We start from the raw sequence: 57,016 nt of genomic DNA on the forward strand, positions 1-57,016 counted from the left end.
ATCGATGGGCGTCTCAGCAACAGCGACGATGTGGATCAGACCGGTAAGGGGGCGTCGGCGACCTTCCGGTGGAAATCACCCAAGAGGCACCGCCCGGAGGCCTCCGAGCAGTCGAAAATAGACCACGCCGTGTCCACCCCGCTCGAGTCCGAAGATGAGCACCCTACGACGGCTACACCGGCGTCTGTCGCCGAGAAGGGCCCAGTCGAGGACGATGTCCGGGAAGCTGGGAGGGTTGTTCGGCCCTCCGGTGAATTGCCAACAGAGGCGCATCAGTCCGAGCCGGCCGAACTCCACGCCGCGCCGGGGCAGACCCTAACGGCAATAGTTGGACCGCAACCCCTCGCGGTGAAGGCTGCGTCTCTGCCTGGTCGGCTGGCCGAAGCGACCGGCGCGGACGCCTCCCGGTCTTTGTCGTACTACCTGTCGAAGCCCCTCGCTGTCGGTGCCCAGCTCGGACGAATGAACAATAAGCAGCTGGAAGACCTCATCACCGACCTGGAAGAAGGTGATGCCGCAGCCGCCAGTGCTCTACTGCTCGCCCTGCCCCGGCAATCTGCCGTCGTTGATCGTGCCGCCGCGCTCAGCCGTGAAAGTGCGACACTGCTCCTGACCTCGGCGGCCGCGGAAATTCAGGCGTACGCAGAGCCGGAGCCAGACGTCATCACCGCGGCCGCCGCGCTACTGCGCCGGGTCTCTAGGACCGACAACTTGTCGACAGGGGCAATCTCTCCGCTCATTACCCTCGCCTCAATCGTTGCCGCGAAACAGGCCCAGGATGCCGTGCCGGTGATCGACGGTGTCGCGGTGATACTTGGCCGCCTTCTACCGTTGATGTCACGCGACGAGCGCAACGCCGTCGACCTCGACCATCTCGCACCGCTCGTCGCGCCGCTTCCGTTCACCCGCGCCGGGGGACGTGCTGCCCTCATCGCCGCCGTGGGCAAGGTACGGGTCAAGAGCGTTCTTCAGGACGCCTGGTGGGCGGGCGCCACCCTGGATGACCTTGCTGGCTGCGCCACCGGCGTCCTCGGCGCGGTAACGTCACTCCCGGAGGTGGCCGCCCGCTACCTTCACCCGCTGGTGCTGCGGGAGCTGGCTGTCACTGAGTCCCGACGACGCTTGACCTTCCTGCTCGGCCTACCTGGTGAGTTCGTCGCCGGACTTCCCTCTGACGCGGTTGTCGCCGCCTTTCACAGGGTCGCCGCAGGCGACCCGGTGGTGGCTGGGTGGACAGGCGCGCTGGGGCAGGAGCAGCGGGTGGAGACGCTGCGTCGCACCGCCGAGCGGGCTGCGGCGGCCTCGGCGGCAGCTGATCAGCGTGCCGAGGCGGCCGAGGGGCGAGCCACTGTTTTGGCGGACCGGTGTGCGCAACTGGAGGAGACCCTGCGGGCGGAGCACCGCCGAGCCTCTTCGCTGCGGTCCGCCCAGGACCGGCAAATTCAGATCGACGTGATCCGTTCCTTGGCCGACCTCGCCGCCGAAGTGGAGGAACTCGCGGTCGAGCAGACCTCCCCAGAGACTCTGGTCGAACGCGTTCGGGCGCTTGTCTCGGCACAGGCACTCGAGCCGATTGGCCAGGCCGGACAGAAACTGACCTTTGATCCGACCGTTCATGAACCCATCGTCGGTGTTCCCACCGCTGGGAGCGCAGTTACGGTCATCCGACCTGGATACCACTGGCACCCGTCCGGTGAGGACATTCTCATCGAGAAGGCGCTGGTGACTACGACCTAGGAGCAGTCATGGGGGGAGCCCACGGCCACGCCGTCGGGGTCGATTTCGGCACGTCTACGTCTTTGGTGGCCACCCGGGCGGGTCGCCGTCCCGTGGAGATCGCGCCGCTCGGCCGTACGACCCGATGGTTTCCCTCCCTGGCGGGCTACCGTGGTGAAACGCTGCTGGTCGGGGAGGACGCCGACGCGCTTCCGAGCGACCAGGTAATCCGGTCCATCAAGCGGGCGATCACCGACAACCAGGAGACGGTCTCGTTGCCCGGCCCGGACGGGCTGCGAGCTGTGTCAGCCGACGACGTCATGATCGCCCTTCTCGCCGAGATCGGTGAACGGTCCGCCAGGGCGGGCGAGCCATTGACCGCCGATCGCGAGTTTCGGCTGGGTTGTCCGGCCATGTGGGATGGGCTGCAGCGGAAACGCCTGCTCGACCTGGCCGCAAAGGCTGGCCTGCCGGTACACGACTCGGCTCTTGTCGACGAACCGATCGCTGCCGGCATCGCCTGGGTGACCCACCGATTCCTCGCGCACGGCGAGCGACCGGAGGGCCGCCTACTAGTTTTCGACATGGGCGGTGGCACCCTCGACATCGCGGTCCTCGACGTGGTGGGCGGCGCTCACCCCGAGATCTCGGTGCTGACGGCGCTGGGCACCGCCTACGCCGGCGACGCGCTCGACCACGCGATGGCACGGGATCTCCTTGAGGACCTGGGCGCACGCGGCGTCGACCTGGAGGCCGTGCCGCACCCGGAGTTGTTGCGAGCGCTTGTCCTCCGTGCCGCCCGCGACGCCAAGGTCAGTCTTTCCCGCCTGCCTGAACACCGCATCGTGCTGCCGTCCCGCCAGATCGGGCAGCTGCCGGTCTTGACCTATAGCCGAGAGCAGCTGGAGGAGGCATTTCGGGAGCAGATGGACAGTGCAGAGCAGCTGGTATGGGCTGCGCTGCGGGCCGCTCAGCTCACTGAACGTGACAGCCGGTCGCCGTCAGAGCTACGCGCGATGGGCCCGGCCGAGCTAAGTGGCGACATCGACTACGTGCTGCTTGCCGGGGGGATGAGTCGCATCCCGTACGTCGAGCGGCGCATCGGCGCGCTGTTCCCGAACGCCCAGGTATTCGACAACGCCGGAGTGCAGCCCGACGAGGCGATTGTCGCAGGGCTGGCCGATACCGCCAGCTACGAGCGGCTTAATCTGCACCGCCCGGGGTTTGACTTCGTCGTCGAGTGGGAAGAGGGCGGTCAGGTACGGCAAGAGACCTTATACCCTGCGTATACCCCGTTTTACGAGCCATGGCAGGTGCTCAGCGGTCAGTCCAATCTCGGATATGAACGTCGCGACCGAGACTTCCCAGGTCCGCAGCACGGCATTGGTCGGCTGCGGGTGCGCGCAACCAGCGGCGAGCCGCTCGGCCTGAAATTCGACGGTCAGGTCATGGACGGGTTGAGCCTGAACTTCGGCCGCCGGATGATCTTCAAGCTCTACTGCGACGGGCGGATCCTCATCCAGCATGGGTCGGGCAGCAGGATTCAGATGCGGGTCGACCGATGGCCGGTGATCCGTGGTCGTGACCACGCACAACTGGTGCTGCGCAGTGCCGAGGAGTCGGCACCGACGCCTCCTACTCCCTGGTACATGGAGAAGGAGTGGGCTCCGCCGATTCGATGAGGGCGATGGCCACGGCGGTCAGCGAGATCTCCAGCTCTTGACGGCTGGCCAGTTCGTGATGGATCTCGGCGCGGCGAGCACGAAGATTGCGGAGCCGCCCCTCGTAGAGCCGGACGATGGTCGGCCCGCGTCCGTCAACACGCAGTCGCGCGAGCAGCTCCTGGGCCTTCTGAATCTGAATGTCCAGCGACCCCTGTCGGGCCAGGATTCGTCCGTCGACAAGAGCGGCGTTCTCCTGCCGCCGGGTCCGCTCGGTGTCCCGATGCCGAACGGCGAGGTGCTCCTGCGCCTGGCGCCACACCTCATACAGTTCGGCAGGCGGCGTCGGCGTGCCGTCCCGGAGTCTGCCTTCGGCCAGGGCGGTGAGCACAAGGTCCCCAACTTCGTGGTCTGGACGGCGCGTGTCAAGGTCGATCGCCGTTGCCCACAATTCGAGCAGTGGCCGGAGCCCTGACGTTTCAGCAAGGTCCAACATGACCAGATACCTCTTACCCGCTGGGAGTGCCGGTACGGCCATCGATCCAAACCGTGGCAGCGCCAGCGTCTCGTCGTTCAACATCTCAAGAGCGAGCTTGACGAGCGGGTGCCGGCCAGAGAGGAGTTCGACGTCGTACTTGCTGGCTGCCTCCGGCTGGAACGTGCACTCCAGCGGAGTCTCGCTCTGCAGCAGAGCCGCGAGCTTGGACCGGCTGTGCTTGCTTCCGCCGTCGCCTACCCGGCTTGATCGCAACCGCTCGGCCAACTGGCTGGAGCCAATGATGTGGAAGATGCCGCTCTTGTTCGGCTTGCGGCGGCGGCCTCCGACCCGGTCGAAGAGCTCATCGAGCATCCGCTGAATCTCCGCTGGGCCGATGAAGCGTCCGTTTCCGGGCCCGTTCTCGGTGAGGCCCTCGACAAGTAGACCATCGAGTCCGGAAAGCTGCGCCTGAGAAGCGCGCAGCTCGTCGGTCTCGTGGGAGCGCTGTTGAATTGCGACCTCGATCCGGTCGACTTCGCGCCGACGGCCCGCCGCGTCGAGTCTGGGGTCGAGCAGCCGTTTGGTGATGTCGCCGAGCTGGTCACGCAGGATGGGTTCGAGTTCGCCGATAGAACTCTCGAACACGCCGATCCGGTCGTAGAGCCGCTGGAAGATGTCCGTCTCGATCGTTCCGGGCACGTGCATGTTGTAGATGAAGATCTTCTCGTGCTCCTGGCCGAAGCGGTCGAGCCGGCCGATGCGCTGTTCCACGCGCATGGGGTTCCAGGGCAGGTCGTAATTGACTAGGACATTGCAGAACTCGAAGTCGAGACCCTCCGAGCCGACCTCACTGAGCAGGAGAATATCGAAACGGCCGTCGCGAAACTCCCGCATAATCTTTTCTCGGTCTGCCATTGGCACACCGCCGTGCATCACCCGCACGCTGAAGTGCTCCCCGAGGCGGCCGGCCAGATAGGAGAGCGTGCGCCGGAAGAATGAGAAGATCATCACCTGCCGTAGTTCCGCCGCGCGCACCTTGAGCAGTTCGGCCAGGAGCTGCTCGTACTTGGTGTCTACCGGTACCGGACGCGCGAGCGTCGGTAGGTCGAGCAGATCAGCCAGATCCGGGCCGATCTCCTCCTCGGCGTCGTCGACCTCCTGCCGGAAGAGCTCCGGGCTGCGCTCCCGCATCAGTTGTTGTGAGGCCGGGATGCAACTCGCCGCCTGGCGTAGCGGCATCTGCATGGCGAAGCCTGGCGGGGTGTTCATCTCCAAGGCCCGGCTCATGTACCAGGCGTAGACCGAGTCATAATAGTTCTGCTCCTCGATTGTCCACTCCACGTCGATATTCCGAGGATCGCGTACGGCCTTCCGATCGGGTACGTCCGCCTTCCGGGTCCGGGTCAACACGCTGCCGAGGACGTTCAGGTCGGCGAGCAACCGACGAGCCCGGGCGACCTCATCGTGGGTGAGTGGCCTGTCGACATCGAACAGAGTGCGGAGTAATTGGTAATCGGGGCGATCGGTGACGGTCGACCCGAATTGGAGAGCGTCGAGCTCGGCGAGTTGACGTACCAGCTTCCGGGGTGTTCGCCGACCTTCCGTGAGTAGTGACCGCGCCACCCCGTTCAAAATCTGATTGGGCTCAAGCTGCGCCTCGAAGATCGCATGGTCGCCGAAATGCCCCTCGTCGAGGAGATTCATCAGATTGAAGAGATCCTTGTTGCCAAGGTTGAGTGGCGTGGCGGAGAGGAAGATCAGGTAATCGGACCAGTCCGCCAGCAGTCGCCCGAGAGCGTGTGACTTGCTGTCGCTGTTCCGGAGATAGTGCGCCTCATCGATGATAGCCAGGTCGAAGCGCGGATGAAGATCGTTGAGCTTCTCGAGAACAGCGTCGGCCGAGCGCAGCGACTCGAGGGAAACGACGCCCTGTAGGTTTGGCTCGTCACCGTCGGCGAGCCTGTCCGCGAAGTTCGCTAGGTCGCGGGGTCGAAGTATCTCGAGAGGGCGATCGAACCGGCGTCCCATCTCGGTCTTCCACTTGAGCGTCAGTACAGCGGGGGACACGACGAGGACCCGCTCGAGTCGGGACCGCTGTTCAAGCTCGCTCCAGATGAGACCAGCTTCGATCGTCTTACCGAGACCGACCTCGTCCGCGATCAGAAGGCGTCCCGAGGATGCGGTGAGAACCTTCAAGACCGGCTTGAACTGGTACGGCCGGAAGACTGTCTTGCTGGATGCGAACGAATAGAGGGTGTCGGTGAGCGGGTGGCGCAGCTTCGTCCAGGTCAGAGTCAGCGACAGACCCTTCGCGCCGACGGGAGCTTGGGATAGCCAGAAGGCGGGATCACGCGGGTCGCCCTCGACAAGGACGAGTGCCTCCTCGCTGTAGCGTTTGATGTCGCCATGCATGTCGACCTGGTACTGGTAGCTCCCGGCCGCTGGTAGGACCTCCTTCACGCGCCCCACGCTGCGGGCGCCACCCCGGGTACGCACCATGTCCCCACGGTTGAACTTCGCTCGGCCAGCGAACGGATCTGCACCCACCCACAACGTGTCGTAGACCGCCCCGGCCGTCACGAGATGGCCGTCCTCGGCGTATCTCCGCCGGTCGCTCGCTGCATCGGTTGGCGCCCTACCGGTTGCCACCACCATCGTGTGCCAGAAGCCGGTTCGATTGAAGGCATAGGCGCCGCAGTGGAGAAGTCTTGTGAGCGGACCATCGGAGGATCCGCGGACGTCACCCGCGATGCTGCTGACGATGTCGCGATGGTGGTCGGGTATCTGACCGACGACGAGGCAGGAGACCGGCTGCAGTCGAGCCAACCAGTCATATCCGTGTTGCGGCGGCTCATACCGAAGGTCGTCGTCGGGCACGGCTCGTCCCCCGTCCTACCCGAATGCGCAGAGTCCCCCGATCCTGCTGGAGGGGATTGCGAATGTAACGGTCCGGTCGTCCAGAAGGGGCTCCACCGTTGGTGCAGAGACTCCGCTTGAGGGAAGAAGATCTTCTTCCGGCTCCAAGGACAGCAAGCGGTCCGGGCCTTGCAGCGACGGCCGCGTCAAGCCCACCTCTCGGCAAAGCTGATCTCGTTCCCGTCGTCTCGACCAGGTATTCCGCCGATGCTGACCGGCGATGGGAGGCGGCCGGTGTGGCCGTGGTGCCAGAACGGGAAGATCTCCGCCTCCCTTGTGCCGTAAGCAAACGCCTCACAACACCGCTAAGCCTGCCTACGTCGGTCATTTGTTGGGCCGACCCTGGCGGCTCCGCCTCGCTCGGAGCTGTGTTTGTCTATCGGAGTGCGTTGCGATCCACGGCATCGGTGAACGCGTTCCAGGCCTGCGGACTGAATGTAAGGACGGCACCCAGGTTGTCCTTGGAGTCCCGAACGACCACGACGCGGGGAAGATTCATAGCGACCTCGACGCAGGCGCCGCCGTTGTCGCCGCTGCGGGTGCTCTTGCGCCAGACGGCGCCGGTCAGGTCAGTCATGCCGCATCTCCCCGGAGATCCTCTTGATCATGTCTTTCGATTCTGCCTCGTCGAGGGCCAGCGCATCCAGCCCTCTCCAGACGCGCTCGTAGGCGGCTAACTCGTCAGGCTTGTCGAGGTAGAGCGCCCCGGTCAGCGACTCGCTGTAGACGACCGACGGTTCCGGGGCTGCTCTGCCGCCCTTGGTGGGCGGGAAGTCGAGGATCATGACGGTACCGGCGACCGCGCCGGGGTGTGGCCCCGCAGCCAGTGGTAGCACTCGGACGGACACATTCGGTAGCTCTGACACCCTGAGTAGGTGGTCGAATTGCGCGGTCATGACGTTGGGGCCGCCGACCGTGCGTCGAAGCACTGCCTCTGACAACACCGACTCCAGCCGTGGCGCCGGAGGAAGCCGCCGGACGAGTAGCGCCTGCCGCTGAAGCCTTACTTGGACGGCGCGCTCCCTCTCCTCGTCGCTGAGGATCCTGCCGCGCCGGATCAGCACGTCGGCGTAGCCCTTGGTCTGCAGGATGCCGGGGATCAGAGACTCGTCGAAGCCTCTGAGCCGCGAAGCGGCGGATTCCAGGCCGACGTACAGCTCGAACCAGTTCGGGACCGCATCGCCGTACGCGTGCCACCAGCCCTTCGACTTCGTCTCGGCGGCCAGCCCGCGCATCGCCTCGGTCATCTCGGGCGACACCCCGTAGAGCTCACACATCGCCTTGACGTCGAGCACTCGGACCGAGCCTTGACCGCATTCGAGACGCCAGATCTTCTGCCGGCTGTATTCGAGGGCTTCGGCAGCGGCGTCGAGCGTCACCCCGGCCTCGTTGCGGAACTGCCGCAGCAGCCGACCGAGTTGCCGGCGCGGCACGGTCGATCCGATGTCTTCAGGCATCCACACACTCCCTGGTTCCGTCACGCAACACTGCGTGACCTGCTCCTGCAACTCCTACGGGTTCCGGCAAAGAAAGTCAATGCACAACGGCGAAATTGCGGTATCGAACGTTGCGTTTCCCTTGCGGAGTGTCGCAGTCTTCTCACAGCGCGGCGGCCGACCGGTCCCCCCGAACGGCCGCCGCGCTTCCCCGACCGCCCTTCGCCCCTCCGCGTCAGGAAGGCAGACAGACATGAACGCCAGAAACCAGCGACCAGGGGCGGCGAGCGGTGGTGGGACCTACCGCTCCGGCGCGTACACCAGTCTGCTGCCGTGGCAGGTGCGTGAGCGCCGCTTCGCGCCGGTCGGGTTCGGGCGTCGCGGTTTGAACCCCGACGACGTGTACGCCTTCCTCGACCGGGTCGCCGGCGACATGGCCGCCGTCTACGCCGCGCTCGCCGAGAGCCGCCGCGAGACGGCCCGGATCAAGGCCGCGCTACGTCGCTGGCAGACCGATCAAGCCCAGGCCCGCAACGAGCGGGGCCAGGCCCGATGAGCCAGCGGTACGTCATCCACCTGCCCGTCGTCGCCACCGACCTGCCCGCCGCGCAACGCCTGGCCCGGGTCATCGGTCGCTGGATGCTGGTGCTGCCGATGGCGGACCCGGGGGAGACCACCGTCTCCGAAGAGGACCAGCAGTTCCTCCGCCACCGGGTCTTCTGCGACCTGCGGCTGCCCGGCGGCCGGCGCTGCCTCCTGCGCGACGGCCACGACGGCGACTGCTCCCGCCGTTTGCGTCGGTGAGGGGTGCGAAGCCGGAGATAGGCAGAGCTAAAACGACGCGGCGATGCCTTCGCGAAGGGCCGCAGCACGTGCGTCGTCGAACCCGGCGAGCAGGGTGTGAGCCTCCCGCCAGTGCTGACCGGCCTCCTCGGCGCGACCTGCCGCCGTCAGCGCGCCACCCAGATGGGCCAGCGTCAGGGCAAGTTGCCAATCGTCCCCGAGCTGCCGGTGCACTGCCGCCGCGCGCAGGTGGAAGGCGATCGCCTCGTCCGCCTGCCCCAGTTCCCGGTACGCCTCACCGGCGCCGTCGAGGGCCATCGCCTCGCGGCTGCGGTCACCGAGCCGACGTTGAATCGTGGCTGCCCGGTGCACGGCCTCCAGTGCCTCAGCGGTTCGGCCGAGGGCGCGCAGCACCCGTGCGTACTCAACCAGCCAGTGCCCCAGCCAGACCTGGCTCACGCCCTCGGCGATGGCAATGGCCGACTTGATCGCGGCAAGAGCCTCTTCGGTACGGCCGAGTTCCCGCAGGCCCATGCTCAGGAAGAAGAGCGAGTTGCCCTCCTGGCCGCGGTCGTCAATCTCCCGCTGCACCGCGAGCGCCCGCTCCAGCAGCGCCGCCGCCTCGGTCAGCTCACCCAGCTCGTAGCGGGTCTCGGCCAGGTTGCTGAGCAGCAAGGCCTGCCACCGTTGGTTGCCGAGTCTTTCAAAGATCGCCAGGCTCTCGCCGAAGTGGCTGAGCGCCTCGGTGAGGTGACGGTGGCGCAGGCCCAGCAGCCCGAGCCCGTTGATTGACACTGCTGTGCCGTACTCGTCGCCGATCTCCCGCCGGATGACCAGTGCGGCCTGATGGTGTTCGGCGGCCTCGGTGAGCTGGCGGGCTTGGAAGTAAGCCTTGCCGAGGCTTTCCAGCGCCTCTGCCTCACCGTGCCGGTCGCCGAGCGTGCGGGCTGCCGTCAGCCCGATCCGGGCGGTGGTGAACCAGTCTTCGAAGGCGTTCTGATGCATGAAGACGCTGCGTAGCAGCGCTGCCAGTTGCCAGGCGATCCGCGGTGCGCCGGCCTCGGCGGCTGCTCGGGTGGCCGCCACCAGGTTGTCCCGTTCGGCGTCGAACCAGGCGTCCGCCTCGGCGCTGGCCGCGAAGGTGAGCGGCGTGACGTCGGTCGGCGGACCCAACGGTACGGTCCGGTAGAACGGCAGAGTACGGGCCAGCGCGGCGTCGGCGGTGTGCAGATACCAGTCCAACTCACGGCGCAGCGCGGCCTGCCGACCCTCCGTGCTCTCCAGGTGCCGCACCTGGTCGACCGCGTAGGCGCGCAGGAGGTCGTGGAGTTGGTGGCGTCCCGGAGAGCTCTGTTCCAACAGGTGCGCGCTGACCAGAGCGTCGAGCGGCTGCCGCACCTGGGCCAGCGGCACACCGGTCAGCGCGGCGGCGGCCGGGGCGCTGAGGTCCGGACCGGGGTGTAGCCCGAGCAGCCGGAACAGCCGCGCGGACGTCGGGTTCAGGGCACGGTAGGACCAGGCGAAGACCGCCCGCACCGCATCGGACTCCTCGTCCTCCTCGGCGGTGAGCGCGTCCCACAGGGCCGACTCGTCGCGCAGATCCTGAATGAGCTCGCCGAGCGGCATGAACGGCCGGCTCGCCGCTCGCTCGGCAGCGATGCGCAGCGCCAGCGGCAACCGAGCGCAGAGTCGCGCCAACTCGGTCAGCTCGGCGGGGTCGTCGCCGCTTCGGTAAGGCGAGGTGATGTCGCGTAGCAGAGTGACGGCGTCGTCTTCGGTCAAGATGCGCAGCGTCAGCCGTCGGCCGCCGTCGCGGGTGGTCAGCCCGGAGAGCATGTTCCGACTCGTGACCACGACCAGGCAACGGCCCGTGCCCGGCAGCAGCGGGCGCACCTGCCGGGCCGATGCGGCGTTGTCCAACAGCACCAGTACGCGCCGGCCGGCCAGGCGCGAGCGGTACAGCGCCGCCCGGTCATCCAGATCCGCTGGCACCGCCGAGGGCGGAACACCGAGAGCCCGTAGGAAGCGGTCGAGGATCTGATCCGGCTGCGCCGGCTCGCCCGGATCGTATCCGCGCAGGTTGGCGTAGAGCTGCCCGTCAGGGAACCTGCTCAGGACGCTGTGCGCCCAGCGCAGGGCGACCGAGGTCTTACCGACGCCGGCCGTCCCGGTGATCACCGACAGGCTGACATCGACGTTCTGATCCCCCTGGGTCAACAGCCGGTTGAGTGTCCGCAGCTCCTCCACCCGATTGACGAAACCGCGTACGTCAGCGGGGAGCTGTTGCGGTCGCTCCTGCGAAGTCACCTCGCCGTGGAAGTGCACACCGCCGTACACGTCGCGGGCCTGGACCAGCTCCGCCGGACCGGACAGCTCGGACCGGTTCACCTGAGCCGGCCGCTGGCCGGGCTCGTCCGACCCGACGCCGTCCACCTCATCACCCCGCGCGGGGAGGCCCCATCGGTGCCACTACACGGGCGAAGTACTCGTCCAGAGGTTCACCGCGGTGGTAGAGGGACTCGATGAAGGACTGGCAGCTCGCGACCAACTCGGGGTCACGCCAGCGGCGGGCGGCAGCCAAGACGCCGTCGGCGTCGTAGACGGCCTCGTACATCACCTCGGCGCCGAGGGTGTAGATCTCCGGCAGCTGACCGCTCGACTCGGCTGCCGCGACCGCCTCGGCGCGGACTGCACGGGTCAATCCGCCGTGTTCGTGCCGCAGCCGCAGCACGTGCAGCTCCCACTGAAGGTACGGCACGAGTGGCTCTTCGATGACCCGCACCCGCCGCGTGGTGAACCCGTTCTCCGCGATCCGCCGGTAGTAGCTCTGGAACTCGGGGCGGCGCGCGTCGAGGATTCGTAGCGAATCCTCCCATCGGCCGTCGGCGAACGCCTGCCATCCCTCGTCGCCGGGCTCCTTGAAGGTCTGCGCACGTTCCAGCTTCCAGAATCCCGGAGCACTGGTCCGCCAGAACCGATCGTCGAAGTCCGCCCAGTAGTCGTCCAGGCGGAGCAGCTCACCGGGGTCCCCGCGGAACAGGTCATGCATCAGGTATGTCCACCTTCGCCGCGATCATTGTCGATCGGGGAATGATGATAAGTCGCTCGCCAGGATCCACCGAGACATCGGCGGGAAGCCGTCCCTGGTAGGCCTCGGTGAGGTCCTGCCCGATCACCGCGATGTCGCCGTTGCTCAACTCCCAGACGTCGGGGCAACTGCCGTCGCCGGAGGTGTTGCCCAGCTCATGGGAGGACTTGCCCCAACGGCGGGTGAGCTCGGCGGTAGGGTCCGCTTCCCAAGGCTGTCCGCTCACGGCGACCTCCGAGATTATGTGCCCGCGCGAGCACCCACGGTAACATCGAGGCTTCGCGATTATTGGCGCCCGATGTTCGCCTCCACGAGCCGGGGCGATGGCGGGAGGCGGAATTGTGACCGACCCGATCATGGTGACCGCGGCGACGACGCTCGTCGCGTGGGCCACCACCGAGCTGGCCCAGAGCGGCCGAGCAGCGGTTTCCTCCCTGATCGGCTTTCTGCGCACCCGGTTTCAGCACGAGCCGGCGTCCCGTGCCGCCGTCGAGGACGCCCTGCAACATCCTTCGCCAGAGACGGTGGGCCGCCTCGCCGAGCTGCTCGATCGGGAGTCGCGGCGCGACGTGGCCTTCGGCGCCGAGCTGCGAGCGCGGTGGTCGCAGGTCGAGGCCACCGTCGCCGAAGGTGCTGCCGGCGTCGCCAACTCGGTCTCCGGTGACGTGCACGGATCAGTGGTGCAGGCGCGTGATGTCCATGGCGGAATCCATCTCGGCGACGGTCCCACTCGGCACTGACGCTGCGTACTGAGCTGATATCTTCCCGTGTTGTGGTGGGCGAACGGGGGTGAGTGTTGCGCTATCAGATCCATCGAGAAGGAGCTGCCCGTAGCTGCTTTTCGGCGGTTCCTCAATGAGGATTACGGCATCTCACCTGATGCGGTCTACATCGGTCGAATCCAAGACCGAGCGGTCGATGATCCGCGGCCGGTCGTCATGCTCAATCCCCCCGACGAGGACGAGGGATTCGGCTGGATCCTGACTGGGGACGCTGAACTCGCCGATGCCACCGGCCAGGGGGAGCGTGAGCTGGCGGCCCCTCTCGCCCGAACCTTCGGGGTGCGGGCGCTGGTCGACGACGGCACCATCCCACCCCGGCCGGTGGTTGCTGGTCAGCACCGACGGCAGCAGAGGTCGTGTCGTCACCGACGAGGACGCCGCAGCCGACGGGGACCTGCGGGTGATGCACGCCCTCGAACCCATTAGCGGTGAGCCGCAACTCGCCGTCGTACCGCCACTGGACTGGGCCCGCGACTGGTGACCGAGGGCGGCGCGGCGCTGATCCATGCGGGACGGTCCGCGCCCGTGACGGCGTTATCGCGGTGCCTCGATGGTCCACTCCAACTGGCCAGCTTTCACGCCCGGACGGTATCGCTGCATGTAGGCATCGCCGGTTTCCAACGACCGCGCCGTGCCCTCCAAGAGCTCTGCGATCGACGCCGGCCAGCGGTCGAAGCCGGTGCCGTCCTCTGGATAGAACTCGCCCACCCTGCCGTGTCCACCGGGACGCTGGTCGACCAGCAGACAACCACCATCGCCCGCCGTCGCAAACGGCACGAAGGCTCGGTGCCACCAGTCATCGTCCAGCGGTCCGCCTGCCAAGACGGAACAGCTGACCTCCCAGTCGGCCGCGATCTGGTCTAGTGGCAGCGGTCGATAGAACGGTGGCAGATCAAAGCTGTCTACCGCCGCGACCCCGTCATGCCGCCGCAGCGACGCCACCAGATCGGGCGGGAACGGGACCGACATCCGCGCCTGTAGTGCGGCGATCCGCTCCGGTGGCGCGGCCGGCCGCAGCGAGGCGCGCGTGCGGGGCGCGTGCGCCGCCAACCATTTCTCGATACGTTTCCAGGCAGCGTTGACCCGGGCGGTGGTCGCAGCATCGGGCTCGGCGGCGACCGGGGTTCCGGCGTACTGCGGGCAGACCGCGGCGGCAGGCGGTCGGGACGACGCCTTCGCATGGCCCGTGTCGGGGACAGTGCGGTAGGACGGAACTGGTTGGCGTACGGACGGCACGGGTCCCGGGTGGATGGACACCCCCGCGTCGTTGACGCTTGCGCGATCCGATCCGAAGGTGGTGACGGCGCAGAGCATCAACACCAACAGCAGAAAGACCGCGAGCAGGACGACCAGCAGCCGCTTGCCGATGACCGTCGAGGGTGGCTCGTCCTGGTCACGCTGCGCCGCGGGCACCGCGTCGTTGGACCCCGGCATGGCGACGGCAGGTCCGGAGGGCGAATCGTCGGCAGCCGCCGCCCTACCGCCGGTCGCCTTCAACACCGGGTCGAGCCAGCCAGCCGCCTCCGCTCGAAACAGCTCGGGCTGGTCAACCGCGCCGGCGGGAATTCGACCCGCCAGCCCGACCGGCAATCCGGTGAGGTCACCGCCGTCGCCGATGGCGATCACGGAGGCGGAGAGGCCACGGCTGGTGAGGGCATCGAGGGCAAGCGTGGTGTGATTGGTCGAGTCTGGTCCGGAGTCGGTCACCACGACGACGGGCGCCCGCAGCGCCCAGGCCAGATCCGCGAGGGTCCAGCCGCCGCGGCCCAGCGGAACGAGGAGCCCGTGGGCCGCGCCCACCAGGATCAGGCCATGGGTCCGTGCCAGGGCTTGGGTGATTCCGACGAGGTCGTCGGGGCGTGGCGCGTCGATACCACCGGCATGCACCTCGACGTACGTGGCGAGGTTGTCGCTCAGCAGCTGACGAGGGGCGCTGTCGTCATGCCTGCGGTGGGCGATATGAAGTACCGCCACTCGCACCGTCGACGCCGCGGAAATGGCTGCCGCAGCCATTTCCCAGCTCACGTTCGTCGAGGTAGCGGCAACTACCCACGGTCCACCATCCGGCCAGGACAACCGTCCCTCCCCATGATCACGGCAACCCTAGCGAACCGGCGTCCCTCATATGATTCCCGCCTGATAGACGGCTGGACGCCGCGTACACCCCGCTGCTGCCGTGGCAGGTGCGCGAGCGCCGCTTCAAGCTGGTCGGGCTCGGACGCCGCGGCCTTGACGCCGATCTCCGCCGAGGACCACCAGAACGTACGGCATCGGGTCTTCTGCGACCTGCTGATGCCCGGCGGTCGGCGCTGCCTCCTCCGCGCCGACCACGACGGCCCCTGCGCCCGCCGCCTGGGCCGCTGACCCGGATTCGCCCGAAGGGGATGAGGCAGGGTCACCCCCCGTCCCAGGAGGCTGTCGAGGTACCAGTTCGCTCGGCACCCGAGCGGTGAAGTGTGCGATAGCGGCACAGGGCTCGTAACTGACGATTCGACGGCGATCGGGCCGGAGAGGAGAATCAGGTGGAATACGAGGATTTCATCAACGCAGTGGCCGCGCGGCTGAAGGTGTCGACCGATCAGGCGGCGACACTCACCAGCGCGACGTTGGAGACATTGGCAGATCGGATCAGCGCCGGCCAGGCTGAGGACCTTGCCTATCAGCTTCCCGGCGGGCTCGACGATCACCTGCGCAAACCGCCACCGCTTAGAAGGCAGGAACATGCCCAGCCGTTCGGGTTCGACGAGTTCGTGCGGCGCGTGGCGGACCACCCGGCCGTCGACCGTGCGCTCGCCGGTGCCGGGGTCCGCGCGGTGCTCACCACGCTCCGTGAGGCTGTTTCCCGTGACGAGTTCGAGGACGCGATGGCCCAGCTTCCGAAGGAGTTCCGGCAGGTGGTCGAACCGGTGGGCGCCGGTGGCCGGCAGCGCCGCGGGTAGCACGCACGGACCCCGCGACGCACCCCAACTGGTCCGGAAGGAGAACTGGTGAACTACGCCGAATTTCTCGAAGCGGTGGGGAAGCGGGCGCGAATGCCGGCGGCGGAGGCGGCGAACGTCGTCGGAGCCACGCTGACGACCTTGGCGGAAGGGGTCAGTGGTGGCGAGGCGCGGCGCCTGGCCACCCAGGTCCCCGAGGAGTTGCGGGGGTACCTGCACAAGGACGTGGACTTCGCCGAACGGATCGACCTCGTGGAGTTCCTCAATGAGGTAGGGGCCCGCGCGGGAACGGATGACGAGCGGACCGCTGAGGGCGCCCGCGCCGTGTTGACGACCCTGCGCGAGGTGGTGAGCGCGGACGATCTCGAGTACCTGGAATCCGAACTGCCAAAGGACTTCCGGCGGCTGCTGCGTCCGGTGGGCCGCAGCGTCGGGGCCTGAACCGAGCCATTTCCTGGCCCGATCCGGGTACGGTGCGCGGGTGGAGGTTGGATTCGCCCCGCCCGTCTCCGGCTCGTGGGCCACACCGGAGAACATGATCCATGTCGCCCGCCGCGCCGAGCAGCTCGGGTACCACTCGCTCTGGACGTTCCAGCGGCTCCTGGTGCCCGCCGACCTCGCGTGGAGCGAGACCTACCACAGCGTCCAGGACCCGCTGACCACGCTGGCGTTCCTGTCGGCCCACACCACGCGGATCCGGCTCGGCGTCGCGGTGCTCAACATGCCGTTCTTCTCTCCGGTGCTGCTGGCCAAGCAGACCGCGACCCTCGACATCCTCGCCGGCGGACGGCTCGACGTGGGACTCGGCCTCGGCTGGGCGGACTTGGAGTATCAGGCGACGGGGGTGAGCAAGCATCGGCGGGGCCATCGGGCCGAGGAGTTCCTGGCAGTTCTCCGCGCTCTCTGGCAGGACGGCGTCGCCGAGCATCGCGGCGAGTTCTACCAGATCCCGCCGACGCGCCTGGAGCCAAAACCCGTGCAGCGGCCACACCCGCCGATCCTGCTCGGCGGCCAGGCGTCCGCCGCGCTGCGCCGGGCCGGCCGGCTCGCCGACGGCTGGGTCAGTGGCAGCCAGGCGGACCTGACAGGCATCGGCGAGGCGGTCGCGACCGTCAAGGCCGCCGCGGCGGAGGCCGGCCGCGATCCCGGCGCACTGCGCTTCGTCTGCCGCGGCGCGGTCCGCGTACGCCCGACGAGCCCGCCCGGGCGCGCGCCGCTCACCGGCACGCTCGAGCAGATCCGGTGGGATCTTGGCAGACTCGCCGAAGCCGGCATCACGGAAGTGTTCGTCGATCTCAACTTCGATCCGGAGATCGGCTCACCCCGCGCCGACGCGCAGGCGTCACTGCGCCGGGCCGACGAGGTGCTCGACGCCCTCGCTCCGACCCACTGACACCCCGGTCGGCGCTCACCCGGCCGGGTCGGCTGCCGCGTCCGCCGCGGACCACGCCGACCAGCCGGTCACCGCGATCGCGATCACCGGCCCGGCTGGTGGCCGCTGGACGTACTGCGGGTACTTGTCGGCCAGCGCCGCGCGGGCCGCGGCCTCCTCCGCGCGGTCCTCCACCAGCCGACCGTGCCCGTCCAGCCGGACCCACCACAGCCGCGACCAGTCCTCGTCGTACTCGTCGATGAGCAGGCAGGCATGCCCCGTCGCCCGGATGTTCTCCACCCGGCGTAGCCGCCGGTGGCGCTTGGGCTTCTCGTCCACGGCGTGGTAGACGACATCGTCGAGCAGGACGAAGCACACGGACACCAGGTGGGGACGCCCATCCGCCCGGACGGTGGTCAGCCGGGCCACCCTGGCCGACTGGACCCGATGCCGGATTTCGTCGGCGGGCACGGGCCCGACGGTAACAGCCGACACCCGTCATGGTGACTCGTTGTTGCCGTGGAGGCGTGTCGGTGCTGCAGGCGGGTATGCCCTGCCGACCTGAACCTCGGGGGAGGCGTGATGGCGAGCGAGGCGCCCGACTACTTCCAGCCCGAGGCTGGGCTGGTGCTCACGCACCTGCTGATCGTGCGGGACGTGGACCGTTCCCGGGAGTTCTACCAGCGGGTGCTGGGCGCGACGGTGGTGCGGGAACGCCAGCCGGCGATCCTGCGGTTCCACAACAGCTACATCGTGATCAACGACGAGGGTGGTCCGACCGACGACAAGCCGGGTGTGCAGGCGAAGGCGCCGCCGGATCCGAACACGCTCAGCAGCGCGATGAACGTCCGGGTCACCGACGTCCGGGCGGTCTACGAGCAGTGGCGGTCACGGGGTGGGGAGTTCCTGACCGAGCCCAAGGATCATGGCGTCGAGATCCGGTGCTACCTGCGCGACCCGGACGGCTATCTGATCGAGCTCGGCCAGGGCACGGGGATCCTCGCCGGGATGGGTCGAGCAGCCGCCGCCTGAGCGACCGACACCGGGGAACCCAGCCCGGACCAGCCATCGTGATCGGGCCCCTGGTGATCAGGCGGCGGGTACCGTCAACGTCGTGGAGGATCTCGGCGCGAAGGTCTCGTACCTCGCGCTTCGCGTCGGCACCCGGGTCTACGACGTCGACTCGGCACCCGTCGGCGTGGTCAAGCACGTGCCGACCGACGAACCGAACGACATCTTCCACGGCGTCATCGTGGCACCGCCCGGGCCGGACCAGTCCCACAGCTTTGCCCACCGGGAGCAGATCGCCGACCTGTACGAGCGGGGGGTCGTGCTGTCGGTACCCGGTGCCGAGATGCACGAGCCGGGCGAGGACACGCCGGCCAGAAGGGCCGAGGCCGCGGGTGACGACCCGGTGCAGGTGGGCCTCCGCCGCGCCTGGGAGTGGCTGAGTCGCCCCCGCTGAACCTGGCGGGCAGGTTGCCGCCGCGCCCGGCAGAGTTATGGCCATCGGTACTTGGCAGGCGAGGAAGAGTTCAACGGTCACCTGACGGGCCTGCCGGACCGCCAGGTCTCAGGCTGCTCAGGCAGTGTCGGTGATGTGCGCGATTACGGCCGAGTAGTCCCGGTCGCCAAGGCCGGCCTCCTGGGCTGACGCGACCCACTGCCGTGCGGCCGTCGCGACCGGCAGTTCGACGCCTGCCGACTCGGCGGCCGACACGACTCGGCCTCCGAGACGCTGCCCAGCACCGGCGCATCGAGCAGGCCAACACCATCCGGCAGCATCGCGGCCAACCGACGCACCGCGGGCGGCCCGACCGTGGACATCTCAGCGAGCGTCGTCGACGCGGTAGCACCGGCGAGGACGCCCTGCGGGCCCTCGACCACCTCTCGCAGCGCCGCCGGGTCGGACAGCATGGTGATGACCAAATCGGCCCGGCGGGCAGCCTCTGCCGGACTGTCGACGGCGACCGCGCCACGCGCCACGCGCCACAAGATCGTTGGCCCTCTGCGGCGTGCGGTTCCAGACAACGAGGTCATGGCTGGCATCGAGCAACCGGCGGGCCATCCGGCTACCCATTTCACCCAGACCGATCACAGCGACCGTGGCCATGGCGCCATCCTGCCAATTTTGCCCGGGCAATGCCGCACAAACCTGGATGCTGGTGCTGCCGTTTGACCATGCCTGTCGGGCAGGTTAACCCCGGTGAGGGGTGCAGGAGCATGCGGCGGTGATCCGGTCATGAGGCCGACCATCGCCGCCGCACCCTGAAGGTTCGCCCCCGGCGGCGATCTCCGCCGATGCTCGGGCGTGAGGACGTCTCAGCTGGCCAGCGAGCCCAGGCTGAAGCCGTCGAGCAGGTTGATGAGCTCGTCGTTGCGGGTCACCTCGTAGCCGCGCCCGCGCAGCTCCGCCACCAGTTCGGTCTCGCAGTCGAGTGGAACCTCGAGGTACTCACCGGTGTGAACCGTGAGCACGAGTTTGCCGTACCGGTCCCGCAGATCCTGCGGCAGGACGTCGAGCGCGCGCGTCGTGACCATCGGGGGCCAGTACCCTTCCACGACCGCGCCCACCTCGGTGATGTGGAAGGGCTCGTCGTCGCCGTACCCGTCCTCCGGCTCGTAGCAGTCGGGGCCGGCGGGGTGCGACAGGTGGGTCATCTGTACCTGTCGCGCGTCGCCCCAGGTCCGCGCGGTGGCGAGTGCCCTGATCTCCGCGGCCTCCCCGGCGGCGGTTGCGGCGTCGATGAAGGCGAGGCAGTCGTGATTGGTGGCGTGGCCGTAGACCAGGTGCTGGTGGTGCGTCGTCATGGCGCACATCCTGCCTCAGACGTACGACTTCCAAGATCGTCGTACGGCCGGGGCCCTCTCCACCAGTTGGTTGACCGCTAGGCTGGCCCTCCCCGGTCCCCCACCTGGAGAAACGCCCATGTCCGACAGCGTCTTCGCGCAGTTCACCGCCGACGACGACCAGCTCGAAGTCGGGCTGATCGTGCAGCCGGCGATCAACGCCGCCCTGGTGCACAACCGGGTGCCGTTGGTCCGTCACCTCACGCTCGTCAACCGGGGCGCGGTGCCGCTGACCGATGTCACGTTGACGCTGGAGCTACGAGGCCCCGACGGCGCGCTGACCGAGCCGTGGACGCGTACCCTGACCGCGCCGTTGCGGCCGGGGGCGAGCACCAGCTGGGACGACTTCCGCGACTTCACGCCCGATCGCGTGCTGCTGTACCGCACCGACGAGGCATTCCCGGTCGACTACACCCTCCGGGTGCAGGCGCAGGAGCAGACACTGCGGCTGGTCGCTCCGTCGAGAGTGTTGGCGCACAACGAGTGGTTCAACAGCCCCGCCCTGTACGACAGCCTGGCGGCTTTCGTGCAGCCGAACACCCGGGCGGTGGAGGCGGCCCTGCGGGCAGCCGCCCAGCTCCTGCTCGCGCGGACCGGCTCCGGCTCGCTGCAGGGCTACCAGGAGGGTTCGGAGCGGGCGGCGCTGATCGCCGGCGCCGTATACGAGGCGCTGCGCCAGCTGGAGATCACCTACCAGACCCTGCCGGCGTCGTTCGAGAACACCGGCCAGAAGGTACGGACCACCGCGGCAGTCCTCGACGGCAGGCTCGGCAACTGCCTCGACCTGTCCGTTACGTACGCCGCGTGCCTGGAGGCGGCGGGGCTGCACCCGCTCATCTTCATCAGCGCGGGACATGCCTTCGGCGGCTTCCTGCTGGAGGAGGAGCGGCTGGGCTCGGCCGCGGTGACCGAGACCAACCTGCTGATCTCGATGGTCGACTCCGGGCGGGCCGTGCCGGTCGAGCTGACCCGCATCGGGCCGGGCGCGCAGTCGGCGACCTTCACCGAGGCGGTACGCGTCGGGCTCGGGCACTTTCGCGGCGACGGCGAGCGCATGCAGGGCGTCGTCGACGTCCACCTGGCCCATCGCTCGGGGATCCGCCCGTTGCCGTCGGCCGACGAACTGGTCACCGCGCCGCTGCTCGCGGAAGCGACCGCCGACGCAGAAGCGTCCCTCGACCTGCCGCCCGGCGTCGCCGCCGCGAAGCTGCGTCAGCTCGCCGACGACGGTGACGAGGTGGCGCAGCAGTCCGACGGGTCGCCGGCGCGCGTCCAGCAGTGGAAGAAGTCGCTGCTCGACCTGAGCCTGCGCAACCCGCTGCTCAACCTGCCCAAGCGTGGGCGCGGCCTGGACCTGCACGTGCCGGCCGGTGCCCTCGCTCTGCTGGACGACCTCATCCACGACGGCCGTCAGGTGCAGGTCATCCCGCAGGACGACATCAGCCACGTCCACGAGCTGGCCGGGGCGCGCCGGGCGCAGGACCTCGACGCCGAGATCCTCACGCGGGAGCTGCGCACCGATCGCCGGGTCTACGGCGCGGTCACCGAAGCCCGTTACAAGACGGCGATGAGGGCGCTGCAGCGCGAGGCGCGCACGATGGAGCAGGAGACCGGCAGCAACTACCTCTACCTGACCATCGGCACGCTGGTGCACACCAAGACGACCGGGGGAGAGGCGTACGCGCCGCTGTTCCTCCTGCCGGTGCGCATCGAGGGCGGCAGCGGCCGTCGCCCGTACGCGATGGTCATCGACGGCACCGAGGTCGCCAGCCCGAACTACTGCCTGATCGAGTGGTTGCGGGTCAAGCACAGCGTGCGGATCCCGGAGTTGGAGCGGCCGGTCCTCGACGAGCACGGCATCGACATCGCCAAAACCCTCGCCGCGATCAACACGGGGTTGCTCGACAACCGGCTCAACTACCGCATCGATGAGACCGCCAGCCTTCGACTGCTGCAGTTCTCCACCTTCCAGATGTGGCGGGACCTCACCGACCACTGGCCCCGGTTCATGGAGAACCCGGTCGTCCGGCACCTGGTCGAGTCCTCCGGCGCCACGTTCGACGACCCGGCCCGCCCCGACGACGCCGAGATCATGGTCGACGAGGCCGACCTGCATCTGCCCATTCCCGCCGACGGGTCGCAGATGCAGGCCATCGTGCGCGCCGAGCGCGGCCACTCCTTCGTCCTGGAGGGCCCGCCGGGCACCGGCAAGTCCCAGACCATCACCAACATGATCGCCCGGGCGGTCAGTGCGGGCCGGTCGGTGCTCTTCGTCGCGGAGAAGCAGGCCGCGCTGGAGGTGGTGAAGCGCCGCCTCAAGCAGGTCGGCCTCGGGCCGTTCGCCCTGGACCTGCACGGGCGCAAGCAGTCCCTCAACGCGATCCGCCAGCAGCTGCGCGACGCCCTCGACCAGTACGACCAGGGCGGCGACGGCACGTGGACGGCCGTCGAGACGGCCTACCGGACACGGCTCGCCCCGCTGACCGAGTACCCGGCGCAGGTGCACACCACCAACCCCGTCGGGATGTCGCTCTGGTCGGCCTACGAGCAGACCCTGGCGTACGGGGACGGCCCGGTCGCCCCGATTCCGGTGGCCTACCTGCACGCACCCGCCGAGGCGCGCGCGCAGGTCGAGACGACCCTGCGGGAGTTCCCGGCTGCCGCCCGGTCGGCCCGACTTCGGGCCGCGCACCCGTGGGCGCTCAGCGGCTGCCGCACCCTCGACGGGCTGCACGGCGCTGCGGTCACCGAGATCGCCGGTGAGCTCGAACGTCTCCGTGCCGACCTCACCGCCCACCCGCACCTGGTCGATTTGCTGCGGACGCTGCCCGCCCCGGAGACCGTGAGCGAGCTACAGGCGGGCGCCTGGCTCGCCGTACGCGGGCTGTTGCCGGACCGGCAGACCACCCTGCACGCCAGCGACCGGCGGTGGGACGAGGCGATGGCCCGGCTCCAGGCGGACCTGGCGGCCTTCCGGCAGGGCTTCGCCGGTGAGCTCGCGACCTTCCGGCCGGACGTGTTCGCCCGACCGGAGCTGACCACCTGGCACGGTGAGGCCCAGGAGGCGGCGAAGCGGTTGTTCGGCAAGCGCAAGCGCCGCCAGGCCATCGCGGACCGGTTGGCCGTGCATGTGGTCGCCGGTGCCACGCTCGACGTGGAACAGATGGAGGTGCTCACCGGCCGGCTGGTCGCTGCCCAGGCGCAGGCCGCCGCGCTCCACCACCACCTGCAGGGGCTCGGTGGGCTGCGGCTGTCGCAGTGGCTGCCCACGGACCCGACCGCGCAGGAGCGGCTGACGGAGGCCATCGAGGCGACCCGGGTTGGCCGGACGCTGCTGAGCCAGCACCCGCAGGCCTGGGAGCTGTTCCAGAGCGGGTTCACCGACGTCGACGCCGCCCTGCTCGACCGGTTTGCCTCGCGGTGGCGGGCCTGGCGCGGGGTGTTGCGTTCCGGCGGGCCGGAGCTGACCCTTTGGGCCGCCGGTTCGCACTGGGTGGACGCCTGGCAGCGCGACGGCGCGGTCTGGCTGCAGGAGCTACGGGCCGAGGAGCTGTTCCCGCTGCGCCGGTGGGCGACCGTCCTCACCCATGCCGACGTGCTGGCCTCGGCCGGCCTCACCGACTACCGCGACCAGCTGCTGCGCGCCGAGGTGCCCGGGCATCTCGCCGAGGAGGTCTACCGGCGGGGAGTCGCGACGGCGTCCCTCGCCGAGCGGGTACGGGCCGGCGGCCTGCAGTATTTCGACCCGGAACTGCACGACGACGAGATCAGCCAGTTCGAGGCGGCCGCCGGTGAGCTGCGGTCCGCGCTGCCGACGCAGCTGCCGTCGGTGCTGGTCCGTCGCCGCCCCTTCAGCCCGGCCGACCGGCGTGGCCGCTTCGCTGACTTCGCGGCGGAGCTCCGCCGTAAGCGGGGCGGGCGGTCCTTCCGGGACCTGTTCGAGCAGTACCCGGACGCGGTGCTCGCACTGACCCCGTGCGTGCTGGTCAGCCCCGCGTCCGCGGCGAACTTCCTGGCGCCGGGGAGCCAACGATTCGACCTGGTCATCTTCGACGAGGCCTCGCAGATCCGGGTGGCGGAGGCGATCGGCGCGATGGGTCGGGGCAGCGCCGTGGTGGTGGTCGGCGACTCCCGGCAGATGCCGCCGAGCAGCATCATGCAGGCCAGCCACAGCGTCGACGAGGTCGACGAGGGCAACGGCCCCGTGCCGGAAGACCTGGAGAGCATTCTCAGCGAGGCCGTCGAGTCGGGACTGCCGCAACGGTGGCTCTCCTGGCACTACCGCAGTCACGACGAGTCACTGATCGCCTTCTCCAACCGCTACTACTACGACAACAAGCTCTCCAGCCTCCCGTCGCCCGGTGCCGCCAGCTCGGCGGGCGTCAGCTGGCGCCGCGTCGAGGGCCAGTACGACCGGGGCGGATCCCGCACCAACGAGGTCGAGGCACGGGCGATCCTCGCGGACATCACCCGGCGGTTGCACGACCCGGCGACCGCCACCCAGTCCGTCGGAGTGGTCACCTTCAACATCCAGCAGCGGGACCTCATCCTCAACCTGCTGGAGGAGAGCACTGATCCGATCATCCGCGAGCAGCTCTCCGGTGCGGTCGCGGAGCCGATCTTCGTCAAGAACCTGGAGAACGTGCAGGGCGATGAGCGGGATGTCGTCCTGTTCTCCCTGGCCTTCTCCACCAACCCGGAGACCGGCCAGCTCCCGCTGAACTTCGGTCCGCTCAGCCAGGCCGGCGGCGAGCGGCGGCTCAACGTCGCCATCACCCGCGCCCGCCGTCAGGTCGTCCTCTATTCGTCCTTCGACCCGTCCGACATCGACCTGTCCCGTACGTCCGCGCTGGGCACACAGCACCTGCGGGCGTACTGCGAGATGGCCGCCGCCGGCGCGGAGCGCCTGGGCGACCTCGCCACCGACCGCACCGAGCGGCGCAGTCGAATCCGCGAGGAGGTGGCCGCGGCGCTGCGCGACCGCGGCCACGAGGTCCGTACCTCGCACGGCCTCTCCGACTTCACCGTGGACATCGCCGTACGCAGACCAGGCTCGCCACGGTGGCAGGTGGCCGTCATGCTCGATGGCCCAGACTGGAGCGCACGCCCGACGGTGGCCGACCGGGACTCGGCGCCCGCGCTCCTCCGCTCGATCATGGGTTGGCCGGAGGTCGTGCGGTTCTGGCTGCCGGCGTGGATCCACGACCGGTCGGCGCTGCTTGACCGGGTCGACGAAGCGGTCGCCCAGGCCGAGGCCCCCACGACCGCTGAGCCGGAGCCCGAGTCGTCTGCGGTCGCAGCGGCACCCGAAGCCATCGAACTGCCGCAGCCGCGCTCCGTAACGGATGCAGCGCCGCCACGCCCCACACCGGCCGCCGAGTTGCCACAGCCGCGCCTCGCGGTGGACGAGGAGCCCCTCTTGGGCGCCTCGGCGGAACCCGTCACCGCACTGGCCGCCGCGACCACCGCACCGCAGGTCACGGCGACCTCAGGCGCGGACACCATCACGGTGAGCCCATTCGTTCCGTACGTCCCGACCTCGCTCGGAGACCAGGCCGACCTCGACCTCCTGCCCACCGACCGGCGGGTACGTGAACTGATGCGGAACGCGCTCCGCGAGATCATCGAGGCGGAGGGGCCCATCGAGCAGCACCGGCTCGCACGCCTCGCCCTCGCGCGGTTCGGTTTCCTCCGCACCCGGGAGGACCGGCGTACCGCAGTGCTCGCGCTCGTGGACTCCCGCCGCCTGTACACACACCCGACCGTGAGCTGGTACGCCTGGCCCGAGGGCGCCGATCCGCAGACGTACCGCGCGTACCGGGTTACGCAGGCGAGCAACGACCGCGCGTTCGAGGAGGTGCCGCCCGAGGAGGTGGCCAATGCCTTCGTGCACGTACTACAAGGCGTGCCGAGCATGGACGAGGAGCGGCTGCTGCGCGCCGGCCTGGAACGGCTCGGCTACCGCCGCCGCACCGAGAAAATCGACAAGCTACTCCGGTGCGGGCTGCACGTGGCCGTAACCAGCGGTCGCCTCCGCTTCGACCAGGAGGGCCGTCTCACCCAAGGCTGACGAGAGTCACCACTCGCGTCGGTCGCGACAGAGTGGGCGAGGTCTGGGCCGCTTCAGCCGAGGCGTGCTCGTCCGGCCGGTGTTGAGGACCCAGGCGAGCGGCGTCGGCCTTGTGCTCGATTCCGGCAGCTGCCGTTCGCCAGCCGTAACCGGCTCGCTGCCACGGAACTACGCGTCGCGATGCATCATCTGGTCTGTCCGGAGCGTGACCATGGCGACGGTGCGGCCGTCGGCGTCGGCGAACTCGACTTCGTACGCAGGCGGGGGGCCGTCAAAGACATGCACGACGGTTCCCACTGCCCCGGCAGGAAGGCCTTCTCCCGGAGTGGCTTCTCGGAGCTCAACCACGTCGTACAGCTCCAACATGTCAGCCTTCCTTCGGCGGGAGCGAGATGGTCACCATCCGAGGCGCAGATGCGCCGTCCTCCAGGTGCGATTGGACCGAGTACCTGGCCCAGGTGCACGCCACCAACCCCGTCGGAATCCGCTCTCGTCGGCCTCTGAGCAGGTCCTGGCGTACGGGGACGGCCCGGTCACCCCGATCCCGGCGAGCCATCAGCACGCACCCGCCGCGGCCCACCAGGTCGAGACGACGATGCGAGAGTTCGAGGCGGCCGACTCCAGGCCGTGCATGCCATCGTTGCCGTCAGGTCAGCGAGCATCATGACCGGGGAAACGGATCTAACGCCGCTGACCTTGTGGGCACGTCGTAGCGGTTTCGACGCCCAACTCCTGGGGTGACGGGACCGCGTAGCGTCATCGACTACCAGGATTGCTCGAGTCGGGGTACCCGGCTGAGTAGGTTGCGTCCACCAGTTCCTGAAGATGGCGAATGACGTCGACCTTGTGCTCGGTCTCGGGCAGTTGCCGTTCGCCAGTTGTCACCAGGTCGTTTCGCCAATGACTCACGATCTCCAGCTGTGCTGCCGCGGGCAGGTCGTCGACCCACAACGACCCGAGGTTGTTGTCGACGATCTCCTGCAGGCGGTTAGCGGTCTGTCTGTCCGAGAGGCGGGAGATCAAAAACTCCAGCGTCCAGTCAAACAGCCCTCCCGATGAGGTCCAGTCGACGCCGGGTTTCAGCACGATGAGGCCAGCCATCATTTCCCCACGATGAATACTCGCGGACCGAGGTTTCGATCCGTGATGAACTGTTCGATCCGGGCAACCTGTTCCGGGATGAACTGCGACACGTCCACCGGCACCAGGTCAGCTTTGTCCAAGTGTCGTTCGATCTGATACTGCAACTGGGGCCACTGACGGTCAAAGAACTGCGCCGGGAAGTTGCCCACCGCATCGTAGGTCCGTCCGGCCTCGTCCACCCAGTCGGCAGAGGAGGCCGGGGGAGCGCGGTGGAGTATCACGCTCATTTCCTGCTCTAGCCGGACCGCTGTCTCCGCCTCGCCGGGACGGAACCTCCCGGTCGCCGGATCCATGCCGAGATCGTGTATCCGCTGCTGCTCCGTCGCCGCAAGCGTTGGGGGCTCGCGAGGCGGCTCAGGTTCGGGCGTGTTCCGGCTCGGTGGCGATTCTCCTTTCTGGAGTCGCCCGAGCGCCTGCTTGAGTTTCTCGATGAGGTCGCCGAGGCGGCGTACCTCCGGGATCAGCCGTCGCAGGCTGGCCAGCAGCCCCCGCAACAGCCGCGCGATCCGCGCCCCCCACGACGCCACCAGCGTCGTGACCTGCTCCACGACCAGCGGTGCGGCAAGTCCGCCGGTGACTACGAGTTCGCCCGCGTACGTGATGAGGCGGGACACGCAGGCGGCGATGGCGTCGCGGACCAGGAGCCGGACGGCGGCCACCAGGCCGGCGGCGCCCTCGGTGATCGCGGCCATGGTGTCGGCGCCCTGGGCGAGGCCGGTGATCGCCTGCTGTTGTTCGGCGGCCCAGGCGCGGTAGGCGGGGCCGGCGCTGCCGCCCCAGCCGGCGACGTCGTCGCGGACGGCGCGGGTCAGCTCGGCGGCTTCCTCGCGGAGCGAGGCGGCGACGTTGCGCCAGGTCTGGGCGTGCGCGGTGATCTGTGCCGGGTCGCCGGCGAGCCAGTCGAGCGCCTCGCTGAGCGGCTTGACGTGCTCGATGAGCCAGGCGATCCCGTACTGGAGCAGGGCGCCGACCGGGTCGGAGACGAAGGCGAGGGCGTCGAGGCCGGCACTCACCACACCGAGGCTGCCGTCGATCCAACTGCCGTTGCGGACGCCCTGCGCGACGAGTTCGATGTCCTCGCAGATCCAGATACCCGCCCAGGCGCTGGGTGGGGTGTCCGCTGCGGCGGCGACGAGCGGGTTGGACATCACGGGCGTTGCCGCACCCCGTCGAGCTGGTGCTGGGCACGGGCGTCGGAGTGTCGGTAGTGGTCTGCCCCGGTCCGCAGCCTGCCGGCGGTGTCCCGCACCGACCCGGCGGCGGCCCCGATGCCGTCGACAAGGGTGCGTTGCAGGCCGTCGAGCAGCATCGGCAGCATCGCGCAGAGCTGCCCGTACGCGACACCGCCCAGCCGGACCTGCTGGCCCGCCTGCTGGGCGGTGTCGAGGCTGCTCGCGCAGCGGTCGAGGCGTGCCGCGTGGGCGGTCAGGTCGTCCGGGTCGACCTGGATGCCGTCACCGGCGGGCATCGCTCGGCCCCTGGTCGTGGCCCAGCCGACTGCGGTACGAGTCGATGATGGCCCGGGCGCTCGGGTCATCGCCGAGGGACTCCGCGGTTACGTCAGCGACCTGCCGCAGCAGGTCGGTACGCGCGGCTCTCGTGGTGTCGAGGATCTGCCGGGCGGTGCGCGCCGCGGATTGTTGCCGGATGCGTTCGTCGAGCCGCAGGTCGATCAGCAGGCCAGCCGCGTCGACGGTGACGTCAACCGTCCGGTCGGCGTTGCGGGCGCTGCCGGTCAGATCCTGCATCCTCGCCGACAGCGTCTTCGCCCGTTCCGCCCGTTCGGCGAGCGACGACTCCCACTCGTCGAGCCGGCGTCCCGCCGCGTCGAGCGCAGCGTCGTCCGCCCACATGCTGACCCTCCCCAGGGGACCACCGCCGGCCACCGCTGGCGGGATCACCGGTACGCTACCAACCGGTGGCGCTGTGTGCATGCCCGGATATTGGGCGGCGTCCTCGTGCGAGTCGCTCCGGAGGGCGTCACTTCTTTTTGGCGACGGCCTCGCGCCAGAGCAGACCTGCGATGCTCGGCCGGACCTCGGTGGTGATCACCGCCATCGCCCGCTGGACGAACCGGTCGTCGGTCAACTGCGCCACCATGCTCGCCGCCAGGTCCGCGCGTGCCGTGAACAGGCCGTCCGCGACGTTCTCCACCACCTCGTAGCGCGTCGCGCTGGGGTGGTCGAACAGGCCGGACGGGCGGGCGATGGTCCAGTCCAGGTCGCTTTCGCGTACGAGCGACTCCATCCGGCGCATGTCCTCGTGGGCGGTACGGCCCACCCGGCGGTTGAACAGTGGATCCAGCACGTTGTTGAAGAAGAACTCGCCGGTCGGCCGCCAGGTCGGGTCCAGGACGCTGGAGCTGACCGTGACGAGCCGCTGCACGCCGTGGCGGTGCATCGCCGCGACGATGTGCGCGTTGCCCCGCGAGTACACGGTGATCGGTTTCGGGGTGAGCGGCACGCCCAGGCTGGACAGGACGGCGTCGCTGCCGGCGACGACCCGGTCGACCGCGTCGGGGTCCGCGACGTCGGCGCCGACGACGGTGAGGCCGGCCCGAGGCCGGACGGCGTGGGGGCGGCGGGTGACCGCGACGACCTCGTGGCCGGCGGCCAGGGCCTGCTCGGTTATCTGGCGGCCGGTGGGTCCGGTGGCGCCGAAGACGACGGTACGCATGGGTGCACTCCTCGTTGCTGTGGTGACGGTGTTGACCGTGCCACCGCAGGAGCGCATTATTCAACCGTGTTGAATAAAACGCGGGGTCGGCCCCGCGGCAATCCCGATACCCGCGCCCGCATCGCCGAGGTCGCCCGCGACCTGTTCCGCGAGCACGGTTACCCGGGTACGACAGTGCGGGCGGTGGCCGCCGCCGCAGGGGTCGACCCGGCGCTCATCAGCTATCACTTCGGCTCCAAGCAGGGCCTCTTCAGCCAGTCGCTGAACCTGCTCTGCGTCGACCCCACCGCTCTGGACCAGGCCCTGCGGGGTGACCAGGCCGGCCTGGCCGACCGCCTGCTCGACTCGGTCACCGGTCTGTGGGACGCCACAGTCCCCGCCGAGAACCGGATGGCGGTGCGGGACGACGACACGATGCGCGCCCTGCGTGACTACCTGGACGGTGAGCTGCGCCTCCGCATCGCTGAATTTCTCGGCGGCCCCGACGCGACCGAACGCGCCACCGCCGCCGTCGGCGTCCTCGGAGGGTTGATCTTCACGCGGTACCTGAACCCGATCCGTTCGATCGGCGCACTGTCCCCGGCCGACGTCCGGCGCGTCTTCGGTCCGGCGCTGCGGGCGGCCCTGCACGCCCGGCCCCGCCGGCCCTGACCCGCCGCGCACGACGTACGCTCCGGGCCGCGGACACGAGTGAGGTGTTGTCATGGCGTTCACCACCCGGCCGACCCTGCAGGGAACCTTCGGCATGGTGTCGTCGACGCACTGGCTCGCCAGCCAGTCCGCGATGGGGGTCCTGGAACGCGGCGGCAACGCCTTCGACGCCGCGGTGACCGCCGGGTTCGTCCTGCACGTCGTCGAACCCCACCTCAACGGCCCGGGGGGCGAGGTGCCGGCCATCGTGGCGACCGCCCAGGATCCTCGTCCGAAGGTGCTGTGCGGGCAGGGCCCGGCGCCGGCCGCCGCGACCATCGCCCACTTCCGGTCCCTCGGCATGGACCTCATCCCGGGCGCCGGCCCGCTCGCGGCGGCCGTGCCCGGCGCGGTGGACGCGTGGCTTCTGCTGCTGCGCGAGCACGGCACGTTCTCGATCGCCGACGTGCTGGAGCCGGCGATCGGCTACGCCGCCGCCGGTCACCCGCTGGTGGGCAGGGTCGGTGAGACGGTCGCGGCCGTGCGGTCGCTGTTCGAGGAGCACTGGCCGACGTCCGCCCAGCTCTGGCTGCGCGACGGCCGGCCACCGGCCGCGGGGGAGAGGTTCGCCAACCCGGCGTACGCGCGCACTCTGCGCCGACTCGTCGAGGCCGGGCAGGCGGCCGGCGCCGACCGGGAGGCGCAGATCGAGGCCGCGCGCCGAGCCTGGGGTACGGGCTTCGTGGCCGAGGCGATCGACGAGTTCAGCCGGCGGCCGTTCCGCGACTCCAGCGGACGCGCACACGCCGGGCTGGTCACCGGCGACGACCTGGCCGCGTACTCGGCGACCTGGGAGGCCCCGACCACCCTCGACTGGCAGGGCTACTCGGTGGCGAAGACCGGGTTCTGGGGCCAGGGCCCGGTGCTGCTGGAGACGCTGGCCGTCCTCGACGCGCTCGACGACGACGGCGCGTACGAGACGGCCACCGCCGCCGGCGTCCACGCCCAGGTCGAGGCGCTCAAGCTCGCCTTCGCCGACCGCGAGGCATGGTACGGCGACAGCGCCGACGTGCCCGCCGCGGCGCTGCTCTCCCCAGCGTACGCGCGGGAGCGGGCGGCCCTGGTCGGTGACCGCGCGTCGACCGAGTTGCGACCGGGGAGTCCCGACGGGGCGCAGCCGCGCCTGCCGGACCACGTCCGACCCGGCGCCGGTCGCCGCGTTGACGCGTCGGACCCGACCACGGGGGAGCCGACGGTGCGGTCCGACGGAGTGACCCGGGGCGACACCTGCCACGTGGACGTCGTCGACCGCTGGGGCAACATGATCTCCGCGACGCCGAGTGGTGGCTGGTTGCAGAGTTCGCCCACGATCCCGGAACTCGGCTTTCCGCTGGGCAGCCGGCTGCAGATGTTCTGGCTGGAGGAGGGGCTGCCCTCGTCGCTCGCGCCGGGCCGCCGACCGCGCACCACGTTGAGCCCGACGATGGTGCACCGCGACGGGGAGCCGGTCCTGGCGTGCGGTACGCCCGGCGGTGACCAGCAGGACCAGTGGCAGGTGCCCTTCCTGCTGCGCCACCTCGTCGGCGGTCAGCACCTGCAGGAGGCCATTGACGCGCCCGCGTGGCACACCGTCAGCCTGCCGGCGTCGTTCTATCCCCGCGACTCGGAGCCGGGCGTCCTGCTCATGGAGGACCGGTTCGACGCCGACGTGGTGCGGGCCCTGCGGGCGTACGGGCACGAGGTGCGGCTCGCCGACGCGTGGAGTCTGGGCCGGCTCTGCGCCGTGACCCGGGACCCGGGCACGGGCGTGCTCGCCGCCGGCGCGAACCCGAGAGGGATGCAGGGCTACGCGTGCGGCCGGTAGCGCGCGCCGGATGGCCGAGGGTCAGGCGCCGCGCGCGAACAGGGCCAGGCGTACGCGGTTGGGGCTGTCGGTCTTGGTCATGAGGCTCGTGATGTGGGTCTTGACGGTCGTGACGCCGATGTGGAGCCGTTCGGCGATCTCGCTGTTGGACAGGCCCTCGGCCACCAGGGTCAGCACGTCCTGCTCGCGGGCGGTCAGCCCCTGCACGGGTCGGGGCGGCTCGGCGCGGGCGCGCACCGCGCGTTGGACGAGGCGGTGCAGCACCTCCGGGGTGAACGGGCTGTCGCCCGCGGCGGCCCGGCGGATGCCGTCCAGCAGCTCGGTCGGGGGCGCGTCCTTGAGCAGGAAGCCGCACGCGCCAGCGCTCAGCGCGGGGTAGAGGTGGTCGTCGTCGCCGAACGTGGTCAGCACCAGCACCCGGGTGGCCGGACGCTCGGCGAGGATCCGCGACGTCGCGGTGATTCCGTCGACGCCGGGCATGCGCAGGTCCATGACGACGACGTCGGGGATGAGCCGGGCGGCGAGGACGACCGCCTCGCGGCCGTTGTCGGCCTCGCCGACGACCTCGATGTCGGGTTGCGCGTCGCACAGCATGCGCAGGCCCGCGCGAATGAGGTGCTGGTCGTCGACCAGCAGGATGCGGATCACGCCGGCTCCGGGGCGGCTGATGCGGCCGGTACCTCACGGGCCCGCGGCGCCGGCCCGGCGGCGGTCTCGGGGAGCGTGTTCGGCAGGACGGTCCGCACGCGCCAGCCCGTGCCGGTCGGTCCCGCCTCCAGCCGGCCGCCGAGGACCTCGACGCGTTCGGACATGCCGGTGATGCCGTGGCCGCCGCCGGCCGGCACGGGCGTCGGGGCGCTGTCGCCGTCGACGCCACCCCCGTCGTCGGTGACCTCCCAGTGCACGGCCCCGCCGTGCAGGGCGACCACCAGGTGCGCCCGCGCGGCCGGCCCGGCGTGGCGTGCCACGTTGGTCAGCGCCTCCTGGGTCAACCGCAGCACCGCCAGGCCACGCACCGCGTCGAGGGAGCCGATCGCCGCGTCGATGTCGGCGTCCACGGTGATGCCGGCCTGGCGGGCCCGGTCGACGGCGGCGCCGAGCGCCGAGGGGAGCGCCGAGGGCTCGATCGCGGTCAGCGCCGCGTCTCCGCGTACCCCGTCGGGGTTGCGCAGCACCGCGACCAGCCGGCGCAGCTCCGCCAGGGCCGCGGTGCCCGTGCCGTGCACGTCGTCGAACACCTCGTCCACCCGGGGGTCCAGGTCGGTGAGGACGTGCCGGGCCACACCGACCCGCAGCACCATCGACGCCACGTGGTGGGCGACGACGTCGTGCAGCTCGCGGGCGATGGCGCTGCGCTCGTCGGCGCGCGCCGCGCGGCTCTCCGACTCGCGGCGCCGCTGCTCGGCCAGCGCCCGCTCCACGGCCTGCCGACCCAGCTCCCGGTTGGTCCGGATGACCAGGCCGAGCAGCACCGGGACACCGACCTCCAGGGCCAGTCCGACGACGCCGGAGGCGACCTGGCGCAGCGGGTCGCCGATCGAGTCGGTCAGGTCGACCACGGCCAGCAGCCCGGTGCCCAGCCAGATGGTGCGGGCGCGAGCCGAGAGCATGGTGACCTCGAGCAGCGCCCAGCTCGCCCCCACCTGGTTGATGGTGAAGTCGTCGATGAGGCAGACCGCGACCGCCAGCAACGCCGTCTGGAGCACCAGGTTGACCACCGGCCGGCGATACGTCACGAGCGCGGCGGCGAACGCGGCCACCGCGAGGATCCACTGTGTCACCGTTGGTGCGGAGCCGGAGTGGGGCACGACGAGCAGGTAGCCCAACCCGCTGAGGTCGAGCAGCACCATCCGCACACGCGCGTCCCGCGTGTCGAACAGTCGTCCCAGCCGCCCCACGGTCGTCAGCCTAGGTGCTCACGGTCGGTGGCAGCGACCGCCGACCGCGGCCACCGCGTCCGTACGCCCAGGTAGGCGGCCAGCCCGAGTGGTCCGAGCAGGATGGTCAGCACCAGTACCGGAGCCATGACCAGCGCCGGCACCCCCCGTTCCCGGCTGTCCAGCCACGCCCAGCGGCCCACGAACAGATCGAACGCGATCAGGTGCGCCCAGCCAGCCGCCGCGCCGTCGGGCGTGCCGAGCAGGTCGCGTACCCCGGCCAGGGTCGGCGACGCGACGGCGGGCAGCACCTCGCCGAACGCCGGGACCACCAGCAGCGCGTAGATCACCACGACGGGCAGCACGATCAGCGGTGAGCTGATGATCCGGGTGGTCCAGGACCAGCGCGGCACCAGGATCATCAGCGCCCAGAACGGAGCGGCCACCGCGAACGTCAGGGAGAACAGCGTCGCGGTCATGCCGCGAGCGCCAGTTCCGGGCGGCGTCGGCGGGCCAGGACCAGGCCGCTGGCGGTCGCCGTCGCGACCACCAGGGCCGCGACGGCGGCCAGGGTGCGGGCGTCCGGGCGCAGCAGCGGCTGCCCGCGCAGGGCCTGCCAGGTCAACAGCATCGTGAGTACGCCGTACGCGCCGCCCGCGACGACCAGCAGCCGGACGCGGGTGCGCGCGTCGAGCCGGGTCGCGAAACGGGTCAGCAGGATCGCCAGGATCGGCAGGGCCTGCAGGGCGTGCAGCCCCACGAAGTGCCCGATCCGCAGGTCGCCGCCGGTGGTGCTCCAACCGACCACGGGCAGCCCCGGCCCACCGTCGGCCACGCCGACGCTGTGCGCCCCGGAGATGCCCTCGATGCCCGGGTCCTGCATCGGCAGCACCATCGGCACCGCCGCGAGCATGCCGAGCAGGGACAGGCCGAGCCCCCACCCGACGGCGGTCGCGGCGACCCGGTCGGGGATCCGCCGGATCAGCACGACGATCCCGATGACGAGGTGCGCGAGGAACAGCACCATGATCGCCGCGCCCATCGACGCGAACAGCGCGGTGTTCAGCGCTGTGGTGTCGTTGAAGTGGCTGGTCTGCCCGCGGATCACCTGACCGACGATCCACGCGTTCTCCAGGACCGCCACCGCGACGATGACGATCACCGCCCACTCGACGATCCGGCTGCGCCGGGGCAGCAGGGAGAGCATCCAGGCGAGCGTCGCGCCGTACAGGACGAAGGACACCGCGAACTTGAACGGCTTGAGCCAGATCGGCGCCCCGGTGAGGACGCGCGGGTCGACGAGGACGCCGACCGTGGCGACGACGGCGAGCACCGCCATCGCGCAGACGAGAATCAGGAGGGGGCGGTTCCAGTGTGCCGCCCGACGCAGAACGGTAGTCATGTCTGTAGATGCTCGTGGCCGTTCCCGCCGGTCGCGTCCGACCCCGGGCCCCGGTTGCGGCCCGGGGTCGGAGCGCATCTCCTCCCTGGGTAGGAGGCGCGATCGGAGCGGCCCGCCGCCGGTGCTGGCACAATGGCCGACCTGCCGACCGGACCGGGAGCGACCATGACGACCAACGAGGACCGCGTCCAGCCGAACGAGACCACCGTGCCGCTGCTGCCCTGCCCGGCGCCGGAGGAGACCCTGGCCTTCTGGCGTGCCCTGGGCTTCGAGGTGACCTACGAGCAGATGAGGCCGTACGTGTATCTGGTCGTTCAGTGGAGCGGGTTCGCCCTGCACTACGGGCCCGCGCCGAAGGACCTCGACCCGGCGAAGGAACAGACCGGCGGCTGCCTGGTGATGGTCGACGCGGTCGCGCCGTACCACGCCGCGTTCGCCGACGCGATGCGCCGCGCCCACGGCAAGGTGCTGGTCAAGGGCCTGCCCCGACTGACCCGCTACCGTGCCGGAGCATCACGGTTCAGCGTCGTCGACCCGTCGGGCAACACCATCATCTTCATCCAACGAGACGAGCCGAAGGATCTGGAGTACGGCGGGTCGTCCGAGCTTGAAGGACTGGCCCGGGTGCTCGACAACGCGCGGATCCTGCGCGAGTTCAAGCTGGACGACCGGGCCGCCTACCGGGCGCTCGACTCGGGGATGCGCCGTCGCGCCGAAGACGCTCCGACGGTCGAGCAGGCCACCGCGCTGGCCGGCCTGATCGAGCTGTCGATCGCGCTGGGGAAGACCGATCGGGTGCCCGAGTGGGGCGCCCAGCTCCGCGCGCTGACGTTGACCGAGCCGGAGCGTACGCAGGTGCGGGCCTACATCGCGGACCCGGTCGTCCTCGAACCCTGGTGGTCCGATCCGCGCTGACCACACGGACCGGGGCGAGCCGGACACGGCCCGACCCCGGTCGGCGGGTCAGCGGGTCAGCGGGCTGCGGGGCGGCGACGGAAGAGCGCCGTCACACCGGCGAGCATGACGAGCAGCAGTCCGGTGAACCAGTTCATCACCGTGATCGTGCTGACGGTTCGCGTGGCGATCCCGATGCCGACGGCCGGCAGGCTCATTCCCAGGTAGGCGATGAGGAACAGCCCGGCCAGGGCCTCGCCGCGCCGGGCGGGCGTGGCCATCGCCGCGACCATGCCGACGGCGGCCTTGAACAGCACGCCGGCCCCGACACCGGCGACCACACCACCGACCAGGAACGCGGTCAGGCTGGCGGTGTGCATCCCCACCAGCACGACGGGCATGCCGACCGCCTGCGCCAGCAGCCCGAGCCGCACCTTCGCCGGGGCGGGGAGCCGGTTGGTGACGGTCTGCGCCACGGCGGCGCCGCCGAACACGGCGAACACGACCGCGCCGCCCAGCGCCCGTGAGGGCAGGTGCAGGGCGCCCGCGACGAAGCCCGGGGCGACGGAGGTGAACAGGGCGAACACGGCGAACGACGCGAAGCCGGCGCCGGCAGCAGCCACGTACCCGGCCCGGTCGCCGTGGTCGGCGCTGATCCGTTGCGGCCGGTACGTGGGCTTGACCAGCCGCTCCTCGACGGTCTCCGGGGTCGCCGCGACCGCCACGATGCTGACGGTCAGCAGCACGGCGAACACCAGATACGGAGTGCGCAGCGGCGCGTGGACGTACTGGGCGAGGACGCCCGCGACCAACGCGCCCACGCCGAGGCCGCCGATGTTGGCGGCGGTGGAGACCACTTCGAAGCGCTGGCGCGACGCGCCGGGCCGGTGCGCCGCGTGCAGTTCCTGCAGGTAGGCGGTGGCGGTCGCGGTGATCATGCCGATGCCCAGTCCGCTCACCAGGCGGGCGACCAGCAGCACCGGCAGGGACGCGTCGCCCAGGAACAGCGCGGCGGCGACCAGCTCCAACACCAGCGCCGGAATGAGGATCTTCTTCCGGCCGACCCAGTCCGAGACGTGCCCGGCGAGCAGCAGACTGATCACCACACCCACCGCGTACGACGCGAACACGATCGTGACCATGAACGTGGAGAAGTCGTCCCGAGCCATGTAGAGCGGGTAGAGCGGGGCCGGCACGGTGCCGAACGCCATCGCGGTCAGGAACGCCAGAGCGATCACCCAGAAGCCCCGGCCGTGGCGGCGAGACGATCCTTCGGCGCGGGTGGACGCGGCGGCGGGCCGGCGGGATGACAGGATCGTCGACGACATGACCCCACTGTCGCTCCACCCGATCATCGCGTGCAACGAAAGTTGACGCTAGCAGCGATCAGTATGGGTGATACTTGGCGGCGTGGAACTCCGCCAACTCGAGTACTTCGTCGCCGTGGCCGAGGAGCAGAACTTCACCCGCGCCGCCGCCCGCCTGCACGTCGTCCAGTCCGCCGTCTCGGCGGCGGTCAAGACCCTGGAACGCGAACTGGGTGCGCCGCTGCTGGACCGCAACTCCAAACGCGTACTCCTCACCGACGCCGGCGCCGCGCTGCTGCCCCGCGCCCGCATCGCCCTCGACGCGGCCCGCGACGCCCGCGACGCGGTCGCCGAGGTACACGGCGGCCTCCGTGGCACCCTGCGCATCGGGACGATGACCTCGATCAGACTCCTGCACCTACCGGCCCTGCTCGGCGAGTTCCACCGCCGGCACCCCGGGGTGCTGCTGCACACCAGCGTCGCTCCGTCCGGCTCCCAGGGGCTCATCGACGCGCTCGCGGAGCGCCGGCTCGACCTCGCGTTCGTCTCGCTGCCCGGCGCGCCGCCGGCCGAGGTCCGCTTCACGGAGCTGGCCCGCTCGGTGATCGATCTCGTCGTGCCCGACGATCATCCGCTGGCCGCCCGCGAGGCGGTGACGCTCGGGGAAATCGCCGGGCTGAACTTCATCGACTCCCCGGTCGGGTACGGCAACCGCGCCGTCACCGACCGGGCGTTCGCCGCCGCCGGCCTTTCCCGGCGAGTCACGATCGAGATCCCCGACATCGCCACCGGCGCCGACCACGTCCGGCACGGCCTCGGTATCGCCCTGCTGCCCCGCTTCGCCGTCGCCGACGCCGAGGGCGTGCGTACGCTGACGGTCACCGACGCCGACCTCGACTGGACGGCGTCGCTCGCCACGCCGGTGGACCGACCGGTGGGCGCGGCCGCCCGCGCCCTCATCGCCCTGACCGGCGAGTTCCTACCCTGACCCGCGCTGCGGGGCGGGTGCAGCCCCGCAGCGCGGATCAGAAGGGCCACCGGTCGTCGGACCCGGCCTCGATCAGCGGGATCATCGCGAACGCGGCGTCGGACAGTCCGCCGAAGGTGTGCCGGTTCGTGACGGTCGGCGTGTGCCCGACCCGGTATCCGGCCAGGTTCCAGGTGTAGACGGGCACCTCCGCCGGCACCGCCGCGACGACATCCGTCGAGCCGTGCCAGTGGGCCTGCTCATCGGTGAGGATGATCAGCCGGTCGTGTCGGCCGTGGTGCTCGCGGACCGCCTTCTCGGTGTCGGTTCCCCTGCCGAGGAAGTAGCCGCCCTCCTTGAACCGCCGCACCGCCGCGAGGACCGACTCGCCCGCCACCGCAGGGAACACCCGGCTGTCATTGGAGAACGACACCACCGTGGCCGACTGCGCGCGGGCGGCCAGCGCGAGACCGAACACCGCAGCGGCGTCCCAGCAGAGCAGCGTGCCGTCCTTGCTGAACGGGCTCTGCATCGAGCCGGACGTGTCGATGAGGATCAGCGTCCGCCCGTCCAGGGCGGGCACGTTCGCGAGGGCGTGCTGCAACGCCTTCTCCAGCGGGTACGCCCAGCGCAGGCTCGGCGCCGCGTTGTACGCCGACAGGAAGCGCATCGGCAGCACCCGCGAACTCGCGACCTGAGCCGGGTCGGAGAGCGTGGCCGCCACGGTCTCCGCGACGGTGTCGCTGACCCCGGCCCGGTCGAAGTTGCGCAGATTACGCAGCAGCGCCAGGTAGCCCATCGTCGGGATGACCGACTCCCATGCCGCCGCGTCCATCGCGCTCTGTCGCCAGCCGGCCAGCGCCTCCCACGTCATACCGGCAGCGTCCAGCGTCGCCGGATCGGTGACCTCCCTGCGCTGCTCGACAGGCATCGCCATGAGCGCGTCCCGCGCCCTGAGCATCCGCAGGGACGGGGGTACCGGGTTGTCCCGCCGGTGCCGCCGATCCAGCGCGTGCCGGAACAGGTCGCCCTGTCGCTCATCCCTGGCGGTGGGGTGGGTCAGCTCGATGACGTCACCGAAGCGCACCTGGTTGGCGATGGAGTCGTACTTGAGCAGACTCCGCTCGGTGTAGAGCCGGACCGCCGCGTCGGCGATGCCCCGCTTCACCGGCTTGGGCAGTGCCCGGCCATGACGAGCCAGCCAGTACGCGAGCGCCTCGCCCGGCTCGTCCGCACGCTGCAACGCCGCATCCACGACCGCGCGCGAGCCCGGAATTCCCGCCGCTACCTGGGCACGGGCGCCCTCAAGGGCCGCCACCACGGACGCTGAGCGCATCATCGCTCCGGTGCGGAGCCACGGTACGAAGCGCGCGAACCAGTCGGGATCCGCGACGGCGACGGCGGCGACCAGGTCCCGGAAACGGGCCTCCCGGCTGGTGGAACCCTCGTAGAAGGTGTCCTCGCCCACCATGTTCGAGACACCGAGCAGGAACAGTTCGAGGCGCGGCTCACGGACGAAACCGGGTGCGCCCTCGCCGATCGCCGGCCGATGCCGGCTCGTGCGCAGCTTGACGTTGAACTTGGCCATGACGTCCCCCACGTCAGTCGGCCGAGAAGGCGCCACCACAGCGCACACCCGAGATCAGAGTCGGCCACGGACTAGTCCGCCGTTCTGTCCGTTGAACCACCGACCCGAAGGTGTCGGGGGGATTCGAACCCCCATCTGCGGAGCCGGGAAGTAACCGTTGCCTGCGCACCGGGTGTGCGTGTGGTCGCGCTTCCCGAGATCGAGGTTGGCGACGGATGTCCTTCACCGGGGCCGGAACCCCTCCAGATGTAGCCGTCGCCTACGCACCGGGAAGTGCGGTCACGACCATAGCGGCAGCGGTGCGGGAGGGGCAACGGGTTTTGTGATCTTGTGATCGACGGCGGCTGGTCGCACCACACGCCCGAGATCAAAAGTGGACACGGTGTTCGCGGGTTCGAACCGCAGGCCCTTGCCGGGCCTTCACCAGGAAGTAACCGTATCCGTCGCACCGGGCGTGCGGCGAGAGCACCTCCCGAGATCGAAGCGGCGACGGCGACCGGCCCTCGCGGGCCAAGGTGACCTGGGCCGCTGGTCGACGCCACGTGACATGGCGGTGGGATTCGAACCCACGTCTCCCCGATTGGAAGCGGAAGTAGCCGTTGCCTGCGCACCGGGAGGTGCCCCATGACGGTAGGCCCGCGTTGCCACGCCAACAACCCGATTCCGCATCCGCTGTCGAGGACTCCGGGCGGTGGGCGCAGCCGGCGGCCGGCGGCGACCGTCGGTCACCTCCGTGGGGGCGGATGCGGTGGTGAGCGGTATACCTCAGAGTCATATTCATACCTCTGAGGTATACCGCTCACCAGCACATCGACACGGCGGGCAGCCAAAGCGGATGACCAGCGCCCTTCGCCGCAGCCCCAGCCCCGTCTTGAGTTAGGACTTATTCGTCTAGATCATGGGCAGGACCAGCGCGGTCGAGGCCGCCAGCTCCCGATCGAACACCTCGTCGCGTGGGACGAACACCATGGCCTGCCCCTCGCCGAGCACGACGTCTTCCTGTCGCGCGGTGGTGACGCCATGGAAGATGTGCACCGTCACGGTGTGCCCGAAGCCCGCCTCGTACGGGCGCGGACCGCTCCACAGCAGGCGCAGCTCACCGGCTGTCAGGCCGGTCTCCTCCAGCAGCTCGCGGCGGGCCGCCTGCTCGGGCGACTCGCCGGGCTCGATGTGACCGCCGGGAAGGCTCCACTGGTTGGGCGAGACGGGCGCGTGCTCGTCGCGATGCTGCATCAGCACCGCCCCGGAGGCGTCGACGAGCAGGACGAGGGCGACGTCGTAGGTGGCCATGCACGAGACCATGCCACGCTGGCCGGCCCCCGTCACCGACGGTCGGGCGTACCCTCCGTGGATGGATCTGGATCATCCTTCGGTGGCGGAGTTCGGGTTCCCCGGGCCGCTGCGGGACACGCTCGTGGCCGCGATCCTGGCCGGCGCGAAGACCTCCACGTCCGCGCTGCTGCTCGGCTACGAGCACGCGAACGAGCCGCTGCCGGAGGCCGGTCACGTGCTCTGAACAGCCCTGGGGCGGCCGCCGGATCAGCCCTGCGCCGCGGTCGGTCCTGGGCTACCTGGCCTTACCCCAGGGAAAGAAGAAGTCGTCACTGTCGGCGAGCCACCAGTAGTACTCGGGAGACTTGTGGTTCTTGCACGCCACCCGCGTGACGGCGACCGATGCGGCCCGGATGCGATCGGCAGCGACGCCGGGAGCGATGATCGCGGTGGGTGGGAAATTCCGTCTTGATCCGCCGGCCGAGGTCGTTCGCGGCCGCCTGCAGGTCGGGCCACTCAAGCCGCTTCCGCATCAGGTTGAGTTCTTCGGCCTTGCGCGCGTAGTAGACGGTGAGCACGAGACCAACGACGCCGGTGATGAACCCGCCGATTCCCAGCCATCGATCCATCCCGCCAGCGTAGGCACGGCCCGCCAGACCTCCACGCTCGCTCGCACGCCGTGGTCGCCGTCGAGTCGTGGGGATCTCAGCGCCAGGCTGGTCTTCGTAACCTGGATCCGCGAGACTCCCCGGTATGGGTGATCGTTCTCGCCGGTGGGCGTGGGTCGGAGTGCTCGTCATCGGGCTGATCCTGTATCTGGCGGTGCTGCGGACCCTCGTGCGCACCCAGAACCCGAACTTCGTGCCAGCACTGATCCTGCTCGGCGCGACCCTGGCTCCCCTGACGTTCCTCACGTTCGCCCAGGCCCGTACCGGGCGTTGGCAGGTGCCGGCGTCGGTGCTGGTGACATCGGCGTTCTTCGGCGGGGTGATCGGCACGGTGGTCGCCGGCACCCTGGAGTACGACACTCTGCGCGGCCTCGGCGCCCTGCCCATGCTGTTCGTGGCACTGATCGAGGAGTCGGCGAAGCTGATCGTCCCCGTGGTGCTGCTGTTCACGGCCCTGGCGCAGCACCGTCGCCGCCTGCCGTCCGACGGTCTGGTCATCGGTGTGGCCGCCGGCATGGGTTTCGCCGCGTTGGAGACGATGGGGTACGCCTTCACCGCGCTGCTGAGCTCGCAGGGCAACATTGGCGCGGTGGAGCAGACCCTGTTCATCCGTGGTCTGACCGCGCCCGCCGGGCACACCGCCTGGACCGGGCTCACCGCCGGAGCGCTGTGGGCGCTGCTGGCCAGCCCGAGCGTCGGCCGGCTGTTCGGGTTCCTCGGCACCTTCCTCGGCGTCGTCGTCCTGCACACCCTCTGGGACACGTTCTCCGGTTCGCTGGTCTTCGTCGTACTGGCGATCGTCAGCATCGGCTGGCTGTTCTGGGAGCTGCACCGCTACCGGACCTTCGGTGATCGCCTGGCGGTCCAGCACCCGTCGAACTGATCGCGGCCCTCCTACACCATGCCGTCGGCGGCCAGCGCGAAATGGCCCGCTCTGCTGATCCCGCTGCGGCCGGGCTGGCACCTCATCTACTGTCGGACTGTTCACATTTAGTGGCTTTCGTCGGGAAGGTGCAGCGATGGGGGTGCGCCGCTGGGTCGAGAGCTGGCCGCTCTACCGCCAGCTCACCGGCACCGACCCGCTCGGGCGGGGCGCGGCGGCCAAGTCGGCCCTGTCACTGTCGCTGACCGCCCGCACCGACACCGCCGACTCGGTCGCCCGGTCGGTCTGTCCGTACTGCGCGGTGGGTTGTGGCCAGCGGGTGTTCGTCAAGGACGGGCAGGTCACACAGATCGAGGGTGACCCGGACAGTCCTATCTCGCGGGGCCGGCTCTGCCCGAAGGGCTCGGCGAGCAAGAGTCTGGTGACCAGTCCGCTGCGGCAGACGACGGTCCGCTACCGGCGGCCGTACGGCACCGAGTGGGAGGATCTCGACCTCGACACGGCGATGCACATGATCGCCGATCGGGTCCTGGCTGCCCGGGACGAGACCTGGGAAGACCGTGACGACGAGGGCCGGCCGCTCAACCGGACGTTGGGGATCTCCAGTCTGGGCGGGGCGACGCTGGACAACGAGGAGAACTACCTCATCAAGAAGTTGTTCACCGCGATGGGGGCGCTGCAGATCGAGAACCAGGCGCGTATTTGACACTCCGCCACCGTCCCCGGTCTGGGGGCCAGCTTCGGTCGTGGCGGCGCCACCCAGTTCCAGCAGGACATCGCCAACGCTGACGTCATCGTCATCCAGGGTTCGAACATGGCGGAAGCACATCCGGTGGGTTTCCAGTGGGTGATGGAGGCCAAGCACCGTGGCGCGAAGGTGTTCCACGTCGACCCGCGGTTCACTCGTACGAGCGCGGTGGCGGATGCGTACCTGCCGATCCGGGCGGGCACCGACATCGCCCTGCTCGGCGGCGTGATCCGCTACATCCTCGACAACGAGCTGGACTTCCGCGAGTACGTGGTCGCTTACACGAACGCCGCCACCATCGTGACCGAGGAGTACCGCGACACCGAGGATCTGTACGGGCTCTTCTCCGGCTTCGCCGAGGACAACGCCAGCTACGACCAGAGCAGTTGGCAGTACGAGGGCGTCGAGGAGAACATCCCCCCCCGGGACACCGAGACGCAGCGGGAAACGGCGGCCGGGCTGGAGCACGAGTCGCACGGCGCGCCGGTGGGCGGGCAGACGCAGCGGGACGAGACGTTGCAGCATCCGCGCTGCGTTTACCAGATCCTCAAGCGGCACTTCTCCCGCTACACGCCGGAGATGGTGGAGCGGGTCTGCGGGATCCCGCAGGAGAAGTTCCTCGAACTGGCGCAGGCGTGGACGGCGAACTCGGGCCGGGACCGCACCGGCATGCTGATCTACTCGGTGGGGTGGACGCAGCACAGTGTGGGCGTGCAGTACATCCGTACCGGGGCGATCATCCAGTTGCTGCTGGGCAACATGGGCCGTCCGGGTGGCGGGGTGATGGCGCTGCGCGGTCACGCCAGCATCCAGGGTTCGACGGACATCCCGACCCTGTTCAACCTGCTGCCCGGCTACCTGCCGATGCCGCACCACGCCGACCACCCGACCCTCGACGAGTGGGTGGACAGCATCCGCCACCCCGGGCAGAAGGGCTTCTGGGGTGACGCGCGCGCCTACGGCGTGAACTTGCTCAAGGCGTACTGGGGTGACGCGGCCACCGCCGACAACGACTACTGCTACGGCCACCTGCCGCGGATGACCGGTGACCACGGCACCTACCAGCAGGTGCTCAACATGATCGACGGGAAGGTCAAGGGGTACTTCCTGCTCGGGCAGAACCCCGCGGTGGGCTCGGCGCACGCCCGCGCGCAGCGCCTCGGCATGGCCAACCTGGACTGGCTGGTCGTGCGGGACCTCTTCATGGTCGAGAGCGCCACGTTCTGGCAGCACGCCCCGGAGATCGAAACGGGCGAGATCGTGCCCGAGGAGTGTCGTACCGAGGTGTTCTTCCTGCCGGCCGCCTCACACGTGGAGAAGGAGGGCACGTTCACCCAGACGCAGCGGTTGTTGCAGTGGCGGGAGAAGGCTGTCGAGCCGCCGGGCGACGCCCGCTCCGAACTGTGGTTCTTCTACCACCTCGGACGCATCGTCAGGGAGCGGTTGGCCGGCTCGACCCGGCCCCGCGACCGGGCGCTGCTCGACCTCAACTGGAACTACCCCACGCACGGTCCGCACGCCGAACCGAGCGCCGAATCGGTGCTATACGAGATCAACGGATACGAGGTGGCCAGCGGCCGACCGCTGTCGAGCTACACGGAGATGAAGGACGACGGTTCCACCGCCGGTGGCTGCTGGATCTACACCGGGGTGTACGCCGACGGCGTCAATCAGGCCGCGCGCCGCAAGCCCGGCTCGGAGCAGTCCTCGGTGGCGCTCGAATGGGGTTGGGCGTGGCCGTCCAACCGGCGGATCCTCTACAACCGTGCCTCGGCCGATCCGGAGGGCAGGCCGTGGAGCGAGCGCAAGAAGTACGTCTGGTGGGACCCGGAGAAGGCCGAGTGGACCGGCTACGACGTGCCGGACTTCGAGAAGACCAAACCGCCCTCGTACCGGCCGCCGGCCGACGCGTCCGGGCCGGCGGGGATCGCCGGCGACGACCCGTTCATCATGCAGGGCGACGGCAAGGGCTGGCTCTACGCGCCCACCGGCGTGCTGGACGGGCCGCTGCCGACGCACTACGAGCCGATCGAGTCGCCGGTGCGCAACCCGCTCTACCGCCAGCAGGCCAACCCGGCTCGCAAGGTCTACATCCATCCGATCAACACCCTCAACCCGAGCCCGCCCGAGCCGTACAGCGACGTCTTCCCGTACGTGTTCACGGTCAGCCGGCTCACCGAGCACCACACCGCCGGCGGCATGAGCCGGACCGTGCCGCACCTCGCCGAGCTGCAACCGGAGATGTTCGTCGAGGTGTCGCCGGAACTGGCCGCCCAACGCGGCCTGACCCACCTGGGCTGGGCGCACCTGGTCACCGCCCGCGCGGCCATCGAGGCGAAGGTCCTGGTCACCGACCGGATCACCCCGCTGCGGGTGGACGGTCGGATCATCCACCAGGTCTGGGTGCCGTACCACTTCGGTTACGAGGGTCTGGTCACCGGCGACTCGGCCAACGACCTGTTCGGCATCACCCTCGACCCCAACGTCCTCATCCAGGAAAGCAAGGTCGGCACGTGCGACGTGCGGCCCGGCCGACGCCCGAGGGGCCAGGATCTGCTGAACCTCGTATTCGACTACCGGCGACGGTCGGGGCACCTGACCCACCGCTACCCGCCGCTGATCACGACCGACGTCGCCGACAGCAGCAGCGACCAGGAGGCCTGACCGATGCCCCACCCCAACGCCCTGTACGGGCCGCTCGATCCGGCGCCGGACGCCGGCTATGTGGACGCGCCGCCGCGGATGGGGTTCTTCACCGACACGAGCGTGTGTATCGGGTGCAAGGCGTGCGAGGTGGCCTGCAAGGAGTGGAACGGCGTTCCGGAGAGTGGTCTGGATCTGCTGGGCATGTCGTACGACAACACCGGGGCGTTGACCGCGAATTCGTGGCGGCACGTCGCTTTCATCGAGCAGCCGCGCCCGGTCGACCGGGAGACGCCGGCGTTCGAGGGCTATCCGGACGGGCCGGCGGTCAGCCCGGCGACGGCGGCTGTGGGCGCGCGGACCAGCACCGACACCGGCACGGATCCGGGCCTGCCCACCGGTTCGCCGGGCGCGGCGGCCCGCATGTCGGGCGGGCCGGAGTTCCTGGGTATGCCGGGTGGGCAGCCGCCGGGGCGGGGCACTGGTGTGGAGCAGCGGTCGGATTTTCGGTGGTTGATGATGTCGGATGTGTGTAAGCACTGCACGCATGCGGCTTGTTTGGATGTGTGTCCGACGGGTTCGTTGTTTCGGACGGAGTTCGGGACGGTGGTGGTGCAGGAGGACATCTGTAATGGGTGTGGGTACTGCATTTCGGCGTGTCCGTATGGGGTGATTGATCAGCGTAGGGGTGATGGTCGGGCGTGGAAGTGCACGCTGTGTTATGACCGGTTGGGTGCGGGGATGACGCCGGCGTGTGCGCAGGCGTGTCCGACGGAGTCGATTCAGTACGGGCCCTTGGACGAGTTGCGGGAGCGGGCGGCGCAGCGGGTGGACACGTTGCATGAGCAGGGGGTGTCGGAGGCGCGGTTGTACGGGGAGGATCCGAACGACGGTGTGGGTGGTGACGGGGCGTTCTTCCTGTTGTTGGATGAGCCGGAGGTGTATGGGTTGCCGCCGGATCCGGTGGTGACGACGCGGGATCTGCCGGCGATGTGGAAACGCGCCGGCCTCGCCGCGCTGACGATGGTCGCCGCCACGGCGCTGGCGTTCCTGGGCAGGCGGCCATGACCGACGCGACGCCACCGCACGAGCCGGTCGGCGCCCGGTTCCGCGCGTTCCAGGCCCACCTCGACCAGCCCGACGGGCAGCGCCGGGGTCGGAGCCACGGCGGCGAGCAGCTCACCGTGCCGCCGGCCGACTTCAGCTCCTACTACGGCCGCCCGATCCTCAAGGCGCCGGTGTGGAAGCACGACATCGCCGGCTACCTGTTCAGCGGTGGCCTCGCCGCCGGAGGCGCGCTGATCGGCGCGGGAGCCCAACTGACCGGACGCCCCGCCCTGCGTCGCGTGGGCCGCTGGACGGCCCTCGGCGGCACCCTCGCCAGCGCGTACCTGCTGGTGCACGACCTCGGTCGGCCGGACCGTTTCCACCACATGCTCCGGGTCGCCAAGCTGACCTCGCCGATGTCGGTGGGCACCTGGATCCTCACCGCGTTCGGGCCGGCCGCCGGTGTGGCGGCGATCGCCGAGTTCGCGCCCCGGCTCCCGCAGCACGGCGTGCTCGGCCTGGCCCGCCGGCTCGCACCCTCCGTCGGCGACGTCGCCGGCCTGGCCGCCGCGGCCACCGCCCCGGGGCTGGCCACGTACACCGGAGTCCTGCTCGCCGACACCGCCGTGCCGGCCTGGCATGACGCGCACCCCTTCCTGCCGGTCGTCTTCGCCGGCAGCGCGCTCGTCGCCGCGTCCGGGGTCGGCCTGATCGCGGCGCCGGCCGCGGAGACCGCCCCGCTGCGCCGCCTCGCCCTCGCCGCCGCGACCGTCGAGGCGATCGGCGGTCACCGGCTGGAGCGGATGGGACTGACCGGCGAGCCGTACGTGCGCGGCCGCAGCGGCCGGCTGGTCAAGGGGGGCCGGGTGCTGCTCACTGTGGGCACTGCCGCGGCCTTGTTCAGCCGGCGCAGCCGGGTCCTGTCGGTGCTCTCCGGCGCGGCCCTGGTGGCCTCGTCGGTCGCCACCCGGTTCGGGATCTTCGAGGCGGGCAGGGTGTCGGCGCGCGATCCGAAGTACACAGTGGTACCCCAGCGGGAGCGCCTCGCCGAGCACGGGCCGACGGTGCACGACGGCCGACGCTGAGCGCGTCGCGCACGGGCAGTGCCCTCGCGGGGTACTGCCCGTGCGCGTCGCAGCCCGGCCGTCGCCTCAGCCGGTGAACAGCTTCGCGGCCGTGATGACGGTCTCGACGATGCCGTAGCCGAGCAGCGCCGCGACGAGCAGCCAGGACAACCAGAGCCGCCCGGTCTGGCCGCCGACGTGCTCGGGCACCGGTGGCCTGCTCTGCGGGCCGAGGGCGACCGGCTCGGTGACGCTGGCGCGCGCCACGGGCGAGGTCGGACCCCGGTCGGGCTCGTGGAAACGGTCGGGCACGGCGCGGACCAGCAGGTTCGCGACGAAGCCGATGGCGAGCACGCCGACCATGGTGAACAGCGCGGGTCGGTACGCCGACGCGGTGAGCGTCCCGGGCTTGCCCTGGCTGTCGAGGATCCCGTTGACGATCAGCGGGCCGGCGACACCCGCCGCCGACCAGGCGGTCAGCAGCCGGCCGTGGATGGCGCCGACCTGGAAGGTGCCGAAGAGGTCCCGCAGGTACGCGGGCATGGTGGCGAAGCCACCGCCGTAGAAGGAGATGATCAAGGCGGCGATCAGCACGAAGACGGCGGTCGCGGCGTGCCCGGCCACGGCGAGCAGCGCGTAGAGCACCATGCCGACGCCGAGGTAGACCATGTAGATGGGCTTGCGGCCGATGAGGTCGGACGTCGTCGACCAGATGAACCGGCCGGCCATGTTGAACAGCGACAGCACACCCACGAAGCCGGCCGCCGCCGACACCGAGACAGCGGTGGAGCCGTTGTCCCGGAAGAAGTCCTGGATCATCGGGCTGGCCTGCTCCAGGATGCCGATACCCGCCGTGACGTTGCAAAACAGCACGATCCACAGCAGCCAGAACGAACGGGTCCGCACGGCGTTGGACGCGGACACGCTCGCCCTCGTCACCAGCGACCGGGTGGCGACGCGAGCGGGGTCGAACCCGGCGGGCCGCCAGTCCGGCGGAGGAACCCGGACGTTGAACGGGCCGAACATCATGATCACGAAGTAGCCGATGCCGAACGTGACGAAGAGCCCCACCAGCGCGGACCCCGACGCCACGGCGGCCGGGTTGGCAGGGTTGTAGTCGGGGTCGTAGAGCGACAGCAACTGACGCGCCAGCGGGCCGGCGACCAGGGCGCCACCGCCGAATCCCATGATCGCCAGACCGGTGGCGAGACCCGGCCGGTCCGGGAACCACTTGATCAGCGTGGAGACGGGCGAGATGTAGCCGATGCCCAGCCCGATGCCGCCGATGACGCCGTAACCGAGGTAGAGCAGCCAGAGTTGCCGGGTCGCGATGCCGAGCGCGCCGACCAGGAACCCGGTGGCCCAGAAACAGGCGGAGACGAACATGGCCCGGCGGGGGCCGTTGCGCTCCACCCACCGGCCGCCCACCGCCGCCGACGAGCCCAGCATGACGATGGCGATGCTGAAGATCGCCCCGATCGCCGTCTGGCTGACGTCGAAGTGTGCGATGAGGGAGTTCTTGTAGACGCTCGTCGCGTAGACCTGGCCGATGCAGACGTGCACGGCCAGCGCCGCGGTCGGGATGAGCCAGCGGCTGTATCCCGGGGGAGCGACGGTGTGCCGAGGGTCGAATACCGACAGCATGGGCTCCGCACCTCCTGCGGCTGAGTGGGCAGGCGGCGAGGCGGAGCTGTCCGGAGCCCTCGTACCGTCGCATTGCCCACTGGGCGGATTCCGCGCGCGCCCGGATGACGCCGGGCCGGGGAATCGCACCTGACTCCCGGCGGATGACCGAGCGGCTTGCGCCGCCACCTGGCGGCCCGACGCGCGTCCGGCGTTCGCCGTTGATCGGCTGTAGCTCACGTTACGTGGTCGCCGGACCGCGGCTCGCGATTACGGGAAAACGGGCTGGTCCGGTTCGTCGCCTGTCGGCGCGGGCCAGGGTGGAGGTCCCAGGCCGGTGATCCGCACACCACCCCAGGCGTCGACCTCGGCCAGCCGGCCGGGCCGGGCCCGGTCGGCGATGCGAAGCTCGACGTCGCGCCGACCGGAGCGCAGCAGTCCGGCCACCCTGGGCTCGGGCTCGATCCGGCCACTCCAGTGGTAGCGGCCGTCGACCGGCTCCCACCGACCGCTGAGGTGCACCCGCACCGGGGTGCCCGCGACGCTCGCCGGGCCGTGGTAGCTCACGGCACGATGCGTTCGTGCGCGCGGGTCAGCTCGCGCGGCAGGTCGGCGCTGGCGCGGACCCCCTGGATCCCGCTCCACAGCAGCGTGGTCAGGTAGTCGGTGAGGGCCGCGCGGCTGATCGGCTGGCCGCGGGTCGTCCACCAGTCGCCGACCGCCTGAACGAAGCCCACCAGGCCGTACGCCCAGGGCTCCGCCGGGCCGGCGTCCAGGCCCAGGGCGCGGAGCCGGTCGCCGATCACGCGGGCCAGCCCGGCGGCCACCTGCCGACTGGTCCCGGAGACGACCTGGTGGATGCCGGGGTCACCGGACCGGTGGATCAGGAACCGGTAGAGCGTCGGCTGGGACTCGATGACGCCGAGGTACGCGTCGATCGTCGCCTCGACCAGGTCGCGCTCCTCGCGGACCCGCGCGATGGCCGGAGCGATCGTGTCGACGACCTGGGCGGACAACCGCTCGCTCACGGCGACCCAGAGCTGCGACTTGTCGGCGAAGTACCGGTAGAGGACCGGCTTGCTGACGCCGGCGGTGGCGGCGACCTGTTCCATGTCGACCTCGGGGCCGTGCCGCAGCAACGCCTGCACGGCCGCCTCGACAAGCGCCTGCCTGCGCTGCTCACGGTGGTTGGCCCAGCGGTCCCGGCGGCCGTTGCCCGTCGCCGTTCGACCGTCGCCGGTGGACGCGGCCGCCGGCTGGGGTCCATTGACATCGTTGCGTGGCGCTTGCATGCTACTACAGGTAACAGTTACTGCCAGTCACGTCAATGTGGAGGAGTCATGGAGGCGGCGGAACCCGAGGACTCGGCGGTCGCCGAACGGCTGCTCACGTCGTCGCTGCGCACCAGCTACGACCCGGTGGTCGAGATCGACTGGGACGCGCCGCACACCCCGGGCGCCTACTGGCTCCCGCCGCACCGCAGCAGCCTCTACGGCACGGCGCTCTGGTCGGGCCTCAGCGAAGAGCAGCGCGTCGAGCTCACCAAGCACGAGGTGGCCAGCACGGCCAGCGCCGGTCTGTGGTTCGAGACGATCCTCATGCAGATGCTGATCCGGCACTACTACGACGCCGACCCGACCAGCCCGCGCGCCCAGTACGCGCTGACCGAGGTCGCCGACGAGTGCCGGCACTCGATCATGTTCGGTCGGCTGATCGAGGCGATGGGCTGTCCCGTCTACCGGGCGGACCCGTTCGACCACCTGCTCGGCCGGTTCCTCAAGGCGACCGCCAGCGGCCCCCGGATGTACGCCGCGATCCTCGTCGCCGAGGAGATCCTCGACGCGTTCCAGCGCGAGATCATGGCGGACGAGTCTCTTCAGCCGCTCATCCGGATGGTCTCGCGCATCCACGTCGTCGAGGAGGCGCGACACGTCCGGTTCGCCCGCGACGAGCTGGCCCGCCAGGTCGCGGCTGCCGGACCGGTCGGCATGGCGTACGCCCGGCTGCTGGTCGGTCGCGCCGCACACTCGATCGCCAACCGTCTCGTCCACCCCGACGCGTACGCGGCGGTGGGTATCCCGCCGGCGGTGGGCCGGGCCGCCGCCCGCGCCAACCCGTACTGGCAGGCCACGCTGCGGTGGTCGGCGGCCCGGGTGCACGACCACCTCGCGGGCGTCGGGCTGGTGGGCGGCCCGGGGCGGCTGTTGTGGGCCCGGGCGGGGCTGATCTGACGGCCGTCGTCCGGCCGGGGCGCGGCGTCGACGGGGTCTGCCGGCGGTGCGGGGCGTCCGGACGTGGCGATGAACTGCCCACATCAGGCAGCCGTCAGGCACGCCCGATCCGCGGCTCGTGCCGGCCGGTAAGGCGCAACCCGACACCGCGTACGGCCTCGATCGTGGCACCGGCGCCGAGGTCCCGCAACTTGCGTCGCAGCCGCTTCACCAGCGACTGCACGTCCGCTCTGCGCTCGCGCCCCTCGTCGTGCCAGACCGACCGGTGCAGCTCGGCGTAGCTCCAGATCCGGACCGGCTCGGTGATCAGGCAGGTCAGCAGGTCGTGTTCCAGTCGGGTCAGGTCGACCTCGCGACCCCCGTACCGTGCGGTGGACCGGGCCGAGTCGATGACCAGGGCGGGGCCGGGCTCGACGGTGGGCGTCGGGGTCGACGGTGGCTCGCCGAGCGGGCCGGCCCGTTGCTGCGGGATCGCGATCAGCCGGCGCAGCTCGTCGAGGTCGGCCACCAGCAGCAGCGGCGCGATCCCGTCGAGGCGCTCCGCGAGCCGGATGCGCTCGGTCGGCGACGGCGTCACCGCGATCAGCAGCGGAAACGGTTCGTCGGCCGGATCAGCCCCGTCCACCGCCGTCTCGTCGTCCTCGGCCACCACACCGCCCGGGATCGATGGGCTTCCCTGCCCAGTTATCGTCATGGTCCTGACAATGATTGGCAAGCGCGCCGCCAGCAGGGCAACCGTTAGCGACAAGTTGCTCACAGCAAGTTCTTGATCGTCCTTTCCTCTCGATCATAGTGTCCACTCGGGCAACCGGCGTGACCCGCGCGGTGCATGGGGAGGCATGAGGGGTCCGTTCGCTCGGTTCCGTCGAGCTGGATCTCGCGCACTCCTCACCATGGCCCATAACACCCCTGGGTCGTTCTGAGGGAGGCAGCACCGATGTTCAGACGTCCACAATGGAGACGCACGGCCAGATCGCTGGTCAGCGCCAGCGCGGCGATGATCCTCGCCGCCACATGCCTGGCCAGCGTCGGCTCCGGCGCGCAGGCCGCGCCCGGTTCGTTGGGAGCGGGCACCGCCGCCGGGGACAAGATCCGACCGGAGCTCGCCCGCCAGCTTGAGGCCAAGAGCGCAGGGGACTTCTGGATTCGGTTCAAGGACCGGGCCGACCTGAGCAAGGCCAGTGCCATCAAGGACTGGACGAAGCGCGGCGCGGCCGTCGCGCAGACGCTGCGGGAGACCGCCGCCGCCAGCCAGGGCAAGATCCGCGCCGAACTCGACAGCTCGGGTACGAAGTACCAGACCTTCTGGGCCACCAACGCCATCAAGGTGAACAGCGGCTCCCTGGCGATGGCGCAGAAGTTCGCCGCCCACGCGGAGGTCGAGGGCCTCTACGCCCCGGTCGCCTACAAGCTGCCGGAACTCACCAAGGGAACCGACGAGAAGACCGTCAACTCCGTGGAGTGGGGCGTTGCCAACATCAACGCCGACGACGTCTGGTCCCAGTACGGCGTCACCGGCGAGGGCGTCACCATCGCGAGCATCGACAGCGGTGTGCAGTACGACCACCCGGCGTTGGTGAACTCCTACCGCGGCAACAACGGCGACGGCACGTTCGACCACAACTACAACTGGTTCAACGCCGCCGGGACGTGCGCCGACGCACCCTGTGACGACGACGGCCACGGTACGCACACCATGGGCACCATGGCCGGCTCCGCCGGCGCGAACCAGATCGGCGTCGCGCCCGGGGTCACGTGGATCGCGGCGAACGGCTGCTGCCCCACCGACGCGGCGCTGATCGAATCCGGTCAGTGGATGCTCGAACCGACCGACCTGAGCGGTCAGAACCCGGACGCCAGCAAGCGGCCGAACATCATCAACAACTCCTGGGGCACCCGGGAGCCGTCGAACGAGCCCTTCATGGAGGACGTGACGCTGGCCTGGGCCGCGTCGGGCATCTTCGGGGTGTTCTCCAACGGCAACAGCGGGCCGGCGTGCCAGACCAGCGGCTCACCGGGAAGCCTCGCCAGCAACTACTCGGCCGGCGCGTACGACGTCAACAACACCATCGCCAGCTTCTCGGCCCGGGGCGTCGGGCAGAACGGCGAGATCAAGCCCAACATCTCCGCGCCCGGCGTGAACGTCCGGTCGAGTGTTCCCGGTAACGGGTACGGCACCGCCAGCGGCACGTCGATGGCCGCCCCACACCTGGTGGGCGCGATCGCCCTGCTGTACTCGGCGGCGCCGTCGCTGATCGGTGACGTCGACGGGACCCGCGCGCTGCTCAACGGCACCGCGATCGACAAGGCCGACGCCCAGTGCGGCGGCACCGCCGCGGACAACAACGTCTACGGTGAGGGCCGGCTGGACGCCCTCGCGCTGCTCAACGCCGCCCCGACCGGCGATGTCGGCACCCTGGCCGGCACGGTCACCGACGCGGCCACCGGCGCACCGATCGCCGGCGCGACAGTGACCCTCACCGGCCCGACCTCGCGCGAGATCACCACCGGCGCCGACGGCACCTACTCGACCCAGGTCCCGACCGGCGACTACCAGGTCGTCGTGTCGGCATTCGGCTACGGCAGCACCACGAAGTCCGCGACGGTCGCCAACCGCGCGACCACGACGCTCAACGTCGCCCTGACGGCGGTGCCGCGCGTCAACGTCACCGGTTCGGTCACCGACGGCTCCGGCCACGGCTGGCCGCTGTACGCGAAGGTGACCGTGAGCGGCCCGTCCGGCGTCTACGACTACACGACGCCCTCGAACGGCCGATACAGCATCACGCTGCCGGCCGGGCAGACGTACACCCTGAGGTACGAGTCGCAGTACCCGGGCTACCAGACCGTCACCAAGGAGGTCGTGGTCGGCACGCGCAACGTGACCGCCAACGTCGCGGTGCCGGTGAACACCACCACCTGCACGACGGCGCCCGGCTACACGTTCGGCTCCGACGGCGAGTACGAGACCTTCGACGCGACGACCACCCCGGCCGGCTGGACGGTGGTGGACAACGCGGGCAGCGGTCAGGTCTGGAAGTTCACCGACGACGGCGGCCGGGGCAACCTGACCGGTGGCACCGGCAACTTCGCGATGATCGACAGCGATGACTACGGCGCGGGCACCAGCCAGGACACCTCCCTGGTCAGCCCGGTGGTCGACCTGACCGGCGTCACGGCCCCGGTCATCCGGTTCAACCAGGACTTCAACCAGCTCAACGACGACACCGCCGACGTCGACCTGAGCATCGACAATGGCGCGACCTGGACGAACGTGCTCCGGCAGGAGACCGACGTCCGGGGCCCGAAGCTCACCGAGATCCCGATCCCGCAGGCGGCCGGCAAGGCGCAGGTCCAGGTGCGGTTCCACTACTACGACGCCTCGTACGAGTGGTGGTGGGAGGTCGACAACGTCCTCATCGGCAGCCAGGTCACCTGCGTGCCGGTCGACGGCGGCCTGGTCGTGGGCAACGTCCGCGACAAGAACGACAACAGCTACGTCAACGGCGCCACCGTCACCAGCAACGACCGGCCCGCCGAGAAGGCGGTCACCGTGGCGACCCCGGACGACCCGGGACTGCCCGACGGGTTCTACTGGATCTACTCGACGCTGACCGGCACCCACAAGTTCACCGCGACGGCCGGCAACTACGTCAGCCAGAGCAAGCAGGTCGACGTCGAGCCCGACTGGGCCACCGCCGCGAACTTCGTCCTCGCGGCCGGCCGGTTGTCGGTGACGCCCACCCAGGTGAGCGCCACGGTCCAGATGCCCAACGGGAAGGCCACCAGGACGTTCACCGTGACCAACACCGGCGGAGCGCCGGTCGAGGTCGGCTTCGGTGAGCGGGACAACGGCTTCGAGCTGCTGCGGGCGGACGGTTCCCGGGTGACCCGGCAGCAGGTGCTCGGCGCGGCCGGCGCACCGGAGCAGCGGCTGAGCGTCCCGACGTCGTTCGCGGCCCGGGCGTCCGGCAAGGCGACGTCGGCGACCGCCGCCGCGGCCGGCCCGCAGGCCGCTCCGTGGACGGACATCACCGACTTCCCGACCAACATCATGGACAACCGGGTGGTCACCCTGGACGGCAAGGTCTACTCGATCGGTGGTGGCGACGGGAGCGCCTCCACCGCGAAGACCTACGCCTACGACCCGGTCGCGCAGACCTGGACGGCGGCAGCCGACCTGCCCGGCGCCCGCAACGCGCTGACCGTGGGCGTGGTCGGCGGGAAGATCATCGCAACGGGTGGCTGGGGCGCCGAGGGCCCCGACGCCGCCACCTGGTCGTACGACCCGGGGGCCAACAGCTGGACCGAACTGGCCGACAACCCGGCGCCGCGGTCCGCGGCCGGGCAGGCGGTCGTCGGTGGCAAGCTCTACGCCGTCGGCGGCTGCACCACCTC

General features: G+C 70.0%; 50 protein-coding genes and 2 pseudogenes (2 of these 52 only partly in view). 22 read left to right on the forward strand and 30 right to left on the reverse strand.

What is annotated here, in order from left to right; genetic code table 11:
- Both ACFYPR_RS20690 and ACFYPR_RS20695 read left to right on the forward strand, forming a co-directional pair.
- Positions 1-1,737, forward strand: the 3' portion of a protein-coding gene (locus ACFYPR_RS20690; RefSeq protein ID WP_387261678.1) for a hypothetical protein. The gene continues 393 nt to the left of window position 1, outside the view; the window shows 1,737 of its 2,130 coding nt (coding positions 394-2,130); its start codon lies beyond the left edge, outside the window; its stop codon occupies positions 1,735-1,737.
- Positions 1,738-1,829: 92 nt separating this feature from the next.
- Complete coding sequence (locus ACFYPR_RS20695) at positions 1,830-3,398, forward strand: Hsp70 family protein (protein ID WP_387261680.1); 1,569 nt, start codon at positions 1,830-1,832, stop codon at positions 3,396-3,398.
- Here the strand turns inward: ACFYPR_RS20695 and ACFYPR_RS20700 are convergent.
- The 3 genes from ACFYPR_RS20700 to ACFYPR_RS20710 all read right to left on the reverse strand — a co-directional run bounded on the left by ACFYPR_RS20700 (position 3,352) and on the right by ACFYPR_RS20710 (position 8,228).
- Positions 3,352-6,732 carry a DEAD/DEAH box helicase gene (locus ACFYPR_RS20700; protein ID WP_387261682.1) on the reverse strand — a complete coding sequence of 1,127 codons (3,381 nt, stop codon included), beginning with the start codon at positions 6,730-6,732 and terminating at the stop codon, positions 3,352-3,354. The two genes, ACFYPR_RS20695 and ACFYPR_RS20700, sit on opposite strands and share 47 nt — an antisense overlap.
- A 415-nt stretch (positions 6,733-7,147) precedes the next feature.
- A complete protein-coding gene (locus ACFYPR_RS20705; RefSeq protein WP_387261684.1) occupies positions 7,148-7,348 on the reverse strand; it encodes a DUF397 domain-containing protein in 201 nt (66 codons plus the stop codon).
- A complete protein-coding gene (locus ACFYPR_RS20710; protein WP_387261686.1) occupies positions 7,341-8,228 on the reverse strand; it encodes a helix-turn-helix domain-containing protein in 888 nt (295 codons plus the stop codon). Before ACFYPR_RS20710 ends, ACFYPR_RS20705 begins: the two co-directional genes overlap by 8 nt.
- Before the next feature lie 232 nt (positions 8,229-8,460).
- Between ACFYPR_RS20710 and ACFYPR_RS20715 the strand changes: the two genes are divergently transcribed.
- Complete coding sequence (locus ACFYPR_RS20715; protein ID WP_387261689.1) at positions 8,461-8,763, forward strand: DivIVA domain-containing protein; 303 nt, start codon at positions 8,461-8,463, stop codon at positions 8,761-8,763.
- A complete protein-coding gene (locus ACFYPR_RS20720) occupies positions 8,760-9,011 on the forward strand; it encodes a hypothetical protein (protein ID WP_357414644.1) in 252 nt (83 codons plus the stop codon). The genes ACFYPR_RS20715 and ACFYPR_RS20720 overlap by 4 nt, the downstream gene beginning before the upstream one ends.
- A 27-nt stretch (positions 9,012-9,038) precedes the next feature.
- On the opposite strand, the gene ACFYPR_RS20725 is transcribed toward ACFYPR_RS20720, so the two are convergent.
- Genes ACFYPR_RS20725 through ACFYPR_RS20735 form a run of 3 tightly spaced genes read right to left on the reverse strand, consistent with a single transcriptional unit; the run spans position 9,039 to position 12,304 of the window.
- The gene (locus ACFYPR_RS20725) at positions 9,039-11,423 is read right to left on the reverse strand and encodes an ATP-binding protein (RefSeq protein ID WP_387261692.1); all 2,385 of its coding nucleotides are present in this window, start codon (positions 11,421-11,423) and stop codon (positions 9,039-9,041) included.
- 4 nt (positions 11,424-11,427) lie between these two features.
- The gene (locus ACFYPR_RS20730) at positions 11,428-12,039 is read right to left on the reverse strand and encodes a DUF6879 family protein (protein WP_387261695.1); all 612 of its coding nucleotides are present in this window, start codon (positions 12,037-12,039) and stop codon (positions 11,428-11,430) included.
- Complete coding sequence (locus tag ACFYPR_RS20735; RefSeq protein ID WP_387261697.1) at positions 12,032-12,304, reverse strand: hypothetical protein; 273 nt, start codon at positions 12,302-12,304, stop codon at positions 12,032-12,034. Before ACFYPR_RS20735 ends, ACFYPR_RS20730 begins: the two co-directional genes overlap by 8 nt.
- A 115-nt stretch (positions 12,305-12,419) precedes the next feature.
- On the opposite strand from ACFYPR_RS20735, the gene ACFYPR_RS20740 reads away from it, so the two are divergent.
- Positions 12,420-12,818, forward strand: a complete 399-nt coding sequence (locus ACFYPR_RS20740) for a hypothetical protein (protein WP_387261699.1) — start codon at positions 12,420-12,422, stop codon at positions 12,816-12,818.
- Between the two features lie 132 nt (positions 12,819-12,950).
- Here ACFYPR_RS20740 and ACFYPR_RS20745 read toward each other — a convergent pair whose 3' ends face one another.
- Entirely contained in the window at positions 12,951-13,199 is a 249-nt protein-coding gene (locus ACFYPR_RS20745) for a hypothetical protein (RefSeq protein WP_387261701.1), read from the reverse strand.
- 195 nt (positions 13,200-13,394) lie between these two features.
- Positions 13,395-14,885: an SMI1/KNR4 family protein gene (locus ACFYPR_RS20750; RefSeq protein WP_387261704.1), complete on the reverse strand. Its 1,491-nt coding sequence runs from the start codon at positions 14,883-14,885 to the stop codon at positions 13,395-13,397.
- Positions 14,886-15,382: 497 nt separating this feature from the next.
- On the opposite strand from ACFYPR_RS20750, the gene ACFYPR_RS20755 reads away from it, so the two are divergent.
- Genes ACFYPR_RS20755 through ACFYPR_RS20765 form a run of 3 tightly spaced genes read left to right on the forward strand, consistent with a single transcriptional unit; the run spans position 15,383 to position 17,192 of the window.
- Positions 15,383-15,799, forward strand: coding sequence for a DUF2267 domain-containing protein (locus tag ACFYPR_RS20755; RefSeq protein ID WP_387261706.1), 417 nt, complete (start codon positions 15,383-15,385; stop codon positions 15,797-15,799).
- A gap of 48 nt (positions 15,800-15,847) precedes the next feature.
- Positions 15,848-16,240: a DUF2267 domain-containing protein gene (locus ACFYPR_RS20760; RefSeq protein WP_387261708.1), complete on the forward strand. Its 393-nt coding sequence runs from the start codon at positions 15,848-15,850 to the stop codon at positions 16,238-16,240.
- Positions 16,241-16,280: 40 nt separating this feature from the next.
- Positions 16,281-17,192: a TIGR03619 family F420-dependent LLM class oxidoreductase gene (locus ACFYPR_RS20765; RefSeq protein WP_387261710.1), complete on the forward strand. Its 912-nt coding sequence runs from the start codon at positions 16,281-16,283 to the stop codon at positions 17,190-17,192.
- A 15-nt stretch (positions 17,193-17,207) separates the two neighbouring features.
- Here the strand turns inward: ACFYPR_RS20765 and ACFYPR_RS20770 are convergent, their stop codons facing one another.
- Entirely contained in the window at positions 17,208-17,642 is a 435-nt protein-coding gene (locus ACFYPR_RS20770) for a TIGR03668 family PPOX class F420-dependent oxidoreductase (protein WP_354856859.1), read from the reverse strand.
- 111 nt (positions 17,643-17,753) lie between these two features.
- Between ACFYPR_RS20770 and ACFYPR_RS20775 the strand changes: the two genes are divergently transcribed.
- Positions 17,754-18,203, forward strand: a complete 450-nt coding sequence (locus tag ACFYPR_RS20775) for a VOC family protein (protein WP_363935736.1) — start codon at positions 17,754-17,756, stop codon at positions 18,201-18,203.
- A gap of 82 nt (positions 18,204-18,285) precedes the next feature.
- A complete protein-coding gene (locus ACFYPR_RS20780; RefSeq protein ID WP_354856854.1) occupies positions 18,286-18,636 on the forward strand; it encodes a hypothetical protein in 351 nt (116 codons plus the stop codon).
- A 143-nt stretch (positions 18,637-18,779) separates the two neighbouring features.
- Here the strand turns inward: ACFYPR_RS20780 and ACFYPR_RS20785 are convergent, their stop codons facing one another.
- The 3 genes and pseudogenes from ACFYPR_RS20785 to ACFYPR_RS20795 all read right to left on the reverse strand — a co-directional run bounded on the left by ACFYPR_RS20785 (position 18,780) and on the right by ACFYPR_RS20795 (position 19,982).
- Positions 18,780-19,220 (reverse strand): NAD(P)-binding domain-containing protein, encoded by a 441-nt coding sequence (locus ACFYPR_RS20785; protein WP_387261713.1) that lies wholly within the window; start codon positions 19,218-19,220, stop codon positions 18,780-18,782.
- Positions 19,162-19,284 (reverse strand): annotated as a pseudogene (locus tag ACFYPR_RS20790) (NAD(P)-binding domain-containing protein); the annotation flags it as partial. The gene ACFYPR_RS20785 and the pseudogene ACFYPR_RS20790, both read right to left, overlap by 59 nt.
- 209 nt (positions 19,285-19,493) lie before the next feature.
- A complete protein-coding gene (locus ACFYPR_RS20795; RefSeq protein WP_387261715.1) occupies positions 19,494-19,982 on the reverse strand; it encodes a hypothetical protein in 489 nt (162 codons plus the stop codon).
- Between the two features lie 118 nt (positions 19,983-20,100).
- Here ACFYPR_RS20795 and ACFYPR_RS20800 point away from each other — a divergent pair, with 118 nt between their 5' ends.
- Complete coding sequence (locus ACFYPR_RS20800; protein WP_387261717.1) at positions 20,101-26,091, forward strand: DUF4011 domain-containing protein; 5,991 nt, start codon at positions 20,101-20,103, stop codon at positions 26,089-26,091.
- 168 nt (positions 26,092-26,259) lie between these two features.
- On the opposite strand, the gene ACFYPR_RS20805 is transcribed toward ACFYPR_RS20800, so the two are convergent.
- The 6 genes from ACFYPR_RS20805 to ACFYPR_RS20830 all read right to left on the reverse strand — a co-directional run bounded on the left by ACFYPR_RS20805 (position 26,260) and on the right by ACFYPR_RS20830 (position 29,910).
- Complete coding sequence (locus ACFYPR_RS20805; RefSeq protein WP_387261719.1) at positions 26,260-26,457, reverse strand: DUF4926 domain-containing protein; 198 nt, start codon at positions 26,455-26,457, stop codon at positions 26,260-26,262.
- Between the two features lie 390 nt (positions 26,458-26,847).
- Positions 26,848-27,195, reverse strand: coding sequence for a hypothetical protein (locus tag ACFYPR_RS20810; protein WP_387261721.1), 348 nt, complete (start codon positions 27,193-27,195; stop codon positions 26,848-26,850).
- The gene (locus tag ACFYPR_RS20815) at positions 27,192-28,382 is read right to left on the reverse strand and encodes a WXG100 family type VII secretion target (RefSeq protein WP_387261723.1); all 1,191 of its coding nucleotides are present in this window, start codon (positions 28,380-28,382) and stop codon (positions 27,192-27,194) included. Before ACFYPR_RS20815 ends, ACFYPR_RS20810 begins: the two co-directional genes overlap by 4 nt.
- The gene (locus ACFYPR_RS20820) at positions 28,382-28,702 is read right to left on the reverse strand and encodes a type VII secretion target (protein ID WP_387261725.1); all 321 of its coding nucleotides are present in this window, start codon (positions 28,700-28,702) and stop codon (positions 28,382-28,384) included. The genes ACFYPR_RS20815 and ACFYPR_RS20820 overlap by 1 nt, the downstream gene beginning before the upstream one ends.
- Positions 28,689-29,087 carry a YbaB/EbfC family DNA-binding protein gene (locus tag ACFYPR_RS20825; RefSeq protein ID WP_387261727.1) on the reverse strand — a complete coding sequence of 133 codons (399 nt, stop codon included), beginning with the start codon at positions 29,085-29,087 and terminating at the stop codon, positions 28,689-28,691. The genes ACFYPR_RS20820 and ACFYPR_RS20825 overlap by 14 nt, the downstream gene beginning before the upstream one ends.
- Before the next feature lie 127 nt (positions 29,088-29,214).
- Complete coding sequence (locus ACFYPR_RS20830; protein WP_387261730.1) at positions 29,215-29,910, reverse strand: NAD(P)-dependent oxidoreductase; 696 nt, start codon at positions 29,908-29,910, stop codon at positions 29,215-29,217.
- A 66-nt stretch (positions 29,911-29,976) separates the two neighbouring features.
- Here ACFYPR_RS20830 and ACFYPR_RS20835 point away from each other — a divergent pair, with 66 nt between their 5' ends.
- Both ACFYPR_RS20835 and ACFYPR_RS20840 read left to right on the forward strand, forming a co-directional pair.
- Complete coding sequence (locus tag ACFYPR_RS20835; RefSeq protein WP_387261732.1) at positions 29,977-30,561, forward strand: TetR family transcriptional regulator; 585 nt, start codon at positions 29,977-29,979, stop codon at positions 30,559-30,561.
- A 52-nt stretch (positions 30,562-30,613) separates the two neighbouring features.
- On the forward strand, positions 30,614-32,404 hold the full coding sequence (locus ACFYPR_RS20840) for a gamma-glutamyltransferase family protein (protein WP_387261735.1): 1,791 nt from the start codon (positions 30,614-30,616) through the stop codon (positions 32,402-32,404).
- Between the two features lie 21 nt (positions 32,405-32,425).
- Here ACFYPR_RS20840 and ACFYPR_RS20845 read toward each other — a convergent pair whose 3' ends face one another.
- Genes ACFYPR_RS20845 through ACFYPR_RS20860 form a run of 4 tightly spaced genes read right to left on the reverse strand, consistent with a single transcriptional unit; the run spans position 32,426 to position 35,683 of the window.
- A complete protein-coding gene (locus tag ACFYPR_RS20845) occupies positions 32,426-33,052 on the reverse strand; it encodes a response regulator (RefSeq protein ID WP_387261738.1) in 627 nt (208 codons plus the stop codon).
- The gene (locus ACFYPR_RS20850) at positions 33,049-34,302 is read right to left on the reverse strand and encodes a sensor histidine kinase (protein WP_387261741.1); all 1,254 of its coding nucleotides are present in this window, start codon (positions 34,300-34,302) and stop codon (positions 33,049-33,051) included. The genes ACFYPR_RS20845 and ACFYPR_RS20850 overlap by 4 nt, the downstream gene beginning before the upstream one ends.
- A 5-nt stretch (positions 34,303-34,307) precedes the next feature.
- Complete coding sequence (locus ACFYPR_RS20855) at positions 34,308-34,760, reverse strand: ABA4-like family protein (protein WP_387261744.1); 453 nt, start codon at positions 34,758-34,760, stop codon at positions 34,308-34,310.
- Positions 34,757-35,683, reverse strand: coding sequence for a hypothetical protein (locus ACFYPR_RS20860; protein ID WP_387261747.1), 927 nt, complete (start codon positions 35,681-35,683; stop codon positions 34,757-34,759). The genes ACFYPR_RS20855 and ACFYPR_RS20860 overlap by 4 nt, the downstream gene beginning before the upstream one ends.
- Before the next feature lie 165 nt (positions 35,684-35,848).
- Between ACFYPR_RS20860 and ACFYPR_RS20865 the strand changes: the two genes are divergently transcribed.
- Positions 35,849-36,598, forward strand: coding sequence for a glyoxalase (locus tag ACFYPR_RS20865; RefSeq protein ID WP_387261751.1), 750 nt, complete (start codon positions 35,849-35,851; stop codon positions 36,596-36,598).
- A gap of 56 nt (positions 36,599-36,654) precedes the next feature.
- Here ACFYPR_RS20865 and ACFYPR_RS20870 read toward each other — a convergent pair whose 3' ends face one another.
- A complete protein-coding gene (locus ACFYPR_RS20870; RefSeq protein ID WP_387261753.1) occupies positions 36,655-37,932 on the reverse strand; it encodes an MFS transporter in 1,278 nt (425 codons plus the stop codon).
- Positions 37,933-37,987: 55 nt separating this feature from the next.
- Between ACFYPR_RS20870 and ACFYPR_RS20875 the strand changes: the two genes are divergently transcribed.
- Positions 37,988-38,872 (forward strand): LysR family transcriptional regulator, encoded by an 885-nt coding sequence (locus tag ACFYPR_RS20875; protein WP_355138728.1) that lies wholly within the window; start codon positions 37,988-37,990, stop codon positions 38,870-38,872.
- A gap of 37 nt (positions 38,873-38,909) precedes the next feature.
- On the opposite strand, the gene ACFYPR_RS20880 is transcribed toward ACFYPR_RS20875, so the two are convergent.
- Positions 38,910-40,439 (reverse strand): TROVE domain-containing protein, encoded by a 1,530-nt coding sequence (locus ACFYPR_RS20880; protein ID WP_387261757.1) that lies wholly within the window; start codon positions 40,437-40,439, stop codon positions 38,910-38,912.
- An 891-nt stretch (positions 40,440-41,330) separates the two neighbouring features.
- A complete protein-coding gene (locus ACFYPR_RS20885; protein ID WP_354856817.1) occupies positions 41,331-41,729 on the reverse strand; it encodes an NUDIX domain-containing protein in 399 nt (132 codons plus the stop codon).
- Positions 41,730-41,790: 61 nt separating this feature from the next.
- Between ACFYPR_RS20885 and ACFYPR_RS20890 the strand changes: the two are divergent.
- Positions 41,791-41,943: pseudogene (locus ACFYPR_RS20890) on the forward strand (RNA-binding protein); the annotation flags it as partial.
- A 97-nt stretch (positions 41,944-42,040) separates the two neighbouring features.
- On the opposite strand, the gene ACFYPR_RS20895 reads toward ACFYPR_RS20890, so the two are convergent.
- Entirely contained in the window at positions 42,041-42,340 is a 300-nt protein-coding gene (locus ACFYPR_RS20895; protein WP_354856814.1) for a hypothetical protein, read from the reverse strand.
- 124 nt (positions 42,341-42,464) lie between these two features.
- Here ACFYPR_RS20895 and ACFYPR_RS20900 point away from each other — a divergent pair, with 124 nt between their 5' ends.
- The 4 genes from ACFYPR_RS20900 (at position 42,465) to nrfD (ending at position 48,785) form a co-directional block, all read left to right on the forward strand.
- The gene (locus tag ACFYPR_RS20900; RefSeq protein ID WP_354856811.1) at positions 42,465-43,262 is read left to right on the forward strand and encodes a PrsW family intramembrane metalloprotease; all 798 of its coding nucleotides are present in this window, start codon (positions 42,465-42,467) and stop codon (positions 43,260-43,262) included.
- A gap of 136 nt (positions 43,263-43,398) precedes the next feature.
- Positions 43,399-46,674 (forward strand): formate dehydrogenase, encoded by a 3,276-nt coding sequence (gene fdh, locus ACFYPR_RS20905; protein ID WP_387186331.1) that lies wholly within the window; start codon positions 43,399-43,401, stop codon positions 46,672-46,674.
- 3 nt (positions 46,675-46,677) lie between these two features.
- A complete protein-coding gene (locus tag ACFYPR_RS20910; RefSeq protein ID WP_387261761.1) occupies positions 46,678-47,721 on the forward strand; it encodes a 4Fe-4S dicluster domain-containing protein in 1,044 nt (347 codons plus the stop codon).
- Positions 47,718-48,785, forward strand: a complete 1,068-nt coding sequence (nrfD, locus tag ACFYPR_RS20915) for an NrfD/PsrC family molybdoenzyme membrane anchor subunit (RefSeq protein WP_355066436.1) — start codon at positions 47,718-47,720, stop codon at positions 48,783-48,785. Before ACFYPR_RS20910 ends, nrfD begins: the two co-directional genes overlap by 4 nt.
- 66 nt (positions 48,786-48,851) lie before the next feature.
- On the opposite strand, the gene ACFYPR_RS20920 is transcribed toward nrfD, so the two are convergent.
- The 3 genes from ACFYPR_RS20920 to ACFYPR_RS20930 form a co-directional block, all read right to left on the reverse strand.
- Entirely contained in the window at positions 48,852-50,408 is a 1,557-nt protein-coding gene (locus ACFYPR_RS20920) for an OFA family MFS transporter (protein ID WP_363939257.1), read from the reverse strand.
- 249 nt (positions 50,409-50,657) lie between these two features.
- Positions 50,658-50,954, reverse strand: a complete 297-nt coding sequence (locus tag ACFYPR_RS20925; RefSeq protein ID WP_354862591.1) for a DUF4873 domain-containing protein — start codon at positions 50,952-50,954, stop codon at positions 50,658-50,660.
- Positions 50,951-51,679 carry a TetR/AcrR family transcriptional regulator gene (locus tag ACFYPR_RS20930; protein WP_354862593.1) on the reverse strand — a complete coding sequence of 243 codons (729 nt, stop codon included), beginning with the start codon at positions 51,677-51,679 and terminating at the stop codon, positions 50,951-50,953. Before ACFYPR_RS20930 ends, ACFYPR_RS20925 begins: the two co-directional genes overlap by 4 nt.
- A gap of 48 nt (positions 51,680-51,727) precedes the next feature.
- Here ACFYPR_RS20930 and ACFYPR_RS20935 point away from each other — a divergent pair, with 48 nt between their 5' ends.
- Positions 51,728-52,618 (forward strand): diiron oxygenase, encoded by an 891-nt coding sequence (locus tag ACFYPR_RS20935; protein ID WP_354862595.1) that lies wholly within the window; start codon positions 51,728-51,730, stop codon positions 52,616-52,618.
- Positions 52,619-52,712: 94 nt separating this feature from the next.
- On the opposite strand, the gene ACFYPR_RS20940 is transcribed toward ACFYPR_RS20935, so the two are convergent.
- Positions 52,713-53,312, reverse strand: coding sequence for a winged helix-turn-helix domain-containing protein (locus tag ACFYPR_RS20940; protein WP_355066440.1), 600 nt, complete (start codon positions 53,310-53,312; stop codon positions 52,713-52,715).
- 243 nt (positions 53,313-53,555) lie between these two features.
- Here ACFYPR_RS20940 and ACFYPR_RS20945 point away from each other — a divergent pair, with 243 nt between their 5' ends.
- Positions 53,556-57,016, forward strand: partial view of a S8 family serine peptidase gene (locus tag ACFYPR_RS20945; RefSeq protein ID WP_387261765.1) — the 5' portion only. 952 nt of this gene lie beyond the right edge of the window; only the first 3,461 of its 4,413 coding nucleotides appear in the window; it begins with the start codon at positions 53,556-53,558; the stop codon falls past the right edge of the window.

The organism is Micromonospora sp. NPDC005254, assembly GCF_042872525.1.
GTDB lineage: Bacteria > Actinomycetota > Actinomycetes > Mycobacteriales > Micromonosporaceae > Micromonospora.

Coding starts and splice junctions, on each gene's coding strand:
- ACFYPR_RS20705 (WP_387261684.1), bottom strand. CDS start 7,348: ATGACTGACCTGACCGGCGCCGTCTGGCGCAAGAGCACCCGCAGCGGC.
- ACFYPR_RS20710 (WP_387261686.1), bottom strand. CDS start 8,228: ATGCCTGAAGACATCGGATCGACCGTGCCGCGCCGGCAACTCGGTCGG.
- ACFYPR_RS20715 (WP_387261689.1), top strand. CDS start 8,461: ATGAACGCCAGAAACCAGCGACCAGGGGCGGCGAGCGGTGGTGGGACC.
- ACFYPR_RS20720 (WP_357414644.1), top strand. CDS start 8,760: ATGAGCCAGCGGTACGTCATCCACCTGCCCGTCGTCGCCACCGACCTG.
- ACFYPR_RS20730 (WP_387261695.1), bottom strand. CDS start 12,039: ATGCATGACCTGTTCCGCGGGGACCCCGGTGAGCTGCTCCGCCTGGAC.
- ACFYPR_RS20775 (WP_363935736.1), top strand. CDS start 17,754: ATGGCGAGCGAGGCGCCCGACTACTTCCAGCCCGAGGCTGGGCTGGTG.
- ACFYPR_RS20785 (WP_387261713.1), bottom strand. CDS start 19,220: ATGCCAGCCATGACCTCGTTGTCTGGAACCGCACGCCGCAGAGGGCCA.
- ACFYPR_RS20795 (WP_387261715.1), bottom strand. CDS start 19,982: ATGACGACGCACCACCAGCACCTGGTCTACGGCCACGCCACCAATCAC.
- ACFYPR_RS20800 (WP_387261717.1), top strand. CDS start 20,101: ATGTCCGACAGCGTCTTCGCGCAGTTCACCGCCGACGACGACCAGCTC.
- ACFYPR_RS20805 (WP_387261719.1), bottom strand. CDS start 26,457: ATGTTGGAGCTGTACGACGTGGTTGAGCTCCGAGAAGCCACTCCGGGA.
- ACFYPR_RS20810 (WP_387261721.1), bottom strand. CDS start 27,195: ATGATGGCTGGCCTCATCGTGCTGAAACCCGGCGTCGACTGGACCTCA.
- ACFYPR_RS20815 (WP_387261723.1), bottom strand. CDS start 28,382: ATGTCCAACCCGCTCGTCGCCGCCGCAGCGGACACCCCACCCAGCGCC.
- ACFYPR_RS20820 (WP_387261725.1), bottom strand. CDS start 28,702: ATGCCCGCCGGTGACGGCATCCAGGTCGACCCGGACGACCTGACCGCC.
- ACFYPR_RS20825 (WP_387261727.1), bottom strand. CDS start 29,087: ATGTGGGCGGACGACGCTGCGCTCGACGCGGCGGGACGCCGGCTCGAC.
- ACFYPR_RS20830 (WP_387261730.1), bottom strand. CDS start 29,910: ATGCGTACCGTCGTCTTCGGCGCCACCGGACCCACCGGCCGCCAGATA.
- ACFYPR_RS20840 (WP_387261735.1), top strand. CDS start 30,614: ATGGCGTTCACCACCCGGCCGACCCTGCAGGGAACCTTCGGCATGGTG.
- ACFYPR_RS20855 (WP_387261744.1), bottom strand. CDS start 34,760: ATGACCGCGACGCTGTTCTCCCTGACGTTCGCGGTGGCCGCTCCGTTC.
- ACFYPR_RS20860 (WP_387261747.1), bottom strand. CDS start 35,683: ATGACTACCGTTCTGCGTCGGGCGGCACACTGGAACCGCCCCCTCCTG.
- ACFYPR_RS20865 (WP_387261751.1), top strand. CDS start 35,849: ATGACGACCAACGAGGACCGCGTCCAGCCGAACGAGACCACCGTGCCG.
- ACFYPR_RS20870 (WP_387261753.1), bottom strand. CDS start 37,932: ATGATCGGGTGGAGCGACAGTGGGGTCATGTCGTCGACGATCCTGTCA.
- ACFYPR_RS20880 (WP_387261757.1), bottom strand. CDS start 40,439: ATGGCCAAGTTCAACGTCAAGCTGCGCACGAGCCGGCATCGGCCGGCG.
- ACFYPR_RS20885 (WP_354856817.1), bottom strand. CDS start 41,729: ATGGCCACCTACGACGTCGCCCTCGTCCTGCTCGTCGACGCCTCCGGG.
- ACFYPR_RS20895 (WP_354856814.1), bottom strand. CDS start 42,340: ATGGATCGATGGCTGGGAATCGGCGGGTTCATCACCGGCGTCGTTGGT.
- ACFYPR_RS20900 (WP_354856811.1), top strand. CDS start 42,465: ATGGGTGATCGTTCTCGCCGGTGGGCGTGGGTCGGAGTGCTCGTCATC.
- ACFYPR_RS20910 (WP_387261761.1), top strand. CDS start 46,678: ATGCCCCACCCCAACGCCCTGTACGGGCCGCTCGATCCGGCGCCGGAC.
- nrfD (WP_355066436.1), top strand. CDS start 47,718: ATGACCGACGCGACGCCACCGCACGAGCCGGTCGGCGCCCGGTTCCGC.
- ACFYPR_RS20920 (WP_363939257.1), bottom strand. CDS start 50,408: ATGCTGTCGGTATTCGACCCTCGGCACACCGTCGCTCCCCCGGGATAC.
- ACFYPR_RS20930 (WP_354862593.1), bottom strand. CDS start 51,679: ATGCAAGCGCCACGCAACGATGTCAATGGACCCCAGCCGGCGGCCGCG.
- ACFYPR_RS20935 (WP_354862595.1), top strand. CDS start 51,728: ATGGAGGCGGCGGAACCCGAGGACTCGGCGGTCGCCGAACGGCTGCTC.
- ACFYPR_RS20940 (WP_355066440.1), bottom strand. CDS start 53,312: ATGACGATAACTGGGCAGGGAAGCCCATCGATCCCGGGCGGTGTGGTG.